Below are 57,671 nucleotides of genomic sequence, written 5' to 3'. Positions count from 1 at the left end.
TGTCAGCAAAGGCAAAGATCGCTTGCGGATCATGAAGCAGCACATTCGTATCCAATACGAAGAATTTAGTCATGAAGTAATCCCTCCTGGCGCCGAATAATTCCGGAATTCTCCAACATAACCCTTCCGGAACAGGGACAAGCTAGATGTGGTTGTGCAATCCAGAGATCGACGGAAAGGACAGGTGTCCCACAATGAAAAAGTGGCTGCTTGCAGCAGTAGTTCTTTGTGTTATGACGGCGGGCTGCGGTACGATCGCAAACCGAGAGAATTCTCCTTCCCCCGCTGAGAACCAGCGGTTACGTGCGAACCAAACTAATAATGGAGCGGAAAAGAAGCTGGACTCCGCCCAATCAGCTAAGCGGCTCGAGGATCTTGCCTCCCGGGTGGAGGGGGTTAAAAGTGCCCACTGTGTCGTCGCCGGCAATAAGGCCGTCGTCGGCATCAACGTCGGCGAGAGCGTTGACCGCTCACGCGTCGGTACGATTAAATATGAGGTAGCTCAAGCGCTGCGCAAGGACCCGCTCGGCGTCAATGCTGTCGTTACGGCAGATATGGACATCAACCGCCGATTGACTGAGCTTGGTGAGAACATTCGTGCCGGAAAGCCTATCCAAGGATTTGTCGAGGAGATGGCGGACCTGACGGGCCGCATCATGCCTCAGCTTCCTGGTAAGGTGCTGCCTAAGCCGGAAGTTGGTAAGACCCCAATGCCGACATCCTCACCTGCACGTCCAATGCCTGCCGGTATGAGCCGATAAAGTCCCGCAAGCGCATAAGAAGCCTGGCGACCTCATCGGTCGCCAGGCTTCTATAGGTTTAACATAGGAAGGACATAGAGAGACATGGAAGTACCGCCCTTGCCGCTTAGAGCAGGCTTGGACAGGTTGATCTCATGACGGGACGCTACAGTTACGGAGGTCTCACCCATCGCAGAACTGCGCTTTACGAAGCGAACCCAAGCGTGCTCTCTCATCCAACCTACCTCCCGGGAGTCAGAATCCATTTTTGCACTTCGTAGCTGTAGTATAACATACGTATGCTAGACCAACTACGGTCATTCGCCTAGTTTGGCCTGCAAGGCTTTCTTTGCTTTCTCAAGCGCAGACTCGTCCACATAAACATAGGGACTACGCCAATCTCCCGTCAGCGGAATAAATTCAATATCCCCGCTGCCAATCCCAAAATAAGTCGTCAGCATCGCCCGAATCTCGGATTCTGGCATATCGGTGCGCATATTGTCTCCAACCGCTCCAAATACTTTGCCGAGTCGAATAATGCCTGGAATAGACTTCATCTTGGTCGTTATGGCGCCTATAACTTGCTCTTGACGTTCATTCCGCTCAAAATCGCTGCTCATGTTTTTGCCATCGTTGGATTTACGATAACGGACAAAACCCAGCGCATCTTCCCCGTACAGCGTCTGAACTCCTTTTTTCAGATCGATGCTCGTACCACCGGGCTGACCGGCATGGTCATCGTATCTCATATCCATATCGACATTGACCTTAACTCCGCCGAGCGCATCAACTACATCCGAAAAACCCTTGAAGTTAATTGTCGCCGCATAATCGATTGGAATATCAAGGTAGCTGCCAATGGCATCCTTCATCCCAAGCTTACCTTGGCGCTCCGCCGCTTCCTGGCTAATTCCCGTTTCCTTGGACTTCGCGTTTCGGATGAAGGCAGCATAATAGCTATTCACTTTGCGCTGCTTATATCCTTCAACCGGAACTCTTGAATCCCGTGGAATGGAGACAACAACGGCGCTCTTCGTCTGCGGATTAAAAGCGGCAACCATTATCACGTCGGTATTAAGCAGTCCCGTGTCTCCGCGAGTATCAAGTCCCATCAACAGCATTGCTGATGGCTTACTACGCACCGATTGGGCAGCCGAAACTCCCTGCTCCCCACTGCTGATTTGGTCGAGCGCCTTATTGGCATCATAGAGCAAATAAGCGCCAAATCCGACACCGGCCAAAATAACCACAACGAGCAAAGTCATCATACGCCTAAACCAGTAAACCGGCTTTGACTTTCTTTTTTTTCCTGGTTTCGCACCTTTGGTATTGCCGCTTCCGGCATGCCCCCGATCCTCACGTCTTCCGCGAGGTGGATAGTCGTTCCCTCTATTCATGCGTTCTCCTTCTGATCCCATGCCTTATTTCGGACGGCGGGCCAGCCCATCAAAGTGTCCAGTCAGCAAGGGCTCTCAGCCCTTAGAGGTATCTCCCTGCTGCTGTCGCTTCGCTAAACGCTTGTCATTAAACTGGCGAATCCGCAGCAGGAACATCATCCCGATGGCGACCGCCATACACTGAAGAATGGGCAGCTTGTCTATTTGCAGTACGAGCAATACGCCTGAGCCGAATGCCATGACGAAGTAGACCAAAATCTCCTTGAGCAGCGGTAGGCGCTGTTGCGCACGGAACACTTTGTTGAAAATATAAATGACGCTGGCCAGAATCAGGATATACGTTACAAGCGGATGGTCACTGAGCCAATCCTGCATCCCTGTTCTCCTCCTCTAAATTGTGGGCTAGAAAGCACAGTCCGATATATGTAAAACGAGTAAGCGGCGCATTTGGCTGTCGGCCGGAGGGCCGGCGCCAAACCGCCGCTTATGGAAAGCAATTTTTTAATTAAACGCCGGCTTGTGAAGTTTTACGCTGTTTCTCTGCACGCTCGCGCTCGCTCTTGTTGAGCAGCTTTTTGCGCATGCGGATCGATTTTGGCGTAATTTCGCAATACTCGTCATCGTTGAGATATTCCAGAGCCGCTTCGAGGCTGTACGAGCGCGGCGTTTTAAGGCGCACGGTCTCGTCTTTCGATGCGGAACGAATGTTAGTCAGTTGTTTCTCTTTACAAATGTTGACTACGATATCTTGATCGCGGTTATGCTCACCAACGATCATGCCTTCGTAGATTTCAGCACCTGGCTCTAGGAACAGAATGCCGCGATCTTCTACGCCCATCATGCCGTAGAAGGTAGAAACGCCGTGCTCCGTTGCAACCAGTACGCCTTGATGACGTCCGCCTACGCCAGAGCCCGCAATTGGACCGTAGCTGTCGAAGGCATGGTTCATGATGCCATAACCACGCGTCAGCGTCAGGAACTGGGTACGGTAGCCGATAAGGCCACGTGCCGGGATGATGAACTCAAGACGAACTTGACCGCTGCCATTGTTGACCATGTTGACCATCTCAGCCTTGCGTGTTCCAAGGCTTTCCATGACGGCACCCATGCTTTCCTCTGGTACGTCGATCAGCAGGCGCTCGTAAGGCTCTGATTTTTGGCCATCAATTTCCTTGATGATAACCTCAGGCTTGGATACTTGCAGCTCGTAACCCTCGCGGCGCATATTCTCGATCAGGATGCCAAGGTGAAGCTCGCCACGACCGGATACAACGAATACATCCGGGCTGTCGGTGTCTTCAACGCGCAGTGCAACGTCGGTCTCAAGCTCTTTGTACAGACGCTCACGAAGTTTACGGGAAGTAACCCATTTACCTTCGCGACCGGCAAACGGGCTGTTGTTGACCAGGAAAGTCATTTGCAGCGTTGGCTCATCAATTTCCAAGACAGGCAATGCTTCCGGCTTGGATGGATCGGCAATCGTCTCGCCGATATTGATATCCTTGATGCCTGCGATTGCAACGATATCACCTGCTGCCGCTTCTTCAACCTCGATGCGCTTCAGTCCTTGGAAACCGAACAGCTTCTCGATGCGAGCTTGCTTAATTGCGCCCTCGCGGGTCATAACCGCGACCGGCTGACCTTGGCGGATAACGCCACGGTTCACACGGCCGATGGCAATACGGCCCATATATTCATTGTAGTCGAGCAGCGTAACGAGGAATTGCAGCGGCTCTTCCACATTCTCTGTTGGATGAGGAATATGTTCCACGACTGTCTCGTAGAGGGCTTCCATGTTATCGTCTTGCTTTTCCACGTTGCGGCTGGATGTGCCCATAAGCGCGGATGCGTACACGACTGGGAACTCCAATTGGTGGTCGTTCGCGCCGAGTTCGATAAACAGGTCAAGCACTTCGTCGACAACGGCCTCAGGGTTCGCGTTCGGACGGTCGATTTTGTTCAATACAACGATTGGCGTCAAATTATGCTCAAGCGCCTTACGCAGTACGAACTTAGTTTGCGGCATACAGCCCTCAAAGGCATCAACGACGAGCAATACGCCGTCGACCATCTTCATGATGCGCTCAACTTCTCCGCCAAAGTCAGCATGTCCAGGGGTATCCACAATGTTGATGAGGTAGTTCTTGTAGTTGATAGCGGTGTTTTTGGCCAGGATTGTAATGCCGCGCTCCCGCTCCAAATCATTGGAGTCCATCGCTCTCTCGTGCACGACCTCGTGGTCTCGGAATGTACCGGACTGCTGAAGCAGTTTGTCTACGAGGGTTGTCTTACCATGGTCAACGTGCGCGATAATTGCGATATTGCGAATGTTCTCTCTTGCTTGCATAACTTCTTATCCACTCCATCTTTATAGGATCATACATTCGTTCCAAACATTAACTTACCAACGGGCTTTCTTACTCACCATCATCCATCCGCCAATTGCTACAAGAGCGATCGCGATCAAATAGATGCCCCAGCTCCATAACAGCACAAACAGCATGCAAAGCGCCCATACTCCAGCGAGCACAGCAGCAATAGTGAATGCGCTACGTGGATGAGAGGAGTCGAAGGTATAATACTCATAAAGCCCTACCGCAAGGCCAAAGATGAAAAATGGCCAAAGGTATTTCATGTAGCCCCACCCGAACCAATTGCAAAACAGGAAAACCAGTGCATATACGGACAAAATGCCGCCCGGAACGAGCGTTGCCGCAGGGAGTAGCCGGCCGAAATACAGCACATGCAGCAGTATGCCCGGCACGAGGATAAACAACGGCCAAAATACGGAGCCAATAAAGCTGAATACGCCCATTCGGCCCAGCAAAATGGCAATTCCTGCAAGCAAGATGATGATTCCGGCGGAATATTGATTGCGAATCAATCTTATCCCCCGTTTCCCATAGACGACTACCTGCGGACAGGCAGATGACGACCAATCAGATCTTTCTTATTCTATAGGAATCGAACTGAAAATGCCAGCTATAAAGGGCCAGGGCAAAAAAATAAGACCGCCCCCTTGAAGGCGATCTCTTCTCATCGATTAAGTTGGGATACGGGAACGGGTTAAAATAATTCCTATCACAATGACGAGCGGAATCATAAGTACGGGCAGCGCGCTGTGGAGCAGAGGCGTTTTATCCAGCCAAGGCTGAAGCGCGGAGTCCGACACCAGCATCTCTCCTGCCGCAAAACCGAGAAGCCCGGAGCCTGCGTACACCAGTGACGGAAAGCGGGTCAGAAGGCCACCAAGTACATGACTGCCCCACAGAATCATGGGTATGCTAAGAGCGATGCCAAGCAGCATCATTACCGGCTCTCCATCGGCGACGGCAGCGACAGCCAGAACATTATCCAGGCTCATGATAAAATCTGCTGCCACAATCGTCCCTACAGCTCCAGCAAGTGTAGCGCTCCGCCTTGACTTAACGCCACGCGACAGCAGCCCTTCGCTGCCAGGTTGCTCTGCTTCACGCAGCAGTTGCACGGCGATAAGCAGCAGAAGGAATGCGCCGCAGGCTTGTAAGTAAGGCAATTGCAGCAGTGAAATTGCCGCGAGGGTTAGGAGGCATCTGAGTCCGATTGCCGCGAAGGTTCCCCATGCGATTGCTCGTTTGCGCTGCTCTGCGGGCAAATGCTGGCTAGCCATCGCGATTACAAGGGCGTTATCGCCGCTGAGCAGGATATTTATCATGACGATTTGCAGAAAAATCAACAGATTGTCCAAGTCGATACCCCCACCCTTTCTCTATAAGGGGTATGTACAAGCCATTAAAAATATGTTACAAAAAAAAGCGAATCTTTTGTCCAACTCATCCGTATACGGGTAAGTACTTAATGGCAGAAAATGTTCAATGAGATGGAGGAGGAGCTTCGATGGAATGGGTAGGCCCGCTGTTGACTATTATTTTTATCGACCTTATGCTGGCGGGCGACAACGCGATCGTCATCGCGCTTGCCGCGCGCAATCTGCCTAAGCATCAGCAGAAAAAGGCAGTTATTTGGGGGACGTTTGGTGCCATCGCAATTCGTATGGTCGCCACCCTGCTGGTCGTTTACTTGCTGGATGTTCCTTGGTTGCATCTTGCTGGCGGCTTGTTGCTCGTCTGGATCGCCTACAAGCTTCTTGTGCAGGAAGACAGCAGCCATGATAATATCAAGGCCGGAAGCACGCTCGGTTCAGCTATCTGGACGATCGTTATCGCCGATGCCGCAATGGGTATCGATAACGTTCTCGCCGTAGCTGGAGCATCCCATGGCAATATATGGCTCGTCATTATCGGCCTGATCATCAGTATTCCGATCGTTGTATGGGGAAGCACGCTGTTCATCACACTGATTGAGAAGTTCCCATGGATTCTCTATATCGGTTCTGCCGTGCTTGCTTACACTTCTGCGAAGATGATTACAAGCGAGAAAAAGCTGGCTGATTTCTTCGGCAGCGGTGGAATGCCGGAATGGCTGTTCATGGCTATTGTAGTCGTCGTTGTTATCGGCGCTGGCGTCCTGAAAAATATGATGCAAAAGAACAAAGCGGAAAAACACCGCGAGCGGGAATCTCACTAAACACGTGAGCAGAGCTGCAAGGCTCTACTGGGATACGTTAACACAAAAAAGACCGACTCCACGGAGTCGGTCTTTTTTGTGTTAACTATAGATTCTTTACTAGAACCAGCAACGGAAGGATTAGAACCAGTCCCGCTCCTCGGCTTCTTGAAGAACCGTCTTTTTCCGGAACACTTTGCCCGCGTCCAAATTGACCGTCTCCACCCCATCCGCTGCTTTAAGTAGCAGCTCCTTCAGCTCCGCAATGCCGTTTTCTGTTCTTTCCACCACTCTGAGGTTAGGATTGGTACTCGGTGATTTTGGTACGAACAGCGTGCAGCAGTCCTCGAATGGCAAAATTGAAGTTGTATACGTACCGATTTTGACGGCCTGGTCAATAATCTCCTGTTTGTCCATCATGATCAGAGGCCTCAGTAAGGGAATATCCAGGACGCGTCCTATAACATTCATGCTGTCGAGTGTTTGACTCGCAACTTGGCCAAGGCTGTCGCCGGATACAATTCCGCCGGCTCCATTTCTCTCCGCCAGCATGCCGGCAATCTCAAGCATCGCTCTGCGCATAAGCGTAATAATCAAGTGATCCTGCCCTGTTCCAGTGAATCGGGTCTGAATATCGGTGAACGGCACTAGATGCAGCTTCAGCGGTTTACCCGCATATAGCGAAAGCTGCCTAGCCAGTTCAATTACTTTGTCTGTAGCTTGCTCACTTGTAAAAGGGAAACTGTGATAATGCACAAGTTCCAATTCCAGTCCTTTGCGCATTGCCGACCAACCGGCTACAGGACTGTCTATACCTCCGGACAGCAGCAGCATCGCTTTGCCATTGGAACCATACGGGAAACCTCCGGCTCCAGGCTCACTACGGCAGAAAATATAAGCTCCTTCTGGTTGAATATCGACGTTCAGCTCCATTTCTGGACGATGCACATCAACTTTTAACTCTGGCGCAGCGCGCAGGACATGAGAACCGATCAAATGCTGAAGCTCATGTGTTACATGAGGGAAGCCTTTCCAGCCTCTCTTGACCTTTACTTTAAATGTAGCTGGCTTAACCTCAAGAGATTCCCACAGCGAAAGTGCTGCTTCCTTGATTGCCTCCAGTTCGTTGACCGCTCTGATGACGGGACTGAATGAATGGAGGCCAAAAACCCGCCGCAAGCCTTCCGCGGCCTGCTCGTAGTCCACTCCATTCAGCTTTATATAAGCGCGGGCATAGGTTTTCTCAAATTCAAGCCCTTCCAAATGGCGCAGGCTATTTTTGATCTGGCGAAACATTTGCTGTTCGAAGCGACCCCGGTTGCGGCCCTTCAGCGTTAGCTCGCCGTAGCGAACCGTTATATGATCGTATTTCATTTACTCGTAATACCCCTCTCCAGCGGCTTCAAAAGCCGCACAACTGCTTCTAATGCCTCTGCAAGCCGATCGACGGTTGCCTCATCATGTTCGTCTCCAAAGCTGACTCGAAGCCCTCCAGCGGCGCGTGGGATCGGGTATCCCATAGCAAGCAGCACTTCGCTAGGACGCTCGTCCCGAGAAGAGCATGCCGACTTGGTCGATATAATTATCCCTCGCTCCTCAAGTGCATGGACAATAACTTCGGGTTTCATGCCTGGATAGGATAAATGTAAAATATGCGGCGCCTGCTTGACCGACAACGAATCAGCTTCGCCATTAATTATTAGCTCCGGCAACTGCTGCAAACGCAGCAGCAAACGCGTTCTCAACGCTCGCATCCGCTCTGCTCGCTCTTGTTGCGATTCCAACGCCATACGCAACGCTTTGACGGAAGCGACGATGCCCGGCACATTAGGCGTGCCTCCCCGCAAGCCGCCTTCCTGGCCTCCGCCTCCCAGAAGCGGCTCCAGTCGCATCCCGCTGCGCACATAGAGGAAGCCCGTTCCCTTCGGCCCCCGCAGCTTATGCGCAGAACCGCTGAACAGGTCTACTCCCCACTCCCGCAGGCGTATAGGGAGCTTCCCGATGCTCTGCACTCCATCTACATGGAAGCTGATGCCCGGATGCTGCCGCAGAAGCTTGCCCGCCTCCTCAATCGGCTGGATCGTTCCCACCTCATTGTTCACATGCATCAGGCTCACTAGCGTTGTATCGGGCCGGATCGCTTCCTGCAGCTGGCCTATGGAGATCATTCCCACATCGTTAACCGGCAAATAAGTGACCTCAAAACCATCCGCCGCCAGTCTCTCAAAGGCCTCCCGCACGGAGGGATGCTCCGTCGCCGAAGTAATGACATGTTTTCCTCTATGCTTCGCTGCGTATGCGGCACCCTTTATAGCAAGTTGGTTGCTCTCCGTACCCCCGGATGTAAATACCCATTCCTCCGACGTCGTCCCGAACAACCGTCCCATTAACTCCCTTGCTCCGCCAAGCAATCTACCGGCATCCAGCCCAAGGCGATGGATCGAAGAAGGATTGGCATAATGACGCTCCATCACTTCAACAAGCGTGCGAATCACTTCAGGATGCGGAGGCGTAGAGGCGCAGTGGTCAAAATACAACAGCGGCTCTTCTTGGTTCATTCGTTCAACCCCCTCAGTACCCGTAAAAATATACTTTCCAGTACAACAAAAAGACCAGCGACAGCTGTCGCCCTGTATTGGGGCAGCAACTGGCCGTGGTCCTTCCTGTGCGCTCCTGGCCGCAAGCCATGAGCCCAGCCATAAGCATATCCTATTATAAAATGCCGACTGTTACAACCCGGCCCCTTCTAGCTTGCGCATTACCTTAAGCACATAGTTCTGCGTCTCCTGCGGCAGCGAATCATACTTCTCGTTAAGCGACGCCTCATCCTTAATTCCAAGCCGATCAAGCCGTCCAGGGCCGGCATTATAAGCGGCGAGAGCTGCAGGTACACTATTTTCAAACTTGCCGAGCAAATAAGAAAGATACTTGGTGCCGCCATCAATATTCTGCGCGGGATCAAAGGAATTTGTCACTCCAAGTCCGCTGGCTGTCCCATCCATTAACTGCATAAGACCTTTGGCGCCTGCTGAAGAGACGGCTTGCGGATTGAAGGAAGACTCCGCATCGATGACGCTGCGAATTAACGACGGAGAAATGTCGTATTTGGCTGCCGCTCCATTAATTAATTGATCAAACGCCCCGTTGCCACTCCCATTCGCCGTCCCTACACCTACATCGGCAAGGCTGCTTCCGGCAGCGACTAGAGCTGCTTGTAAGCCGGCCGAGTTCATGCCTAGAGTGCCGCTGTTACCTGCCAAGCCTCCGCCATATCCTGAGACATCTACATCCGTGTAGCCAGTCTCAAGAGCTTGCAGACCGCTCGTATCCAAACTACTGGAAGACGTTGCTGAGGTCAGTTGGCTAAGAATTTGATCAAATCCGTTGTTCGTGGCTGACGCAGTATTACTGCTGGTCCCGGTAAACATCTCCAGGCTTGGCGCAAGCTGGAGCTTGATAAGTGCGGTAAGCGTTCGTGGGTCAATCGACATCTGAACTTCCACTCCCTATTTTGCCATTATGCTCCTGTATATCGGTTTGATGTTAGCTGAAATGAAGAGCGGTGATCAACATCTCTCGAGAATTATAAACGTCAAAAAGCCGTCCGTAGGAACGGACGGCTCGGCTTAACCAGCCTGATGTTTGTTTTCTAAAAGAATGAGCGCAAATCAAGCATTGTCTTTCGGTTGGAAAGTATGACAGCAAGTAGCAGAAGACTCTTCTGCTTTGTCCTGGTGATCGGCTCCAAGCTCGCCGCCTGCAAATTCAGTGGACAGATCCGCATGAGCATGCTTGTCGATCTCGATGTTGATCGCTTGGGCTCCACATTGATTGCCTTCATCCCAGAACGCACAGTTGGACACGCTGCATGCTACGCCTTTTGGCATAAAAATCACCCCCGCTAAGTAGCTTGCCTCAGCAGGGGTGGCTTATGCTTTCCTATTTTTGACCCTGCATGCGGCGCTGGGTCATGTAGTCATTTTCGTAATAGGACAGATCATCGCGAAGCTCCTCGTAAATCTTGGATACGGTGAGGACAATATCGCGGGCCGAGCGGAGTGGCTTATGGCGGAAGCGGATTGCATCCTGACCGGTGTAAGCGTAACGTCCGTCTTCGGAGTAACCTTCATTTTTAGGATAGAAGAAGGCATTAACGCAGTGATGGTAAACCTCATAAAGCTGACGCTCGGCATGCTCGACATCAAAATTCGGACGACGCAGCGTAACGCCCAGCTTCTCATAAGCAACCTCCGAGTAAACAAGCAGATGGCGGAGATCGGACAGGAGTCCCCTGTAGAAGGTGAGTTCTTCGTCGTTAGCATCTTGGGCAGCAAGCTGCGGAAGAGCATTCTCGTTCAGGAATGGCTCCAGTTGCGAGACCGCATCCTTGAGTTTGGAGCGTGTAGATTCGCTGAGCGGCTTTACATTGGCAGATGGCATGGTGAATAAGTTCCCCTTTCATCAATCCCGTAAGAAAGTTAAAGATTATGTATATCCTATCATAGAATCGGCATGATTTGAACTTTTTTGGAGCCAGAATTCCGCTTTTTCTGGTTTAAAACCATTCGTATAATTTCAGTCCATCTGCCTGAATCTAAGGTTAGAGCGCGTATGAATGACGTTCCATAATAACGGGAGGTTTCTGCCGCATGAGAAAAAAATGGATCGGCGCTTTTACTGCGCTGGCTTTACTTACGTTGTTGATTCCAATCAGTCCGTGGTTCATACCCGGAAGGCAGCCCCAGGAGCAAAAGGTTAAAACACGGGCATTGTCCGTGGAGCAAGAAAAACAGCTCAAGGCAGCAGATATTCGCCATGATATGGAAGCGACCGCGCAGCTTTGCGCCAGCCAATGCTCGAAGGACATCGGAACGCTGTTCCAGCTTGCTGCCGAGCCGGCCTCCAAACGCACGGAGCATATGCGGCATTTGATCGCCAAACATCCACAGATGGTTTTTTTGAGCTGGGGGGACGGTAGCAGCTCTGACATCACTGCCGGAAGCATTCCTTCCGATGCGGGGCAGCTTGCAAAGGCTCATTCCGAAAAAGCACTTCAATCCATTAAGGCGGGCTCCCGTTATCAAGCTGAGGCCATGTCCACTGCAGGCAAAAGATATTTGCTGCTCGGTATTCCTGCAGCTGAAGGTAAAGGAGGTATTGTTGGCCTGATTCGGCAGAATGTGGTCGGCGATGTGGAGCGGCATCAGATGCGCAATTTGCGACAAGTCCCCTATCCTGCGGAAGGAAGTTACCGAATCGAATCGGTCCGAGCCGGGTCAAATCGTGAATTCACAGTCCGTACTGGCGAAGATAATGGAGGCGCGAGCCATTACCATATTCACGAAGTCGTTGTCCGTTTCCCAACTGAGCCGACGAAGAAGCAAATGGAGCAAATTAAGCGAGACATCGGGGCTTCCTCGGAAAATCATATGCGCAACGTATACGTCTTTCGCTCCCGTTCAATGGAAACCGATAAAATGAAAGCTTATTTCCGCAAAAAATGGAATCCGACTTATGTGGAGCCGCATTATCTTTATTTGACCAATGAGTCACCTAATAACGGGCCCATAGATGCTAAACCAATCGTGCCGAATGATCGTCTCTATTCCGATTACCAGTGGAACCTTCCATCGATTGAGACCGAGCTTGGCTGGAATCTGTCCAAAGGAAGCGATGCTGTCAAAATTGCCGTACTCGACACAGGCGTGCAGCAGGATCATCCCGATCTGGTTGGCAAGTTGACCAAAGGGATGAACATCGTTACCTCCGGCAAGGCGCCTGTGGACGACGTCGGGCATGGAACGCATGTAACTGGCATTATTGCCGCTTCCGTCAACAATGGCGAAGGAATCGCCGGCTTGACCTGGTACAACAAAATCATGCCTGTCAAAGTATTAGACAACAGCGGTGCCGGCTCAACTTATTCCGTTGCCCAAGGGCTGATATGGGCGGTTGATAACGGGGCCAAAGTAATCAACATGAGCCTTGGAAACTATGCCCAGTCGGATTTTCTACATGACGCGATCAAATACGCGTTCCAGCGGGATGTCGTGCTTATCGCTGCAAGCGGGAATGATAATTCAGAGCAGCCCGGTTATCCGGCCGCTTATCCGGAAGTTTTTGCTGTCGGGTCGACGGACTCCCGCGGTGAAAAATCCTCCTTTTCCAACTATGGTGATTACATCGACGTAGCGGCTCCTGGCGACAGTATCGCCAGCACCTATCTTAACAGCCAGTATGCGGCGCTCTCCGGCACCTCGATGGCTAGTCCGCATGTCTCGGCGCTGGCGGCGCTTATTCGCTCCCGTAATTCGGCATTGACCAATGTCGAGGTGTACGAACTCATGCGCAGCACTGCCCGTGATCTTGGCACCAAAGGTAAGGATTCATACTTCGGCTACGGCCAGATCGATATCGACAAAGCGCTTCAAGCGGCAGAAAGCAATGGTAAAAGTACAGATTTGGCAGCCGGCCAGGCGAAGAGCCCGAATACAGCTGTTGCTGTGCCGAATACGGCTGCTAGCACGAATAATGCCGTTGGCAATACTGCCGCCGAATCATTGCAATCCTTCCCAGCGCGGCTCCGTGAGCGCTTGGAAGAGCTTGTTCGCAGCATCGAGTTCCGCTAATAGTAGTTGAAAGGTACGAAAAAAGCTTCCTGGCCGCTGCGGCAGCCAGGAAGCTTTTTGAAGTTGAAAAGCGATTATTCGCTTCTGAAATCAGGTCGTTGCGGAAAGTCTGCCATAAGCCGGGTTCTGTGCTCTTCGTGGTGCAAACGGGAACGACCCTCCCACTGTCAAGCGACAATCATCTATCTAGGCCTGCCATTGCTAGCAGGCTCAAGCGACCAACCCGAACGCGCCCCGGGCTAGGGCTGCTGCCGATAAAGGCTGCTACGTTCTCTTAGGTCTTGCTCCAGATGGGGTTTACCAGCCGCGTTGTCACCAACGCCGCTCGTGGTCTCTTACACCACGGTTCCACCCTTGCCTGATCCGACGCAAGCGTCGGCCATCGGCGGTCCATTTCTGTGGCACTATCCTTCGGCTCGCGCCGACTGGACGTTATCCAGCATCCTGCCCTGTGGAGCCCGGACTTTCCTCTCGCGGCTCGCGCCGCCAGCGATTGTCTGTCAGACTTTCCGACACCTTAGCTAGTATAGCCGGATCTGGCCAGTTAGGCAAGCTGGAATGGCTCGGTATTTATTGTAGAAGCGATTATTTCCGTTGCGTACTTGGAAGCTGTCATCCGCTCGCTCAGCCACTGCGTTACCTGCTGCTTCATAATCTTCTCGGCGTTATGTCCAGGATCGATGAGCAGCATGCCTGCTGCCAAAGCATCATGCGCCGAATGATAGTCGATATCGCCCGTGATAAGCACCTGAGCGCCGGCAAATTGAGCTGGCTTCCAATAACGCGCTCCAGAGCCGCCGAGCACGGCAGCTTTGCGAATCTCCGCCTCTGGATTTCCTGTGATGCGGACGAAAGGCACGTCAAATGCTACCTTAACCCGCTCCGCCAGCTCTGCTAACGTAATCGGCTCCATCAGGCGGCCGCTGCGGCCAAGCCCAAGCGACTTGCCTTCGCGCTCTAGAAGCGTCGCATCATAGGCCGTCTCTTCATAAGGATGTGCGGCCAGCATCGCCTTAATTGTCTTGCGCAGCATACTTTCCGTCACAGCCATCTCCACACGGATTTCATCGACCGTTTCCAGCCTTCCGGCGGCGCCGATGAACGGGCTGCTTCCAGCTCCAGGGCGGAATGTGCCCATACCGCTAACGTTGAAGCTGCATTGGTCGTAAGCGCCGATCGTCCCGCCTCCTGCCGCCCACATCACCTGACGGACTGCCTCTGCATGTGCTTCCGGAACATAGACAGCCAGCTTGAATAGGCGCTCCTCATGTACCTTTTCCAAGCTGACACGGCCTTCTGGCAAAATGCCGATGGCATCTGCCATCCAATCATTCATGCCGCCTTCGGTCACATCTAGATTAGTATGAGAGATATAAACGGCGATATCGTTCTTGATCAGCTTCTCATATAGTGAGCCGGCAGGGGTTGCCGTATCCAGCTTGGCTAGCGGCCGAAAAATAATCGCATGATGAGCAATGATCAGATCGACGCCTGCTGTGATTGCCTCATCAACAACCTCATGCGTGACATCAAGAGCGACCAGCACTTTACGAACCGGCTTCTGCAGCGTTCCCAGCTGAAGACCGATCCGATCGTTTTCCACGGCGTATTTTTTGGGGGCAAGCTGCTCCATCAGCCCTGTTACGACATGTCCGTTTGCGTACATTCCAGCACCTCCTCGATCACCCTGATTTCTTTGGCCATTGCCGCTCGGCGTTTGCTTGCATCCTCGGTGACCGACTGCCCAATCTGCGCCTCGATGCGCTTCATTTTACGGAGCTCCGAGCGCCATTTCTCGATAAATACCGACGGTTTGGAGCGAGCGAGATAAGGCCCCAACTTCAGCTTCAGCTGTCTGTCTTCGTCCGCAGTAAGATGGCTAAGCAGTGGCTCTCCTCCGTAAATGGCTTCGTTGCGGGCGCCAGCGTCCGCTTGTCGAAGCGCATGGACGATTTCGTAGTATTTGCCGTCCTCTTCCAGAATGGATTCCTCGGCCAGCAACCACCCTTGCTCCAGCAGCCAGGAGCGCACCAGTTCCTCGCCTACATTCGGCTGCAGCACGAGCTGCGAAACGCCTTCCAGCTTGCCGGCTTCCCTGCCTGCCTCTAGAATCGAGACAATAAGGGCTCCTCCCATACCGGCAATGGTTACCGTATCCGCTTCGCCAGGCTGCAGCACTTCAAGTCCATTGCCCTTGCGGGCATTGATTACGCGCCCAAGGCCCGCTGCAGCGATGCCCCTGCGCGCCGCCTCTAACGGGCCGTCATTTACTTCTCCTGCTATCGCGGACGGGCATGTCCCCCGGCTTACAAGCTCAATTGGCAGCAAGGCATGATCCGAGCCAATATCGGCTACTCTTGCACCTTCAGCGACATAGTCCGCAATAGCGGTTAATCGTTTGGAATTCAACATATTCAGGCAACCCACTCAATCCAATATTTTCGCAAGAGGAACAGCAGTCCCCCGCCTATCACCAGTTTACCAACAAATAGCCCCTGGAGCCAAACCATACTCGCATTCTCGACAAGCATCGTCACCTCAGGCATTAATACAAGTAACGCACATACAGCCAATAGCACTGTGCAGGCCTGCTTGCTCCAGCGTCGAATGAACCATCCGCTCCACCCAAACAACACCGCAAGCGGCAGCCAATAAACCTGTTTGTCCCACATAGATCCACCATCTGCAAGTCGGTTCAATAGGAGGCTGTATACGAGAGCAAGGCAGATCCAGCCGCAAAAATGAAGCAGCGGAATGCGTTGCCAGATACCATAGACTACCCAGAATATGGCGCATAAACTCCATATGAGGACGTTCCAGCTCCAATTTTCCACGGCATGTAATCTCATGAGATAAATTACGGAGCCCACCAGGAGCAGCATTCCAGCACCCGTCCAAGCCATGCCTGCAGTCTCACTACGGGGCCGAAGAACCGCTCCTATAGTTAAGAAACCACCAGTCAAAAGCAGTGGGATAGCAATTTGCATTGCTGGATGAAAAGCGTTAAAATGAAGAACAATCAAGAAAAAGAGGGAAAATAAGGCAAAGAATAATAACCATTTCCAGCCTGCTGCACCAGCCGCTGCATACGCTGCTCTAGCTGTTCTGTTCGGTTTCGTAGGTAGTGTTTCATCTTCTGCCGAGTCACTTTCCCGATCTGCATAAAGGTTTAGCAAGAAATCGCAATAATGATCTGGAAGCAGCTTGCCCTTCCTCCATTGCTGGATTTCCTGCACGATAATACGGCGTTTATCCGCTTCCATTGGCTTGCTCCTTGTTCTTGTCGTTCTCCACGATGGGAAACGCCAATTGATTAGGGGATGTGGGAAACTCCCTTCCTAATCATCGACAACAGAGCCCGGCCGTTGAAGGGACTTCAGCCTTCAGGGACGTTAGACCTATCCGTACCTTGGCAAAATGAAAAAAAGACCCTCTGCAGCAGCGCAGAGAGTCCGATAAAGCTTATTCAAGGAAGTCTTTGAGTCGCTTGCTGCGGCTAGGATGGCGCAGCTTGCGCAATGCCTTGGCTTCGATCTGACGGATACGCTCGCGCGTAACGCCGAATACTTTGCCTACTTCCTCCAGCGTCCGAGTACGGCCGTCATCCAGGCCGAAGCGGAGCCTCAGTACATTTTCCTCACGTTCTGTCAGCGTGTCCAGCACATCTTCGAGCTGTTCCTTGAGCAGTTCGTAAGCGGCGGCATCTGCCGGAGCAAGCGCCTCCTGATCCTCAATGAAATCACCCAGATGTGAATCATCCTCTTCACCGATCGGCGTCTCAAGCGACACCGGCTCCTGAGCAATCTTCATGATCTCGCGTACCTTTTCGGTACTAAGATCCATTTCTGCAGCGATTTCTTCCGGCGTAGGTTCGCGCCCCAGCTCCTGGAGCAACTGACGGGATACACGAATCAGCTTGTTGATGGTCTCGACCATATGCACTGGAATCCGAATCGTCCGGGCTTGGTCAGCAATCGCGCGAGTAATAGCCTGGCGGATCCACCATGTGGCGTAGGTGCTGAACTTAAAGCCCTTCTGATGGTCGAATTTCTCGACCGCTTTGATAAGACCCATATTGCCTTCTTGAATCAAGTCGAGGAACAACATGCCGCGTCCGACATAGCGCTTGGCGATGCTGACGACGAGACGAAGATTCGCTTCCGCAAGACGGCGCTTGGCTTCTTCGTCACCCTTCTCGATTCGCTTGGCAAGCTCAATCTCATCATCGGCCAGCAGCAGGGGCACCCGTCCGATTTCTTTGAGATACATGCGCACTGGATCATTGATCTTGATGCCCGGAGGCAAGCTCAGATCATCATCAAAGTTGAATTCATCTGGTTCGCGTTCCTGCTCTTCGCCGCCAAGCGGGGAAGGTCTGTCATCGCGCTCGTTTGTTACTTCAATGCCAAGATCGTCGAGCTGTTCGAAAAATTCATCAATCTGTTCCGGCTCTTGGTCAAAAGGAGCCAGTTTATCCATGATTTCTTTATAAGACAGGGAAGACCGCTTTTTCCCCTGCTCGATGAGTTGATCTTTGACCAGCTCCATTTTTTGCTCGTTGTCCAGCTCCGTATGTTGGTCATTCGCCATAATTCCCGACTCCCTCCTCCCTAGAAAGGATCATTCTGCCGTTACTTGAGCTGTCTTTCTAGGGCGATAATCTCAATTTGGATCTTTGCCGCTTTCAGCACATCGCCGGCTCTTTCCGCCCGCAGCGCTTCTTCCCTGCGAATTTCGATTTCCTTTAGACGAGGCACCTTCTGAATTTCATGAATGTAGGCCATAAGCATATGCTCGTCAAAGGGAGATGCATCCTCGTTCATCAGAATGGAAGCAGCAGCCCTTTCCAGGCGTTCATCCTGCAGGGAGGCGATGAACCGACTAACATCCGGTTCAAGCCCCTGTGCATAATAGGCGTACAGATAAGCAGCAAGAGCCACGTGATCTTCCACATTGAATGCATCTCCGAGCCGGTCATACACACTCCGCGCTATTTCCGCATCCCGTATCATCACGCTCAGCAATCTGCGTTCTGCTCGCTGGTAAGGCGGCAGCATTGCAGGTGCCGAGGGCGCGCGCCTTGTTTCATTCCTACCATTATTCCACGAAATGTCGTTCTTATCCCTGTCCGGCCTTGATTTCTGCCGCTCGCTCCAGATCCCGTGACAGTCCTGCTTGAGCGATTCCAGAGACAGCTCGAATTCGCGAGAAAGCTCCTTCAGGTATATTTCCTGTTCCGTACGGGAATCCAGTTCCGCAACTATGCCGACGGCTTCCATGACATAGTTTCTACGGCCCTCTTCTCCTAAGAGTGTATGATTCCTGCGGGAATATAGTAGCTTAAATTTGGTTACGGATACGGGATGCTCCATGACCTCTCTAATAAAGGTCTCCGCACCGAACCGCGTAATATGCTCGTCCGGGTCCATGCCCTTTGGGAGAATCGCGATAAGCGCCTTGAGCCCGACTTTTTCGAGAATTGGAATGGACTTCATCGCAGCAGCTTGTCCAGCGTCATCACCGTCGTAGCAGAGAATCACCTCGTCAACCTCGCGGGAGAGCAGCGCCGCATGATCGTCTGTTAAGGCAGTTCCCATAGCGGCAATCCCGTTTTTAACTCCAGCTGACCAAGCCTTGATGACATCCATATAACCTTCGAAAAGGACAGCTGAACGCTTTTTACGGAAAACGGCCCGTGCCGAGTGCAGTTGATACAGCAGTTTGCTTTTGGCAAACAGCTTCGTCTCGGGCGTATTCAAATACTTGGGCTTGGAATCATCCATGACACGTCCGGCAAAACCGCAAATCTTGCCGTCCTTCGCCCGAATCGGGAACATAATACGGGCTCGGAAACGATCCACATGCCCGCTTCCATCATTTTTGGCCGAAAGCAGTCCCGCTTTTTCCAGCAGCTCAGGCTCGTAGCCCCTCGATTGCAGAAATCTGGATAGCGTGTCCCAACTCTCCGGTGCAAAGCCGATGGTGAATTCGTCAATCAGCCTGCCGTTCAACCCCCGCTCGATCAGATAGGCCTTTGCCTCCTGACCTTGCGCGGAATTGTTGAGCAAGTAATGATAAAACTTGGCGGCAAGCTCATTGGCCTCATACGAGGCATCAAGCTCGGGGTCACGCGGCGAAGAGCTCTCTCCAGGCACATCCCATGTGATGGGCATCCCTGCCTGTTCCGCCAGGTGGCGGATGGCTTCCGGGAAGGAGTAGCCCTCGATCTCTTCAATGAACCGGATGACATTGCCGCCCTTGCCGCAGCCGTAGCAATGGAAAATTTGCAGCTCGGGCGTCACCGTGAAGGAAGGCGTGCGCTCCGAATGGAACGGACACAGCCCCTTCATATATTTACCGTTCTTGGTCAGATGAACGTACTTCCCGACTGTGTCTACAATTTCATGATGCCGGCGCACTTCTTCAATAACGCTTTCCGGTATCTTGCCGTATGCCACTCGTTCATCACCTTCGTCTGAATAACACGTAATACTATTCGCTGGTCCTAAACGTTTTCCTGCTTGGCAAGTAAAAGTTTTGTCAGCTTTTGTTGAAACGCCGTTTTATCCTCCGACGTCATTGGCTTAGGCCCTTTAGTCCTGCCTCCGTTGCGTCGGATGACGCTTTGCTCATGGCGACGGGCCATCAGCGAGTCCATCGTATCATTATGATAAACCTGTCCGCGAAAACCGATGGCCTGGGCGCCCTTTGCGAGAGCTACAGCCGCCAGGCCATAATCACCGGTAACAACGATATCTCCTCGGCCCACCCGGTTAAGGATGTATAGATCCGCCGATTGGCTGCTCCGATCGACATGTGCAATGTCCATGCCTGGCTCAGGCTCCAGATGATGGTCATAAGAAGAGACCATGAGCACCGGCACCGACAAAGGGTAGGCGGTGTCCATAATCTCTCGCTTGACCGGGCAAGCATCCGCGTCCACGACAATGCGAGTTCCACCCATTCCCATCGCCTCCTCTGTAAACAGCTGAGTCCTTAGACCCGGACCGGATACAAGTTAGCTGCCGCGAATCCGTTCCATAATGATGCTGGCCGTCTCCTCCACTGCCCGATGGGAGACATCCATTGTGAAGCAGCCGATGCGGTCCGTAATTTCCTTGGCATAGGCCAATTCCCGCTCAATGCGTTCGGCAGTGGCATAAGAGGCGCTATCCGGCAAACCAAGCGCCTTCAGGCGCTCCTTACGAATGACGTTCAAATAATGTACGCCGATCGAAAGGCCTATGATCCGTTCCTTCGGAATCGCAAAAAGCTCATCTGGAGGTTTCAGCTCAGGCACCAGCGGCACATTGGCCACCTTGTATTTCTTATGAGCAAGGTACATGGACAGCGGAGTTTTGGACGTGCGCGAAACACCCACAAGAACAATATCGGCTTTTTTGATGCCAGTTGTATCCCTTGCATCATCATATTTTACGGCAAATTCTACCGCCTCGACCTTACGGAAATAATCCTCGTCAAGTACATGGTTGAGTCCTGGCTCCTGCCTGGACGGTATTCCTGTCTTCTGTTCCAGGCTATGGATCAGCGGTCCCAGCAGATCAATTGTTTCGACCGAGCTGCCCTCGCCAAGCCTGACCATCGCCTCTCGCAAATGCGGCAGCACCAGCGTATACAGGATAATCGCCCCATTGCCACTCGCCAGCTCCACCACTTTGGCAAGCGCCGCTTCGTCCGTGACGAAAGGCGCTCTGCGAATTTGCGGTACGATAGGATGAAACTGTGCAGCGGCCGCGCGTACGACAAGATCGCCTGTATCTCCTGCCGAATCGGACACGACATAAACAATAACATCGCGATTATGTGCGTTCGAACTCAAGCTGCCACTCTCCTTTTCTTAAGACCAGACTAGCTTGGAGAAATCCGCATATTCTGCAGCATTACTCGCTATGCCGGCTAGCAACGCCAGTCGATTGCGACGAACAGCCTCATCCTCAGCCATGACCATAACCGAATCAAAAAATGCCGTAATCGGTTCACGAAGCTCGGTGAGTCGGTTCAGTGCGGCATCCGCATCGCCGGAATCCAGCGCTTGGCGGAATTGCGAACCTACTACTGAAGAAGCTTCGAAAAGACGTTTTTCTGCGTCCGCTTCCAGCAGACTTGCTTCAACAGCAACTCCTGGCTCCGCTTTGGCTGCCAGATTTGCCGTCCGCGTCAGCGCGTCAACAACAGACTTGAATAGCTCGCGTTCCGGGCCAGCCGCGCGGGCCAGCAGAATGGCGGCGCGTTCCACCGCGAGATTCATATCGTCGAAGCCCGCTGCCAAGGCAGCATCAATGACGTCATAACGATTGCCTTGCTCGGTCAGTACATTTTTGAGACGAAGAGCAAAGAAATCATAAAGCTCTTTACGAATTTCTTGGCGGCTGCGTTTCAGGCCGCGCTGCTCATGCACATCCAGCGCCAAATCGAATAGCTCGGATAGCCTTACAGGGAGTTGATGCGTCATCAGCGTTTGCACGATGCCTGCCGCCTGCCTGCGAAGCGCATAAGGATCCTGTGAGCCGGTCGGGATAATACCAATCGAGAAGCAGCCAACGATGGTGTCCAGCTTGTCGGCCAGACTGACCAATGCGCCCGGCACCGAAGCCGATGCGGTATCACCGGAGAAGCGCGGCTGATAATGCTCGTTGATCGCCGTAGCGACTACCTCACCCTCTCCTGCCTTACGCGCATAATCCTCGCCCATGATGCCTTGCAGCTCAGGGAATTCGTAGACCATCTGAGTAACCAGGTCGAACTTACAAATCTCTGCGGTACGTACCGCATCGCGAGCTACTTGCTGTTCTGTTCCGGCAGCTGTCACGATAGTTTCGGTCAGCTTCACGATGCGGCGCACTTTATCGGCTACCGTGCCAAGCTCTTCATGGTATACGACCGTTTCCAGCTTTTGCAGCGCATCGCCGATGGCCAGCTTCTGATCCTCCGCATAGAAGAATTTGGCGTCCGACAAGCGAGCGCGCAGCACCTTCTCGTTACCCCTTGCTACATTATCCAGGGAAACAGCATTGCCGTTCCGTACGGTAACAAAATAAGGCAGCAGCTTGCCCCCATCATCCAGCACCGGGAAGTAACGTTGATGCTCTCGCATCGAGGTGATCAATACTTCCTGCGGAATTTCAAGGAAGGATGGGTCGAAGGAACCGAACAGCACGGTCGGTGTCTCGACCAAGAACAGAACTTCCTCAAGCAGATCATCCTTGATCGTAATCGTCCAGCCGCGTTTTTTGGCCAGCGATTCGAGGCCTTTCACGATAAGCTGCTCACGCTCGGTAATGTCGGTGATGACATGCTGAGCACGTAAAGCCTCAACATAAGCAGTCGGCTCCTGCACCGTTGTTTCTGCACCGAGGAAACGGTGACCGCGCGTTACATTGCTGCTTCTTACGCCTGCAATTTCCATCGGCACGATTTCAGAGCCGTAGAGCGCGATCAGCCATTTAATAGGACGCACAAACTTCAGCTCGTACGAGCCCCAGCGCATATTTTTAGGGAAGGTCATAGAAGTCAGAATTCCAGTCAGACCGTCCGCCAATACAGCGGAAGTCTCAACACCTAGGCTGGACTTGTTGGCATAAACGTATTCCACGCCTGCCAGCTCTTTGAAGAACAGCCCTTCCGGCTCCACACCTTGACTGCGAGCGAAGCCCAGCGCCGCTTTGCTCCAGTTGCCCTCGGCATCCTGCGCAATTTTGCGTGAAGGCCCTTTGACCTCTTCGCTTACATCCGCTTGTTTCTCTTCGACCGCTTCGGCCAAAATAGCGAGACGGCGCGGCGTTGCATAGGCTCTAACCTCTCCATGTGCAATGCGTGACTCATCCAACCACTTAACGACCCGCTCCTGCAGCTGATTCACAGCAGCGCGTACGAAACGAGCGGGCACTTCCTCAAGACCGATCTCGAACAGAAGATCCTTAGCCATTTTGCTCCACTCCTTTCTTCAGCAGCGGGAACCCAAGACGTTCCCTCTCCTCCAAATAAGTGGCCGCGCAAGAGCGTGCCAGATTGCGAACACGCGTGATGTAGCCTGTCCGTTCCGTCACACTGATTGCTCCGCGCGCGTCCAGCAAGTTAAACGTATGGGAGCACTTGAGCACATAATCATAGGCAGGGAACACAAGGTTCTGCTTCATCGCACGGCGTGCCTCCTCCTCATACATCGAGAAGAGCTGGAACAGCATCGCCGGATCACTGATCTCAAAGGTATATTTGGAATGCTCATATTCGGGCTGCAGGAATACATCGCCATAAGTGACGCCTTCTACCCATTCAAGATCGAATACATTTTCCTTCTCTTGAATATAAGAAGCGAGGCGCTCCAGACCATACGTAATTTCACCGGATACTGGGCTCGTCTCGATTCCGCCAACTTGTTGGAAATAAGTAAACTGTGTAATCTCCATGCCATTCAGCCATACTTCCCAGCCAAGGCCTGCACAGCCGAGGGATGGATTTTCCCAGTTGTCCTCAACAAAACGAATGTCATGATGCAGCGGATCAATGCCTAGCCGCTTCAAGCTCTCCAAGTAAAGCTCTTGGATATTGTCAGGTGACGGCTTGAGAATGACTTGAAACTGATGATGCTGATAAAGTCGATTCGGGTTCTCGCCATAGCGGCCGTCAGCGGGACGACGTGAAGGCTCTACATAAGCGACATTCCACGGCTCGGGACCAATGGAACGCAAAAAGGTCATCGGGTTCATCGTACCCGCACCCTTCTCAACGTCATAGGGCTGAACTAGAATGCAATTCTGCTCGGCCCAGAACTGTTGCAGCGTCAGAATCATGCCTTGAAAATTCATGTTTGGCCACTCTCCTTCAAAGGAATCTGTCTGGGTATACCGGTCGGTCCGGCATGAACCTGGATCAGACGAAAACGGTCTGGAGACACCAAAAAAGCCCCGCCGCCTACGTCTGCTCCACAGACGTAGGGACGAGAGCTTGTAGTCTCCCGCGGTTCCACCCTACTTGGCTCTCTGAAGCCGTCGCCGTGTCGGCGCAGGCGGAAAGCCCGCTTTCCTAAAATCACGCACTCCGGAGTGCCTCTCGTCTGCGCTGTCCGGCCAGGCTCTCACTGCCCCTGGCTCGCTGAATTCTAAATTACGGAAAGAATGGGCAGACTACCTTCTCCATCATCGTTCGTTTGAGCATATTACCCCATTGTAGCGGCCATGTATAGCGATGTCAAGCATCGGATAAGCCCTCTGAGCACTAGAATTAATTGGTTTTTTGGGCGGCCTCATCTGGCGTTTTGAGTTCTTCATCCGACCCTCAGTGTCCTTCGTCCAACTTTTCGTCCGAATCGCCGTCAAGTCCCTTTGTGGTGTCTGTCGAAGGAATTTCGCTCGGATTGGATTCGATTCCGGATGCGCTAGCGGAAGCCTCCATTTGCTGCCTTCTTCGCCCGGCTGCCTCGATGGCAGGAAGCGACAATCGATCCAGCTGATCCAGGAAACCGCGCGTTTTAAGCCTTATATCCAGATGTGTATCCATCAACGCGCGAAGCGCTGCTTTCAACTGCTCACGCGTCTGAGGTTTCACCTGAATCGAGCCAAGTCTTCGCATATCGATGGCCGAAAATAGACGAAGCAGCTTCAACACACCTTCTTCAAGCGGCAGAGCTCCCGGGTCGCGGCCCGAACAACGACGGCATAAAATGCCTCCACTGCCGGGACTGAGCCGGAACGGCCCGCTGTCCGAATCGCAGCTTACACAACTATCCAGCTGAGGTCCATAACCCGCCGCTTCGAGAATTTTCATTTCAAATAGATGGATGACAATGCTTGGCTCCTTGCCTTCCCGAAGCGCATCGAAACAAGCTCGCAGCTGATGGAACAGGTAAGCGCCGACCTCCTCATCCTGAAAGGCCCGGTCGCATAATTCTGCTGCATATGCCGCATACGAAGACAACTCAATATCCTCCCGCAGCTGATGGTTGGACTCCAGAATTTCACCAGCATTGAGTTGGCCGAGCCCTGCATTACGGAAATAGACGAATTCCCCTAGCGTAAATGGCTGCACTAACGAGGTATGCCGACTGCGCAACTTTTTGGCGCCGCGCGCCATAATGCCAACCTTACCTGCCGTATCGGTCAGGATAGTCACGATCTTGTTGCCTTCCCCGTAGTCCATACTGCGAATGACAATGCCTTCCACGCGGTAGATCACGCGTTTCCCCCCTCTGTCCCGGACAGGGAACCGCTCGCCAGACGAGCATCCTTAAATGCCAAAACGTCCGGAGCTAATTCGCTCCGGACGGGCATAGAAACATGGAGAAACGGAACTTCCCTGTTGGAGCTAGACCAGCAAAGCTTCCTGGCTCATGCCTGAAAGCTCATCTGCGCCTGCATCATCAGCTGCCGCCGCTTCCGCGCTTCCCGCCATGCGAAGCTGATTCACTTCCTTGTAAAGCAAAAACGACTCTACATCACCGGTAATCGTAAAATAGGTCCACGAAAAGTCCCGCATGCCGTATCTTCCTTTCGCTTTCAAAGTGGAGACGCCTCAGCGTTCTGACCTCTTTAGAATGCGATAAAGCCGACTCGGCTATGCTGTCAAAAAGCGGGAATCGATCTAAACCGCTCTCCACTCATAAATTAAAGAGAAGTGAAATCCTTCGCCTGGAACCTATTCGCTGCGATACCCGAGATCACGAAGCACCCGATCCTGGTTGCGCCAGTCTTTTTTGACCTTTACCCACAACTCCAGGAACGTCTTTGAGCCGAGCAGCGCTTCAATGTCGCGCCGTGCCCCCCTGCCAACTTCCTTGAGTAAAGCGCCTTGTTTGCCGATGATGATTCCCTTCTGGGAATCTCTTTCGACATAAATGACGGCTCCAATGTGCACTACACCATTTTCCTGCACCTTCATGTCTTCAATCGTGACGGCGATGGAATGCGGAATCTCCTCACGCGTCTTTTGCAGAATCTTTTCGCGAATCATCTCCGCACATACGAACTGCTCCGGATGGTCTGTCACTTGGTCGGCAGGATAATATTGAGGCCCTTCCGGCAAATAGCGATCCAACTGGTTCAGCAGCGTATCGATGTTATTACCTTGCAGCGCCGATATCGGAATGATCTCTGCAAAATCAAGCATATCCTTGTACTGGATAATGGTCTGCATCAGCTTCTCGTCATCGATCTTGTCGATTTTGTTGAGAATCAGGAAAACAGGCGTTTTAACAGTCTTGAGCCGCTCGATGATAAAGCGATCTCCTCCGCCGAACCCATCCGCCACATCTACGAGGAACAGAACAGCTTCAACCTCGGACAGCGCACTTTCAGCCGCCTTAATCATATAATCGCCCAACTTTGAGTTAGGTTTGTGAATGCCTGGTGTATCAAGGAAGACGATCTGCGAATTATCGCGAGTCAGAACGCCATGGATTTTGTTACGCGTCGTCTGAGGTTTGTCCGACATGATCGCAATTTTCTGGCCGATCATTTTGTTCATTAGCGTCGACTTGCCGACATTAGGTCGGCCAACGATTCCGACGAATCCGGAACGGAATTTCTTTTCGGTTGCACCGGAGCCTTTTTTGCTCTGCGGACCTGCCATTAGACGTTGTCCTCCCCTTGCTTCGAGCGACTATCCTCCAGATCTGCTACTGAAAAAGCTCCCGGCAGCAGCTCGGCAACCGTCATAACGCTGCTTGCGCCAGACAGATTGGTCATGATGACAGGCATATCCGGCCTGCATAACTCCGACAGCACTTGGCGGCAAACTCCGCATGGCGAAATCGGTCCAGGCGTATCGCCTACAACGAGAATTGCCTGGAACGAGCGCGGTGCGCAGCCGTCGGCAATCGCCCGGAACAAAGCCGTGCGCTCGGCACAGTTGCATGGGCTATAAGCTGCATTTTCAACATTGCAGCCCTGGTGAATATGGCCGTGCTCGTCCAGCAATGCCGCTCCAACCTGAAAATGCGAGTAAGGCACGTAAGCGCGACGCATAGCTTCGCGCGCTGGTGCAGCTAATTGTAGGGTAAGTTGCTCTAGATGGTTATTAACGCTCATAAACTCTCTCCTTAGCCGATTCTCTACGAACCGGATTAAATAATAATCAATTAAGTCGTCAGAAGCCGCCATAAAGGCGGCCCCAGAACAATAAATCCAATGATAACAGCGACAACTGCACAGACCAGCACCGCTCCAGCGGAAGCATCTTTGGCCTGCTTCGCCAATGGATGCCGTTCACCGCTGGAGGCAAGATCTACCGCTCGTTCGATGGCGGTATTGACTAGCTCAGCTGTAAAAACAAGTCCCATCGCGAACACGAGAGCCGCCCATTCAAGTGAGCTCAGATCCAGAGTGGCGGCAAGAGCCGTCATGGCAACCGCGGCTACCAAGTGTACTTTCATATGCCTCTCGGTTCGGAGTGCGTGTAAAATGCCCGACCAAGCCAGGGACAAGCTACGCATGAAGCCCATCGTTATTTCAGCTCCGTGTCAGACCGGCCTGCTGTAGCACCGCTTCCTGTTTAGCTGTCATGACAGCCTCAGCTTCCGCATCCTGATGATCGTATCCGATCAGATGCAAAAAACCATGCACAAACAGGAATCCGATTTCTCTTTCCAGTGAATGTCCGTATTCCTCCGCTTGGCGAGCGGCCGTTTCAACAGAAATGATGATATCCCCGAGCGGTTCGATGAAAGGAAGCTCGTCGCTCTCTTCCTCAACTTCGAACACGATGTCGAGCTCATCCTCTCCATCCTCCTGCATGGCGAAGCTGAGCACATCCGTTGGCCGGTCGATACCGCGGTACTGGCGGTTCAGCTCGTGGATCCGGGCATCGTCAACGAAGGTAACGGCAACTTCGCCCTCCAAAATCCCTTCCGCTTGCCCAGCCAGCACCAGCAATTGCTCCAGCCTTTGTCCCCAGGCGGCAGGGATGTCCATCTTTTCCTGCTCGCTGCTCCAATCCATTGTCAAACTCATGCCAGTTTCTCCTTTGGTTTAACCTCTTCTGGATACTCGATCCGGGAATGGAAAATGCCGATAACGGCTTCCTTGAGCGTCTGACCGATCCTGTCCAGCTCCTTGAGCGTAAGATCGCATTCGTTGAACTGACCATCGTCCAGACGGCTTTTAATTATTTTCTGGATCATCGACTCCACATTCTCCATCGTTGGGTTACGCAAACTTCTCACCGCCGCCTCCACACAGTCCGCGATGCCTACAATCGCCGCTTCTTTGGACTGTGCTTTTGGGCCGGGATAACGGAAGTCTTCTTCGGTGAACTCGGGCTCGATCCCTTCCGCCTCCGCCTGCTTAACCGCCTTGATGTAGAAGAACTTAAGCGACGTCGTTCCATGATGCTGCTCAGCAATATCGCGGAGCGGCTTCGGGATGTTGTGCTGCTTGAGCATATCCACCCCGTCTCGCGCGTGCGCAACAATGATCGACTTGCTCAGCTTAGGGTCCATGCTATCATGCGGATTTTCCATATTCGACTGGTTCTCGATAAAATAGCTCGGCCGCTTCGTCTTACCGATATCATGGTAAAACGACCCCACCCGGCACAGCAGTCCATCCGCCCCAATTACTTCGGCTGCCGCTTCGGACAAGTTGCCGACCATCACGCTATGGTGATAGGTTCCTGGCGTCTCTGTCAGCAGCTTCCTCAGCAGCGGGTGGTTCGGACTGGACAGCTCAACGAGCTTGAGCGCAGACAGTATGCCGAAGCTAAGCTCGAAGAAAGGCATCAGCCCGATGACGAGCACCGCTGTCATAAGTCCGCTTCCGAAGGCGAAGCCGAGAGAGTAAAGCATCTCCGTGCGATCCGGTAGATCGCCGAGCAGCAGTACAGCCAGCACCGTCACAGTCCCGAACAGGCTGGCCATAATGCCTGCCTTGAGTATGGCTGAGCGCTGGCTCGCCCGATGCACCGTAAAGATCGCGCTGAACGAGACGACACAGATGACGAACCCATACCGGAAGTCGAAAATCAGGTTAACATCATGATTGAAAATGATGCTGCCCATAATGACAAAAATAAAAGAACAAACGATCGCCAGATGTTTGTCAAGCAGCAGCGTGATCAACATGGTGCCGACTGCCACGGGAGCCAGGTAGCCCACATAAGGCATTAAATTGGATTGCGCCAGCGTCGTCGCCTGCATCAGGACAAAGTTCAAAAACAGGATGAGCCAGAGCATGAACAAATGCATGTTGTTGTATCTAGGCTTGACGCCTCCGATGCGCCCAGTCTGATACAGATACACCATGATAACGAGCAGGAAGAGCAGGCTCGTCAGCAACATTCCGAGCTCCGTCCAATACGTGCGGTGCCCTCCTAGCATACCAGCTCCGGCAAGCATATCATACTTCTCCTGCGTTACAACCTCGCCCTTCTTGACGATGACGCCGCCTTCCTTGATGATAACTGGCGTCGTATTTTCGCGAGCTAGCCGCTGCGCGTCCTCTGTAGCTGCGCTGTCGAGGAACTTATTTGGCATAAGTGACATGCGCGCCAGCTCCTGCACAATCTCGCGGGTGGATCGCTGGGTCAGCGAGCTGGCGTTGACCAGCTCTGCTACTTTGGCTCTTGCCGCCTCCGCTTCGCGGATCGGTTCCGCAGACAGCTTGCGCACGACGTTGACCGCCACCTGGCGCATCTCAGCTACTTGGGCGGTTGTGAGCGCCGGCAGCTTGTAAAATACTTCAGCTGGCACAGCATAACTCTGGCTCTTGGCAACCCGAGAAGTTTCCTCCAGCAGTGCATCGCTTAAATCCGGCTGCCCCGTATTCGAGCGTACAAACTCATCGATATACTCTTCGTAGTAAGACGGAATCTCGCTACGGTAAATATCAATCTTGTCACTCGTACTTACGCCCTCATCCTGATTAAGCAACTCTACCCGGTTGAATACCCGATTAAGAATCGATTCCGGCTTGAGGGGCAGCGTACTGGAGATCGGCTCCACCGAAGCAGCCGCCTGTTCCTGGGCTTTGGCAGTCGCGATCTGGTCCTCAACGCTCTTCGAGGCAACAATATCGCGGCTGCTTTCCTCGTTCAGCGCAATATTGTACGTCTGGGGAACCAGATGCGGCGAGAGATTGAAATAAAACAGTACCACGAACAAAACGCAGAGCGCCAGGCGAATGCCCGTGCTCTGCTTCCAGCTGGCTACCCATGAAGGCTGTTCGGCCGCATTCCGGCTGTTTTCACTATTCCGGCTCATGCAGCAACAATCCTCTCTATGCTTGGTTTTCGGCATCCTCATTATAAGCGAGAACAATCTTCTGAACCAGCGAGTGACGTACAACATCCGATTCCGTGAACAGGATGAATCCGATTTCGGGAATGTTCGCCAGAATGCGTTGCGCTTCCATGAGGCCGGATTTCTTGCCTCTTGGCAGGTCAATCTGCGTGACATCGCCGGTAATAATCATCTTAGAACCGAAGCCAAGGCGGGTCAGGAACATCTTCATCTGCTCCGGCGTCGTGTTCTGAGCTTCGTCGAGAATAATATAGGAATCGTCCAGTGTGCGCCCTCTCATATAGGCCAGCGGTGCAATCTCAATAATTCCCCGTTCAAATGCTTTTGCAGTTGCTTCCGGCCCCAGTATATCATGGAGAGCGTCGTACAGCGGACGCAAGTACGGATCAACCTTCTCCTGCAGGTCGCCAGGCAAAAAGCCCAGATTCTCACCAGCCTCAACGGCTGGACGTGTCAGCAGGATCTTCTTAACGGCTCCTTCTTTCAGCGCGGCGACAGCCATCACGACCGCTAGATAGGTCTTGCCGGTACCAGCTGGTCCGATACCGAACACGATATCCTTCGCCTTGGCCATCTTGACGTAATGACGCTGGCCGATCGTCTTCACCCGGATTGGCTTGCCGCGGAAGGTCGACGTCAGCTCCATTTTGAACAAATCCAGCAGCCCATCAGCCTCCAACGTACGAGAAAGCTCCAGCGCGTACTGCATGTCCCGCTCTGACGGCGAATAGCCGCCGCGGACAAGCTGCAACAGAACCGTATACAGCTGCTCCAACGATTCAACTTCTTGTTCCGGTCCAGTAATGACGATCTCCGCCTCGCGGGAGCGGACCGTTGATTCCGTCTGCTCCTCGATCAGCCTCAAATAGTGGTCGCGGGGGCCAAAAAGCGCGAGCCCTTCCGCTGCGTTGTCCAGAGCAATTTTTACGGTTCTCGTCTCAGTCGGCAAACGTTCCTCATTCTCCTTGCATCTGAACTAGTGGCATTTCCTTCACGATAGACTGATCCACTTCCAAAAGAACTTTCATATAAACTTTACCATTGTCCGTCTTCTCATGCAAAATTTTTTGCTCTTTGACGACAGCGTCCGAGCCCGCTTTCGACAGCATGTCGGCTCTTGCCTGCAGCAATCCCGACTGCACTGCCTCTTCGCGGGTGAGCGTCCGGCTTTCTGTTTTGGTTTCCATGACCGTTTCCTTCATTCTGCCAAACGGTAACTTCCAGTCGCGCCAGCCGAGCTGTTGAAGCTCTTCTCTTGTCTGGGACGTCTCAAATGGATTCTTTCCGTACCCGCTCACCTGCATCGATCGGCCAAACATGACGACCGACCATTTCGTCTTCGTAACCCCTGTATAGGTATTCGTCTTCTGAACGAGCGGAGAGACGATGTTGTATTCGTACCAGACGAGGCCTCGTACCTCACCATCAGCTACAACCGTAGCCGTATTGGCGCCTTCACCGATCGTGCCGGACACGAGGATCTGCCCCTTTTTCACGCGTGAATTCACATGGACGACTGGACGGCCTTTGTCCGCAATGATGCGCGTAACGACAGCGTCGGCGGAAGCGATCAAATGGCGTGTACTCCGCAAGTTGGTAGCCTTAGGCTTTTTGGTCTCAACGATTTGTACGATGAGCCTTGTACCTTTTTTCTCCACACCGATCCACGCTGCATCTGGCAGACGCTGTGTCAGTCGCTTGGCAAGATCAGTCGGCTCCGGCAGCTTCCAATCCCATTGAAATGGATAGACCCCTTCAGCCCTTGCTGCCGCAAGCAGATCCTCCGTCTTGATCGTTTTGTTGCCGCGTACTTCGATATTCCAGACAAGGGAGGAAAGTAAATAGATGCCGATGAAAAAAATCGCAATGCCCGCAGCGAAAAATTTGCGCTTACCTGCCTTCTTCATCCAAAATGGAAACCCGCTACGGCGGGTAACATGGACCCGGCAGCCTGTCCGCTTCAGATAAGGGCGCAACCGAAAAAATTCCGGCACCGTCAATGAAAACTCCATCCGCTCCGGGCTTGTCCGGCGGATGGACCAGAGTGTGAGCCCGTCCTCCAGCACGGCGTTTACGAGCGCCTCCGGACTTTCTCCCCTGACCTGGACCGTCACGGTCCCCTGCATTTTTTGCAGCCATCCTTCTTTCATCGCTGCCCCCCCCTGTCCATCAGCTGAATGGATTGAATCTTCCCTTCGACGAACACTTCCTCCGTCCAGATCGTGCGAATGATCAGGTCCGTCCCGCTTACCTCAAGAACGCCCTGACTGAGCTTCAGCCGCAGTAGCTCTGAGGAAAAGTGCAGCACTCCCCGATGGTTCTCGACATAGAGCTGACGGTCTCCAATCATTGTCATCCGAGGCAGATCAAGAGCAACATCCTGGGGCAAATCAAGAATATCAGCGGTTAGTCTGCGCAGCTTGCGGCTCAGCTTGCCCATAGGGGTGTCCCGTCTCCCTCCGTTTCGCACTCATCTTTCAATACCTATGCCGGGTTGGGGGAGAATATGATCCGCAGACGGTCGAGCGCGCTCGGTCCCAGCAGTTACTTCGTTGTCCAGGGCCAATAAAAAGCCGTTCCTTCATCACCCTCGAGGGGGATAAAGGAACGGCTTGTTTAAGGCGGGTTTCGCAGTTCTGCTCAGCGTCTATTTCAACGCCGATTCGGCTTGCGGGAGCGCGGCGGGCCGAGAATCTCGGCCCACAGCACTGCTTGACGCATATCCTCAGTAGTCAGCCTGACAGGTGCGGCATTCGCAGCGATATCATCAGGATCAGGCAGCACGGAAGGAAAATCCGGCGCTTTATCATGAAGAATGCTCCGCCTGAGTGGAATCTTAGCCCGTACGGTTGGGGACGGCTCAAGTTGACCGAACGGGCTCTGGCGACCTTCAGCCGACTCCCCTCTCCATTCGCTGGAACGCCCTTCTCCGCCGCTTGATCCTTCAAACTGCGGTTCAGTCGGATGCTGATGAGCAGGCCGTCCCATCGGCCCATCCTGGCCAGACATCACCACTGGTGGATACATAGGAGCATGCTCCGGTGAATCCCCATGCTGATGCCTCTGTACGCGTGGCAGATTGCCTTGGCGTTGAGGCCGATCAGGAATGCCTCCTCCGCCGAAGTCGGGCATACGCCCCGGAGGTTTATTCGGCTGACCTGAGCCTTTGAACATCCTACCGAGCAGTGACCATATCGCGCCTACTATGACAAACACAACGATGATATTGTCCAGCACTAAATTGATCAACATTTGAAACGGGTTATCCATGACCGCGGTTCACCTCCATCGCGATGCGGCTGGTGTTAGTTGCGGCATGCAGGGACAGAATCAATCGTTCGGCTTGATATCTGATGCCGGGCCCTCAGGCTTGGCAATGCTGCTGCGCATTTGGGTGTCCGCTTCCACGTTTTTCAGATTCATGTAGTCCATGACGCCAATTTTGCCGGATCTGAGAGCTTCCGCCATAGCCAGCGGTACCTGCGATTCCGATTCCACAACGCGAGCCCGCATCTCAACAACACGTGCTTTCATCTCTTGCTCCTGGGCGACAGCCATTGCGCGGCGCTCCTCTGCCTTAGCCTGAGCGATGCGTTTGTCCGCCTCCGCTTGTTCAGTCTGCAAGTTGGCTCCGATGTTTTTGCCTACATCCACGTCTGCGATATCAATGGACAGAATCTCAAATGCCGTACCGGCATCGAGACCTTTGCCGAGTACCGTGCGGGAGATCATATCAGGATTCTCGAGCACATCTTTATGCGAGCGGGAGGAGCCCACCGTTGTGACGATGCCTTCACCGACACGGGCAATGATCGTTTCTTCGCCCGCTCCACCGACGAGACGCTCAATGTTCGCGCGTACCGTAACTCGTGCTTTGACCTTGACCTCAATTCCGTCCTTGGCAACAGCCGCCACGATCGGCGTTTCAATCACTTTCGGATTAACGCTCATCTGTACGGCGAGCAAAACATCACGGCCAGCCAGGTCAATCGCTGCCGCACGGGTAAATTCAAGCTCGATATTCGCGCGCTGCGCGGCAATAAGAGCATTGACGACGCGGTCCACGTTGCCGCCAGCCAAATAGTGACTTTCCAGTTGATTGATCGACAAGCCGAGACCAGCTTTTGTTGCTTTAATCATCGGATTTACGATACGACTTGGCGTAACACGCCGTAGACGCATTCCGACGAGCGTAAAGATGCCGACACGAACGCCAGAAGCAAGCGCGGAGATCCAGAGCATGATAGGGAAAAAGCTGAGAAATACCGCAATCACAATGACCGCAACAATAGCGGCAACAACATATCCGACCGAAACGAAATCTGTACTACCCATTGAATCGACTCCTTTTAGTTGGGATTAAACCGAATGAACTTCCTTGACGATAACTCTTGTTCCTTCTACCCGAGCTACCCTGACCTTGGTATTCTGATCGATGAATTCACCCGAGGTGACCACATCGATACGTTCTCCACCAATGTCGACGATACCTGCCGGCCTGAGGGGCGTGATCGTAATCCCTTCTTGGTTGAGCAGTGCGGCTTTGGAGCCAGCGGGAAGGAAACCTTCCTCTGTTGTAAGGCTTTCCCTCAGCACAAAGCGGTTCCAGATCCCGCGCTCCTTGAACCTGCGGGCGACAAGCGTGACGATGACAATCGCCGCCGCTAATGCGGACAACATGCTGATTAGCGCTGTACTCGTATCCCCGAAGCTGTAGATGATAGCCCTGCCAAGCGCTGCCGCCCCCAGAATGCCTAGAATGCCGAAGCTCGGTACAAACAGCTCCAGCACGAGCAAAATAATGCCCATTATAAAGAAAAAGACATCCATTCCATCGCTGTACCCTGCTTGATGGCCTCCCAGGAAAAAAAGACCAAAAGCGACGATTCCAATCAGCCCCGGTGCGGCAAAGCCGGACAACAGCAAAGCCAGCATTGTGCCCGTGAATCCGGCAAACAGCAAAAGAGATGCAACATAAGGATTCGCTAGCGGGATGGAAGAGTTGCCTCCATCCACTGTACCCGATGCCCATGCCGGAGCGGCTTGACTAAACAGCAGCATAACGACGGCTAAAAAAAGGTAGGAAGTTTGCTTACTCAATTTAACACCCCCAATTGCTTGACCAATCTAAGATTCATCTCTTAAGCAAATCTTACTCCTTCTTACGGTGGAATACACCTGTCGTTCCGATTAATTTTGAACAATTAATTTTGAACAACCAAAAAACACTTCCTCGAAAGGAAGTGTTGTTGTGGTCCGAGATTATGGCAGAAATTGCTGTACTGCTTGGTTTACTAGCTTACCGTCAGCGCGACCCTTTACCTTCGGCATAAGAGCACTCATGACTTTGCCCATATCTGCCTTGGAAGAAGCACCGGTTTCCTGGATCGTCTGCTCTACGATTGCTTTGATCTCTTCTTCGGTCAGCTGTGTGGGAAGGTAGACACTAATAATATCAATTTCTGCTGCGACGTCTTTTACAAGATCGTCACGGCTGGCTTTTTGAAATTCTTGGAGGGAATCTTTACGCTGTTTGATCTCGCGACTGACGATATCAAGAACCTCGCTGTCCTCAAGCGAACGCTTAAGGTCAATTTCCAGATTCTTCACGGCGGCGCGCACCATGCGGATAGTGGTCAAGCGGAACTTGTCCTTGTCCCTCATGGCTTGCTTCATGTCGTCGTCCAATCTTTGGCTAAGGCTCATTTCGGAAGGATCCTCCTAAAACTTTCTCTTGCGCGCAGCCTCGGATTTCTTCTTGCGCTTAACGCTCGGCTTTTCGTAATGCTTGCGTTTCTTCACCTCAGCCAGGACGCCGTCCTTAGCAATGGAGCGCTTGAAGCGGCGGAGTGCAGCATCGATGGTTTCATTTTTGCGAACTTTCGTTTCAGACACTTGTTATCCCTCCCTCCGAAACAGACGGTCCAGAAGATGAACACGGCTAATCACATTTCATTATAGTTCAATGAAGAAGCCAGTGTCAACTCGAATAACCTTCAACTAGAACGCCGAGCGGATGACCACCCAAGAGGTGGAAATGCAGATGATAAGCTGTCTGCCCTCCATCGGAGTTGCAGTTGTTAATCAGGCGATAGCCCGACTCCGCAATCCCCTCATCCTGGGCCAACTGCCTGGCCGTCAATAGCACCTCAGCCAGCAGAGCGCCATCCTCCGGAGCAACATCGTTCATAGTTGGAATATGGCGTTTCGGAATAATTAGAATATGTACGGGTGCCGCGGGCGTGATGTCCCGGAAAGCCAGCACACTTTCATTTTCGTAAACCTTTTTGGAAGGTACCGTTCCTTCGACAATTTTGCAAAAAATACAATCGCTCACAGCTCCCGACAGCTCCTCTTCTCCAGACCTTGCTGAGTTCTATTGTAGCTTATTCCAACCCTCTAGTCTAACGCTATGAGAAAAAAATAAGACGACTGCCAAAAGAGGCAGCCGCCGCGCCCATCACGCTGAATCGTGAGGGACTGATGGTACTATGACCGGCGCGGCGCTCATTACGCAGCACGTGGTCTATGACGCGCGATTATAAGCTCAAATTTGAAGCAAATCCAGGGCGCAGCAGCTTCACTCGGGCCGGGGAGTCCAAGGAAGAGAGCCTGCCCAGGGAGTCTCTGTTCTGTTCTCTTACAGGAACGGCAGCAGAGTCAGGCCAGCCAGCGCAGCCAGCGGGAATACAGCGCGGGAGAAGCGACGGCGTGGATAATACGGATAAGGATACAGCGGCGGGTACGGACCAAATCCAGGACCAAATCCAGGACCGAATCCAGGTCCAAATCCAGGTCCAAATCCAGGTCCAAATCCAGGGCCGAAGCCGGGACCAAAACCGGGACCGAAGCCGTGTCCGAATCCAGGGCCGAAACCGTGTCCGCCGCCGTGTCCGACGAACCCGCGTGGATCGATCTCGTTCATACCGCATGGAACAGCAATGCAGACATACTCGTCATCGTGATGCTCGATAAAACCGTCAACGCACCAGCCGTCCTTCGTATGAGCCAGCACGTAGCGATGTTTGTGGCTGTCGCAGAAATGCTTCATCTCAGGCTTCTCCATAATGACAACAACGGTGTTGTTGATTGTCTGGTTCGGCGCCGGGGCGGGCATTGGCATCGGCATCATTGGCATCGGGGCAGGCTCTGGCATGACCGGCATGACGGGCATAGGTGCCGTCGGAACTTTAGCCGTCGGTGCCTTGATCGGCATCGGAGCAGTCGGCTTCGCCGCAGTCGGGGTTTTGACCGGCATGCTTGGAGCCACCGGGGTTGGCGCTACAGGATTAACAGGTTCCATTGAGACCATCTCCTCAATATTCGTTCTGCCTTATCCTATGCAGCCCATGGGCGACTAGTTATTTGTCCCGATAAAATGACTCGAAAAAATTTTTGCCGATTAGGAGCCTGATGGCTTAAAAGCGTCGATATTTCGAGCTATTTCAAGCGCTGCGCCCGGCCAGGTTTTATCCGCAAGCAGCGTCAAATAGCGATTGCGCGACTCAACGGACGTATCCACCTTAGAGATTTGCTCGATCAACTGCTGAAGTAACATAGACAGCTGCTCCTGTTCCGCTGGCGTGCCCGCCATGAGCGTTTTGCGCAGCATAGCTGAAAATTCCGTTGCCTGAGCCTCATATTGCTTCGGCCAGTCGGACAGATTGTCCGATTTCTGTTGGGCAGCCTCGAAGATCTGAAGCAAGGGCTTACTCTCTAGACCGTACTCGTCAAGCTCGTAGAAATCGAGGATTTTAACTCTATCTTGATTCAAGGAACCATCCTTTAAGCCATCCAGCGTGGACTTAACCTTGAGCAGGCTGTCACTGGTTTCTTTCCAGGATTGGAAAATTAACTTGCCTTCAGCCACTCTATCTTGCTGTTTGTTCTGCAGATACATCGCGAATAGGAGCACATTGCCGATCAGGCTTACTGTCAGCAGCACGAATACGACCGCCGTCGTAATGCTGCGCTTGGTCTGTGGCTGTTGGGTCACACCGTATCGATCCTTTCTTAGGCAAAATCCAGTCGAACCGACTTGCGGCTACTGAGAAAATAAAGATGGACTTCATCAACCGGGCGCCCCAACGCCTGCCCTATCGCCTGCGAATACAGGAACAGCTGGAAGCGGTGTTTCTCCGCCGCTGCTTGATAATTACCGTCTGGCACCCGGTCGGTTTTGTAATCGCAAAGAACAAGCTTGCCGTTTTCCTCAAACAGACAATCGATGACTCCCTGCAGCAGCACAGGTTCATTAACACCGTCTTTTGCAAGGGATGGGAAAGCCTGAGCCGCCGGAAGCGTGCAACTGAAAGGAAGCTCCCTCCACACTTTGTCTGCGGCAACCAGCCGCTGTCCGAGCTCGCTCGTAAAAAAGGCCTGAGCCGCTTCCGTATCCGCTGAAGCCGCCTGCTCCTCCGTTAAAATGCGTTTCAACACGAGTGTGGACAGCGTTCGCTGTACCACTTCCACTGTCAGAGGAAACTCAAGGGGCAGATGCTGCATAAGTGTATGCGCCGCTGTTCCCCTCTCCGCAGCCGTCATGCGGCTTTGCTCCAAGAATTTGGGGCGGCGCAGCCGCAACGAGGCATCTGCATCGGATCGAACGGGTGCTCCTCTCTCCGTCTGGTGCGAATTAATCGTATTGTCCTCACCGTCAAAACCATGCCTCGAGGGACCAGAGAGCGCAGCAAGGATCGATGTTCCTTCGATCGGCTCTACATAGGGTCCGCCGCCAAATGGCACAGCATCGTCTCCGAACGTTGCCTCTCCGCGAATCCGCTTCAGCTCAGTGACAGAAGTTTTAGCGGCAATTTTTGGGGCATCCGCATAAGGATAGCTCCATGAAAGCCGCTTGTCTACCTCTACCTGCAAGCCGCCATCAGGCAGCGGAACAGCATGGAGAACCGCTTGTCGCTCCTCGGAGCGGTCGACTGCATCCGTCATCTCGGCGGCAGCTGCCGCCTCGCCCCCAAGTGTGTAGAAGGGAATGATGCCAGAGTGCCAGCTATCAAAGGCGGACTGGCGAGCCGCGGCTGGTGCATTTGCCGTCTCGGAGAGGAGCGATAGCCGTGGGAGAGCAGCTTCGTTGGCTAAAGGTAGCGGGGCAATAGTTGGATTTGATGTGCCGGGAAGCTGCGGCTCAGGGGCCAGAGGCCCCCGGGCAAGTACTTCTGGAGCATTCGCTTCAGAAGCGAATGATTCAGGAGCTACCTCTTCATGGGCAAGCGACCTCACCGGCAACCGAGTATTCTCTTCGGTCGCTCCGACCGTGACGGCCAAGCCGACTAGCGGGCCGAGCCAATCCAAATACCGGCGCGCCGAGGCGATCCGGTAGTCGGAAAGCGTACCCTCAGCTCCGCGCGAGGAGTTCCATCTGGCCGTCTGCCGCTCTGCGTCATCCACCGTGCCGACCAGAATCATTTTTTCCTTCGGACGTGTCAATGCTACATAAAGCACTCTCAGCTCCTCTGCCTGCAGCTCCATACGCATCCTGCGACGGATGGCGAGGCACGGCAGAGTTGGGTAGCTGAGCCTCAGCTCTGGATCGATAAACTTGGGACCGAAGCCAAGCTGCTTATGCATGAGAAACGGCGAGCTCACATCCTGCTGGTTGAACCTTTTGCCAAGGCCGGCTACAAAAACGACAGGGAATTCAAGTCCCTTGCTCTTATGAATGGACATAATTCGCACGACGTCCTCGCCTTCGCCGAGCGCACCGGCGGCGCCGAGGTCGCCGCCGTTCTCCCTCATCCGATCCATATACAGGAGGAAACGGAACAAACCGCGGGCCGAACCGGCCTCGAACTGCCGGGCCCGATCATGCAGAGCGCGTAGATTAGCTTGTCGCTGACTGCCGGCCGCCAGACCGCCAACCCAATCATAATATCCGGTCTCGCTGTAGATCCGCCAGACCAAATCGGCTAGACTTCCCTGGCGTGCCGCTTCTCGCCATCCGTCCATCGTGTCGAGAAAAACGGCCAGCTTGGCGCGAACCTCATGCGGCGCGAGCAGATTGTCTGCCGTGTTCACGACCGCTTCATAATAGGAGCCTTCGCCTCCGAGAATTCGAATCATCGCCAGATCTTCTGCTGTCAGTCCGAACATTGGAGAGCGCAGCACGCCGGCAAGCGGAATATCTTGAAACGGATTATCTGCCACCCGCAGGGCGGACAGCATAATGTCTACCTCAATGGCGTCGAAATAACCGCTGCCAAGCTCTGCGTATGCCGGTATGCCCGCTGACTGGAGCTCCTCCATCAACACCGGAGCCCAGGATTTCGTGGCACGCAGTAAGACAACGATATCCCGCCAAGCCAGATGTCGACTTCCGCCTTTGCCATCATGAACGTGATAGGACTGTTCACGCAGCTCCAGAATGCGCCGGGCGATATAACGAGCCTCAAGCTGAGCCGTCTGCAAGTCGGCGGCTTCCTCCCGCTGCTCCGCCTCCCGGCTGTCGAAAGAGAGATCAGCAGCTACTGCCGGCTTGTCCGCGGCAACCCGCGCTCCGCTGCTCTCGCGGTCGATGAGCGCTAGCTCAATGCGATTTGCGATCGGCGATTTCGCTTCCGGGTAGGAAGCTCCAAGCACAAGCTCCGCAGATCGATCATAATCCATCTCAGTCACCGATTCTCTCATGAGTGCGCGGAAAACGGCATTCACACCATCTACGACTTCTTGCCGGCTACGGAAGTTGCGCGCCAGATCGATGCGCTGACCTTCCAGCGCAGTATGTGCAGCGAAGCGCCGATACTTATCCAGAAATAAATCTGGCTCGGCCAATCGGAAGCGGTAAATGCTCTGTTTGACGTCTCCGACCATGAAGCGCCGGCCACCCTTTAGTTCTACAGCATCCGTAGCTGTCCCCGTAAGCAGCTCCACGATCGACTCCTGCACCCGGTTTGTGTCCTGGTACTCGTCCAGCAGCACCTCGCGAAACTGACGACGGTAATCCATCGCCGCCGAGGAAGGCAGAGCCCGCTCCGAGGTAGAATCGTCCGAACGCAAGATGGCGAGGCAATAATGCTCGAGATCGCCAAAATCAAGCAGTCCCTTGCGCTGCTTCGCCTCCCGGTAGCGCCGATCAAACTCGATTACCAGCTCGGCTAGCGTGTCCATGAGTGGTGCAAGCTGTTTTAACTCCTCCATATAGGCCTTTGCAGGTCGGCTGAACAGCTCCTTACCCAGCTCGTCCACAATGGACTTTGCCTCGTCCCGCAGTTCCTTAGCCCGCTCCTGCAGGAGCGGGTCGACATCACCGCCGGAGCGAATCGACTTCAGGCGGCCAAAGCTGCCCGCCAACTGCCAGGCATCCCGCCATTCATCCCATGGACGAGAAAGCACTGCTTCCTCAATTGTGGCGACAAGCCGCAAATCATCCCGAAGCGTCTCAGCATAAACAAGCGGTCCGCCCGTCTCATGCGCGTACTGAAGCGCTTCTTGCAGCGCTGCGCCCGCTCCTTGGAGGCTAAGCCGGAGGTCTGCGGCGAGTGCCTCCAGCCACTGGCTGCCTTCCAGATCTTCGGGGTCTTCGACGCGAAAAGCGGCCGCCATATTTCGAAGCCACTCATCAGGCCATGGCTGAGAACGCGAAAATTCATAGAGTTGCTGCACGAGACGGTACAGTGGCTCGTCGCTCTTTTCGCCGCCGTAACGGTCAGCTAACTGCAAGAACCGGCCATCCTCTGCCGATGCCTCGCTATATCGCTCTTCGAACAGCTCATCTAACACTTCCAGGCGCAGCAGTTCGCTCTCCGTCTCGTTGGCAACGCGGAAGCCGGGATCGAGGCCAATCAATGGATAATAGCGCCGAATGACGTCCAAGCAGAAGGAGTGCAACGTCGTGATAGAAGCTCGTCCTAGCAGCGCCAGTTGGCGGCGCAGATGCTCCGAACCAGGATCGCGTTCCAAAGCTGCCTCCAGGGCGGCTCGTATACGCTCCTTCATTTCTGCAGCGGCGGCTTTTGTGAAGGTGGCGACCAACAGCTGATCCACATCGATATCTTCAGAAATCATGCGGATAATTCGCTCGACAAGCACAGCTGTTTTACCTGAACCGGCAGCAGCGGCAACAAGTACATCTCCTCCGCGAGCCGTAATGGCAGTCCATTGGTCATCGGTCCAGCGCGAGCCTTCCGGCTTAGGAACCATCATCGCTATCACTCCTTTCCATCAATAATTGCTGGATTCCGTCCGCCTGCATAAGAGAAGCTCGCTCCTCCGATGCTGCTGCCAGCTCGGCCTGGGCTTCTGCAAGTTCCTCCAACGAGCCCCAGAATTCCTCTTTGCCAGGGGCCGCCAGCTTGAGATACTCGTTGCCTTCATGGAGCGGATCGAACTGGCACACCGGTTTGTAGGCGCAAAATTGACAAGGTGTTTTGGCTCCTTGGCGGTAAGGACGAATCGCAATTTCGCCTTTTTTGACCGACTGCCCGATCGTCCCGATCGTACGACGCACCGAGCGCCGCAGCAGCTCCCACTGCCTGCCTGTAGCGACGGAGGAGTCGCTGAGAAAAGTACCGTCCCTTTTGAATCCGGCTGGGAGCAGATCCGACCGCCCCTCCAGTCCGGCATCCATCATCCTTATCGTGTCTGCATCATCCAGCAGCAAACCACGCATTTTGAAACGTTTCAGCAGCATAGCGGCCGCCTCGTCTACCGGAAGCCCAGCCGGTACGCTGAGTACCGGATTCTGTACGTGAAAATAAAGCACACCCGCTGGATGAGTCTGCTCGCCTAGCCAGCCCTCGGCATGGGTAAGCAGGACGTCCAAATAGGTCAGCATCTGCAGAGAGAGGCCGCTCGCAACTTCCTCCAACCGCAGTTGGGTAGCGCTGGACTTGTAGTCCAGAACTCGCAGCAACAAGCCTTTGTCCGAGCGAGCCGCATCTACGCGGTCGATCCGTCCAATTAATCGAATCGAGCCGCTGCCGTCCGGAAACTCAATATCGAGCGGAGGCAACTGGCCGCCAGGTCCGAACTGAACCTCCAGCCCAACCGGCTGGAACTCCGCACGTCGGGCATGTTCGCCCAGAACGACTGCAGCGCGTGTCACAACGGATTTGAGCTTGCTTGCAATATAGCGATAACGATTGCTGCTTAGCAAAATCTGTGATTGCAGCCGCGGCGCCAGTTCATCAACAGCCTTCTCTGCTGTCTCTTGAATAATAGCCGCGCTGGAGCGGCCCCAGCCCTCGCCAAGCTCAGAGGCAACCTTAGTAAGGGCAGCATGGAACAGCTGACCCATATCCGGAGCCCCAAGCCGGTACAGCCTGCGCTCCTTCAGCTTAAGCCCGTGTACAGCAAAATGCTGGAACGGACAGGAAACGAACCGCTCCATCCGCGTCACACTCGCCGTCAGTTGGCCGCCATAAAGACGATCCGCCATGCCGCGACCGAGCTGGACCACCCCGTTATCGTAATCCAAGGAGTCTAGCATAGCGCGGAATCTCCGCTGCCAGACAGGCCTAACCGCAAACCAGTTGTATACATCCTGCCAAAGAGGCTTAAGCTCGCCGCCATCCAGCCAATGCCGCAGGCGCGGAATTAGATAAGATAGAGCCCGCTCTGGCAGCTCCAGATAGCGAAGCAGATCCTGTGACGGCAAAGACGGCTCGGGAACCCCTGCCGCAAGCTGAACGGCAAGACTTGGAAATAAAGTTCGCAGGTGACGAATGTATTCCGAAGGATGGAGTCCTTTGCCCTCTTCGTCGGCGAGCGGCCAGCTGACCCATAAACGATCAGACGGTGCAAGGAAGGCTCGATAGATATGAAAACGCTCATCCAGCAATCTGCGTCGCACTCCGGGGGCCATCTCAAGCCCCGAATCGCCGAGCTTCTCGCGCTCTCGCTCGGTCAGCAGACCGTCCTCTTGAATGCGCATCGGCAGCACGCCATCGCTGGCTCCAAGTACATAAGCAGCGCGAACTTGTCCAGTACGGATGCGGTCCATAGCGCCGACGACTACCTGATCAAGCGAAGGAGGCACGGCAGACAGCTTGAGCGTCTCAAGACCCGTTTGCACCATGCCGATGAACAGATCCAAAGGAATCGTCTCATCTCCCGCCATTTCCACCAGTTGGTCAAGAAGCGCCATCACACCATCCCATACCTGCCGCTGTATGCGTGCTGAGCCTGGTCTGCCTGCGGCCAGTTCCTGCTCAGCGCGGCGTTCCATTCGGTCCGCCGCTCCCGCACGGTCAAGGAAATCAAACAGCGCCTCACACTGCTCCCGCACCGTACTCGCCTTGGCCATGGCTCGCTCCAGTCGGCTTAGCGGCCGCACAAGCTCCGTCCTAGCCTTGAGCAGATCCGCGAACTCCTCGCGCTGACGAGCACTTGCTTCAGTAGGCGCATCCTCGACGCTGCCGGTATGAAGCGGCTGCCATCTTTTAGGGCTTTTCCAGGAACGTCCCTCAATACCTGCCGCTAGCACGTAGTTCTCCAGCCGATCAAAGCGCTCCCGCTCCATCCGGCCGTCTTCAGGGAACAACATCTCGGTTTTGACGCAGCGAAAAATCGCCTCATGCTTCCAGCCGTACAGCACCGTCTCAAGCGCAGAGCGGATGAATTCTACGAGCGGATGATGCAGCACGTCCCTGCGGCCATCCAGGAAAAAGGGAATGCCATAATCGGCAAACACATTGTGAATTGTGTCGCTGTAATCCGCCGTTTGACGGACAATGACCGCCAAATCACGCCAGCGCAAACCACGCTCGCGCACCTGACGCATCATGTCGCGCGCGGCAGCCTCCACCTCAGCTCTGCGGCTCGAAGCCGCGGTGAGCATAATTTCCGAACTTAGATCCAATAGTGGATCGGAACCAGTCGCTCCAGCTTGCTGCGGGGCATTCCGCATCGGCGTTCGGCCGCCGAAATGCCGGTTCAGATGATCAAGCATACCGCCGCTCTGGTAGCGGGGCAGCAGTTGCGTGGACAAGATCAGCGGCTCTTCTACTGACACTCCAAGCACATCCGCCAACGCTCTCACTCGAATGTAAGTATCCGCCGCTGGATGGAAGAGGTCCAGCTCATGAGGCTTCTCCCCTCCATCGTAGGGACGGTCCAGACACAAGGTCAGCGTCACGGACTCCGCGTGTTGCAGCAACGTGCCGACTGCTGCGAGCTCACGTGCCGTGAAGCCGCTGAAACCATCCAGCCAGAAGCGTGCTCCGCGCATGGAACGGCAATCGCCGAAGCCTTCTGCCAGGAAGGACAGATGGTCTTCGTCATCCATATAGAGTCCAGTCAGCTCACGCTCCAACTCGCCATAAACAAGTGCGAGATCATGAAGTTTGCGATCGAGCAGGGAATTGCCGGAACTTGAGCCAGCTGAGGCTGGAGTGGCAGATGAAGCCGTGCCAGTTCCAGGCGCAGTTGCACCGACAGGGGCAGGGGCAGGGGCAGGGGCAGGAGCAGGAGCAGGGGCAGGAGCAGACACGGCTGTAGAAGCAAGTGTGGATGAAGAAGCAAGCGCTGACGAAGAGGCAGGTGCTGCAACGGAGGTAGATGTAAGGTCAAACCCGCCGTCTAACTCAAGCCGTTCCCTAATTGCCGCTGAGTCGATGCCGTACCGTTTCCATTCCGTCAGCAGCTCGCCCATTTTGGCAATGAAGCCCTGTTGCTCCGTTCCGCCGCGAAACAGCTGCAGCTGCGGTGACAGCCGATGCACAATCTTGTGCAGAAGCATGTTTTTGCCGTTCTCTCCAACCGGGATGAGTGCGGCGCCGCCAGCCTCCTGCATAACGCGCAGCGCAAGTCGTCGGAAGCTGAGCACCTGGGCTCTGAGGCTCGATCGCACCGCACCGGAGCCGAGCAACGCGTATTCCGTTTGGAAAGTCGCCTGTTCCGGCGTTAGCAAAATAAGCGGTGGGCCAGTTGGATCCGCCACAAGCTCTCGGCGTATATCCTCCATGCAGGCAAAGGTCTTACCTGTCCCCGCTCGCCCTAATAGGATTCGAAGCCCCATTTTCCCACACTCCTTCCTTGTCCCGCTGTTTGTCTCAGTGATATCTGATTGCCCTATTGGCCCCAACTGGACGTTGACAGGGTCTATTTAATAATCAGCTCTGTGCTGCTGTGGCCTTCCTTCGTCTTGCGCACCTCCAGAACCGCCGGAAAAGCATCCTTTAGCTCCTGTACATGGGAGATAACGCCGATCAAACGCCCTGCTTTCTGCAGGTCCGCCAGCGCGGAGATCGCTCTACCGAGTGCTTCCTCGTCAAGTGAGCCGAAGCCCTCGTCGATGAACATCATCTCGATAGATACGCCGCCGCGATTCGACTGAATCACATCAGTCATGCCGAGCGCCAGCGCCAGTGAAGCGTTGAATTTTTCTCCGCCGGAGAGCGACTTCACATCCCGGTTTTGGCCCGTGTAGCTATCATATACATCAAGTCCTAGGCCGCTCTGGCGTCCTCGAGCCTCCAATCGTCCGCTTCGTTCCAACACGAACTGGCCGCTCGACAGCTCACGCAGCCGCTCGTTGGCGGCATGCAGAATCTGCTCAAGGAACTCGATAAGAATATATCTTTCAAAAGAGATCTTAAGGGAATTGTCGCCCTTCAGCATTTCATGCAGATCCGCGACCTCCTCCAGCTCCCGCTCGGAGTCGCCATAACGGCGCGCCGCTTCGCTTACCGACGCCCCAAGCGCACTCGCCTGGACGCGGCAGCGATCCGCCTCCCGCCAGCTCGCGTCGGCGCTCTCGCGTTCCGCGCCAAGCCGCTCCGCCTCGGCCCCGAGCAGTTCCAGCTCGCTGCGCTCCTGACCGGCGAGCTCGCGCTCCAGCTCCTCGGCTAGCCGCCGCTGAGCCGCCAAGCCGCTGCGATGCGCTTCCAGCGCTCGGCGGCCCTGCTCGCGCGTTGCCTCTTCGAGGCGCGCAGCCAGCCAAGCCTCCGCCGACGCAAAACCCGCGGCGGCCAGCTCCGCGCCGAGCCGCTCGCGCGCAGCCTCCGCGGCCTCGGCAGCGCCGCGCGCCTGCTCCGCCAGCTGCTCCAGCCGCGCGGCGGCTTCCGCCGCGCCTGCTCCGGCGCGGGCATGCCGCTCCTGCGCCTGCCGCAAAGCGGCGGCCAGCCCCGCAGCCAGCCGCTCCGCCGCGGCCGAGCGGCGCTCCAGCTCCGCCGCATCCTGCAGCGGCTCCGGCACAGCCGCAAGCTCCGCTTCCAGGCGCGAGCTGCGCGCCGCTATGTCCAGCGCGAGCGGCTGCTGCTGTCCCTGCAGCCGCTCGCGCTGAGCTTCGAGCGCCTCCAAACGGCGCTCCAGAGCAGCCAGCGCTTCGCGCAGCGGGCCACGCTCGGCCTGCAGCGTCTTCAGACGCTGACATTCCACGCGCAGCTCGCGGCCCTCCTCGAGCGTGCTTGTCAGCTGCAGCTCCAGGGGTTCGCCGCTGACCTCCATTTCATCGCGCCGAGCGTCGGCTTCCGCCGTACGCTCCTGCGCCGCTGCAACCTGTGCGGTTGCAGCCGCCAGCTCCCGCTCAAAATGGAGCAGCCGTTCCTTAGCCGCTTGAAGCTCCTCGCGGCTAATCGTCCCCACATCTTCGGAAGCTTTAACGGGATGCTCCTCACTACCGCACACCGGGCATGGCTTGCCGTCATGCAAATGCGCCGCCAGCCTACCGGCTTGTCCCTCAATCCAGCGCTGCTCCAACTGCTCCGTCTCCTGCCGGAGCCCATGCGCCGCCCCCTCGCGCTCAGCCCGCGAGCGCTCTAGCTGCTCGGCCTGCTCTCCCGCAGCTCGCAGCGTCTTCAGCAGCTCATGCCGCCGCAGCAAAAAATCCAGCCGCCGCTCTCGCTCCGGCAAAACCTCAAGCTCGCGCTCCTGCCCTTCCAAGCGGCCCGTAAGCTCACGGCGCTCAGCTCGGCCGCGTTCCTGCTCCGCTGCGGCACGCTCCAACTCCGCGGCAAGCCGCTGCTCGTCCGCGCGCAGCCGCTCCAGCTCCGCCCGGCGCTCGCCGAGCGTGCGCACCAACGGCAGCAGCTCGCTCAGCCGCTGCTGCTCTCGCTCCGCCTCGCGGCGCTCCGGCTCGCGAGCCGCTTCCGCGGCCGCCTCAGCTGCGGCCGCCTCAAGCTCGCGCGCGGCGCGCTGCTTTGCCTCGGCGGCTTCGCCTCGCCGCCGCTCCACAGCCGCAGCTTCCGCTGCGGAGCGCTGCGCCTGCTCCTCATACGGAGCTAAGCGCTCCGCCCGCTCAGCCGCGACGAGCCGCTGCTCCAGCTCGCTCATCTCGCCCCCGCGCGCCTCTAGCTGCTCCGCCGCTCGCCGCGCCGCCTGGAGCTCGTTGAGGCGACCATTCACGCGCGACGCTTCCGTCAGCCTGGCCCGTTGCGCCTCCCAAGCTGCATCCGCCGCCACACGCAGAGCCTGCAGCTGCAAGGCTAGCTCCACATAATGCCGCTCTTCTTCCGCCAACCCGTCCAGCAGTTGAAGCGCGCCGGCATGCTCCTGAGCCAACACCGTTGCAAGCGGCCCCTCCTCCCGCGTAGGAAGGCTGCTTCTGACCTGCTCGCCGATATAAAGCAGCCGCTGGCGGTTGTCTTTGACCGCCTCGCGCAGCTCGCGTGCGCGCACGGCGAAGCTCTCTTCTAGACGCCGGTACAGCTCCGTACCGAACAACCGACGCAAGATTTCTTCTTTATTTTCCGTATCTGAAGTGAGCAGCTTGCGGAACTCCCCCTGCGGCAGCATAACGATCTGGCTGAACTGATCCTTAGTTAGTCCAACAAGCTCCTCCAGCTTGGCGTCCACTTCCTTAATATGAAAACGGTCCGTCAGCGGCGTTTCGCCATTTTCCGTTAGCTCATATAACTCCGCTTTGCCCCCGGTCTCGCTTTTATTGCCGCCCCGCCGATGTGGCATCTGCCGCAACACGCGGTACTTTCGTCCGCGTACCGCGAACACCAGCTCCACCGAAGTGGGCTGAGCATCGCTCGCAAAGTGACTGCGCAGCATGCGCGTTTCCGCCCGGTCCTCGCCGCTTGCCGCCCCGTACAAGGCGTAACATAGAGCGTCAAACACCGTCGTTTTGCCTGCACCAGTCTGGCCCGAAATGACGAACAAACCTCTGCCATGCAGCGGCTCGAAGTCAATCGTCTCCTCATCCCGATAAGGCCCGAAGGCGGTCATCGTTAACGTAATCGGCCTCATCGAGCCGCCCCCTCTCCTTGCAGTACATTCCGGCAAACCTCGTGGAATAGTCGTTTTTTGCTCTCGCTAAGCTCCATCTCTTTCACTTCCCGATAAAAGGCTTCAAAAAGCGATACCGGATCGCTGTCGCGGCGACTGCCCCCGGCTTCAGCCGAGCCCTTTTCCCCGTCAAGCCCCGTTCGCGGCAGCGCCACTGCAGGACGCCGCTCCACATGGAGGGCATTCGGAAATACCGTGCGTATCTTTTCCATAGGAAATAACACCGGATTCTCGTCCAGCAGCGTCACGAACACATAGTCCTCACTAATCTCGCGGCTCGCTTCGATGTCCCGTATGTACCCGCTGACACGGCGCATATCGCGCCTCGGCGCCAGCAACCGATGCTCCACACTGACTTTGCCCTCGCCGTCCAGCTCCACCATCAAATAACCTTTGCGGTGATGCTCCTCGGAAATAGAATACTTAAGCAGGGAGCCGGAATACCGAATGTTCTCGCTGCCCACCCAATGCGCCTGATGCAAATGCCCCATCGCCGTATAGTGAAACGACTTAAAATAATCCGGCTTCACATACTCCGCCCCTCCGATAGACAGGGGCCGCTCGGAATCGCTCGTATTGTCCTGTGGCTCCCCGCCAGGGGTTACAAAAGCATGTCCAACGAACACATGTCGAGCCTTCGGATCAAGCCGCTCCGCCAGCCGCTCCGTTACCGCCTTCATCGCTGCGTCATGCGTGCGAATGCTCTCATCTTGCAGCGCCAGTCGTACGGTGGAAGGATCACAGTAGGGCACTAGGTGAAAATGAACTTCTCCAAACTCATCTTGTAGCGATACGGGCTGAGCGTCCAGCCTAAGCTGACCTGCCAGATGCAGCCCTCTCCCCGCCATTAAGCGGGTGCCAAAGTTGATTCGATCCGGGCTGTCATGATTGCCGGAAACCGCAATTACCGGCGTACCGAGCCCGATGACGATGCGAGAGAACATCTCGTCCAGCAGCTCCACCGCTTCTGTGGGCGGCACCGCCCGGTCGTATAAATCACCGGCGATGATAACCGCATCCGGCCGCTCCTTTTCGATGACGTCCAGCAGCTGCTCCAGCACATAGCGCTGATCCTCCGTCATATACACTCCCTGCACCAGCTTGCCTAGATGCCAGTCCGCCGTATGGATGAATTTCATGGCCAGTCCCTCTCCTTCCACACTTCTAGTCCGCTATATATTAGTCAAACTTGAAATCTAACAGCAGAACTTGCTACGCGAACCAATCCTTCTTCCGATCGCTCTTGTAGTCCAATTCCTTGATTCCGATCCCCTATAAGGGGAAATCCGCCTACAAATGCGAACGCGCTGCTTCTCCTACGAGAATCGACATCCTTATCGGTGTCATTCTCGTAGTTCCATCGCATACGTTTCCGTCCATGAGGACGGCTATGCCGTATTGCTTGTCCAGAAGGCCGGTTCGCTACGCTTCCTGCTTGTTTCTCTAGTTCAACTTATCTAGCAACTGAAACCGCTAGTATCCCTATTAATCTATGAACATATGTTCTTATACAGTAGCATTTTAGACTGTCCCATGACAACCCCTCACGGAGGGGGAAATGGTGGCAAGTAGACTTCTAGAGCTGCGTCAGAACTCCATTACAGTAACCGAGGCTAGAAAGCCCATGGCTTCAGCCGTGGGATGAATAGACTCCAAGAAGAGGGGGCATCCTGCCTTAATCGTCTTGCCTCTTTGCTTCTATTTGCTGCAGTAACTAATGGATACAGAACAACAAAACTTGCTGATTCACTACCACCTTGTATTTTGTCCACGTATTGACAGAAAGATCTCGTCCGCAAAAATAGATCAGCGGCATGAACGGAGATCGTTGTGAGGGAAGTCATGCCGCATTTGCTATGGACACGTTCCTAGCAGCGAATGTATCGAGTAAGCAGTGTTCTGTCGAAGGTCAGAAAACAAGGGGCTGAATCGTCTTCTCTCGCCTGCACGAGACCCTGCCATGAAGATGCCGCGGGACGTAAAAAAGCCCGGAAAACATCCGGGCCAGTGTGTAGTAAAACTTTATAGACACCTATATTGAACCTGGCTTCCGTGGGCCAACGAAATTTTTTTGTACGATTTCTCGTATAAAATCCAGAAAATCAGCACGGCCCAAATGCGCTTTGAGTGAAAAATCATACAAATTATGCAGGACCATATCCATACTAATGACATCGCTGTATGGCCCGACTAAATGGGCGGAGATTGTGATTGAAGCACTGCCGAAAGGCAAATAGCGGACAGGGATAAGCAGGATACGCATGCAGGGCTATCCAACGGCCCGGAAATCATCCGGGCGTACTTCTGTATCGGACCGGCCTCCCGGACCACTACAGTTACTTATTGTAATATAAGGTCGCTTCCGACCTTATATTACAGAAATATTTCCTCGGCAATAATGGGCAGCTGCTCCTCCCAGTAAGCCCTGTCACTACCGGTCTATCTCGCTTCTGCCCGTGCCAAAAACGAAGTTATTCCGATTATCTCTCTTGTTTTTGTCCACTTATCTCCCTCGCTTTTGTCCACTAAGCCAAACTCCGCACCTCAAACACCGCGAACTTCAGGTAATGGCCTTCTGCTACACCGAGCAATTGCGGATGATCCTTGCCAGCGGCACGCCATTCAATCAGGCGAAGCGACTTGCCGGCATCAGCTGCCGCGTCTTGGATCGTCTCCAGGAACAGCTCCGGCTTCATGTGATAAGAGCAGCTCGCCGTCACGAGATAGCCGCCTTCGTTGACCAGCTTCATGCCATGCAGATTAATGTCCTTGTAACCTCGACAGGCTCCCTCGACAGCGCCTTTCGTTTTGGCAAAAGCTGGCGGGTCCAGAATAACTACATCCCAAGTACGTCCGCCGCCGCTCATCGGCTTAGACGTATCTACGCTTTTTGCCCCTGCACCCTTTGTCCCTGCGGCGCCCGCTGCCACTCCCGCTCGGAAAGTCCGCTCCTCGATGCCCTTCATTTGCTGGCGAAGGTACTGGAACGCATCATCAACAACAAACTCTACCCGGTCACTGAAGCCATTGCGCTCTACATTTCTGCGCGCCGTCTCAATTGCATGCTCCGACACGTCCAGGCAGGTTACCTTTTTTGCGCCGTATTTGCAGGCATGCAGCGTGAAGCTGCCCGTATGTGCAAAACATTCCAGCACCGTCGCGCCATCCCAAAGCGGGTACGTGACAACCTTGCCGCCACGGTTGACCGGCACAAGCGCCATACGGCTACCGTCCTGTTCCGCCTCTTGAGCATGAATACGCGACTCTGCCATCAAGCTGTTGCCAGCAACAGCTTGTCCAGCAGCTGCAGCTCCGCCTTCAACCTTTTTCGCGAAAATAGCCCCACTCGGACTAGCCGCTTCCCAACCATCCGGCAGCTCGTCCACCGGACGCTGCTCCAGTGAAATACCGCTGCGTGCGCCCCAGCCCTTCATGAGCGGCTCGATCGAGGCGCGGTTTTCCCGCTGATCGTAAAAATAGCCCGTCTTTTGGCCCTCAACGAGGTCAACTTCCATCACGATGCCATTTTCCACAATTTCCACGATGCGGGGGCAGTCACCATATAACACGCCGGTCCGCTCCTCCAGACCCTCAAGCTTACGTACACCAACGTCGCTGCGCTCGTAGATGCCCTTTGGCTGGAATACACTCACAAGAGCCTTTACCAGCTCTTCCCGACGCAAGTCCATGCCGAGTGTCAAAATTTGCACAACAAGCACATCCGCAAAGCGATCCACCACGAGCCCTGGCAAATAATCCGCTTCACCATACACCAGGCGACAGTCCCGCTCATTTAGGAAACGCTCCCGATGAGCACGGCATTCCTGCAGCTTTGCCGTCAAGAAAATCTCATCGAGCTCTACCTCTGGCTGGCGAGCGATGACACGCACACGGATTTGCGAGGCCGGATTCCAATAACCCGATGCCAAATAACGTCCATTCGAGGCCAGCACATCAACCATCGCACCCGGCTCGGCTTCCCCTTCCATACGTTCAATCTCTCCAGCGTAAACCCATGGCTGCCCTTGCTCCAGACGCCTTGTTTTCTTCTTAAATAAATATAGCTTCGCTCTGCTCACGATGCTCTCATCCTTCCGCTGTCCTGGAAGCGAGTTCACCCGCTTCAAGGTCCGTCATTGTTAAATATAGGCTTGGTCATGCAAGCCCGCCCGTCCACATACGATAGGACAAACGAATTTTCCGGCTCAGCCGGTTCAAAGGAGTCCACGTCCATGCTTAGCAGCATCGTCCTACCCGCCGTCCTCGGCTTCGCCATTTTCATGCTTGGCATGAAGCTGATGGAAAATGCGCTGCATCGCTCCGCTGGACGCTATATGAGCGCCGCAGTAGAACGATTCACCCGTACCCCGTTGCACGGTCTGGCCACAGGAGCTGTCATTAGCGCGGTATTGCAAAGCAGCACCGCCGTCACCGTCATTGCAATCGGCATGGTAAATGCCGGCGTAATGACCTTTGCTCGCACGCTCGGCATCGTGCTTGGCACCAATATCGGCACTTGCCTGACGACCGAATTGATCGGACTGGAAATCGAACGGATGGCTGCACCGCTGCTGCTGACCGCCTTCGCCGGATGGCTGCTCACCGCTGTGCTCGGGGAGATGAGTCCCTCGGGGGGACAGCGGCATCAGCGCTGGCTGAAGCCGCTGCGCAGCGCTTCGCTGATTCTGTTCGGCTTTGCTCTTATTCTTGCCGGCATCGCCGTCATGAAATCAATCGGAGCTGCTGTTCAGGAGAGCCCCTTTTTCAGCTGGTTCATGGAGCGCTCCGGCGACAGCCTGCTCTGGGGTCTGCTGGCCGGGGCTATCCTAACAGCAGCCGTGCACAGCAGCGCCGCCGTCATCGGCATGGCAATGAGCCTGGCGGCTACTGGCGTGCTGCCTCCCGAGCTTGGCATTGCTATTATCATCGGCGCCAACGTTGGCACCTGCGTTACTGCCGTCCTCGCCTCTATCGGCGGATCTCGAGCCGGTATGGGAGTCGCCTGGTTCCATGTCGCCCTTAATGTAGGCGGCGCTGCCCTGTTCCTTCCTCTAACACCACAGCTAGCGGCAGCGGCGGCTTGGTTCGGCGGCGGAGCGGCAGCCCAACTCGCTCATGCGCAGACGCTTTTCAATGTCATCTGCTCCCTGCTCGTACTGCCGCTCTGCTACTTGCCTACGCTGCGTTCGCGCAGCGCTCCAAGCGAAGACCCCGCCCCCAAAATCTAGGGGACGGGGCCATTACCGCGTACGCTGCCTCAGTCGCTAGCTACCGTCTACATTTTCGCCTAGAGGCCTCTCGACGCTCTCGTTACTAATCGTTATATATTCAATCCGAGCAGCCGAAGCGCACGAGACACAATGCGGTCATTGTTGTCATAACCGGACTGCTTCTGTTTGCGCCAAGCTTCTTCCGGCTCGAACCATTCCACGCCGCGGATCTCCTCGACTTGCGCCTGCAGGGTGCCTCCGGTCGCCTCGACCAGGTAATAATGGACTTCTTTATCCACCAAACCTTTAGTCTCGTGGCGATACTGGTACTTGATCTGGTCGATCGGCTCGATAATTCGGCCTGTCATGCCGGTTTCCTCGACGATTTCCCGAAGCGCGGTCTCTTCCACCGTCTCGCCCGGCTCCATTTTGCCCTTCGGCAGGGATACCTTGCCGTATCGGTCCTGTATGAGCTGGATCTGCAACCCATTTTCTGGCGTCCGCCGGTAAACGACCCCACCTGCTGAGATTTCCTTCATGCGCTCCTGATCCTCCCGGTCCTGAAAATTCCTTGACGCACCGCCCCGTACAGCCTGCTGTCAGCAACTGCAAAACTCGCAAGCTAAGCGTCCGTCCCTCTCTACTGGCACCTTCTTAGGCGCCTGCCTTCTCCAGTCCCACTGGCCCTTCTTCTTCAACGCTAATGAGTCGACCCCGACTCTCATTCACGCCAGCTTCGACGATTTCCACGCGGCAAAGTTTGCCGATAAGGGATACATCCCCTTGGAATACAACTTGAATATAATTATCCGAGTAACCCATGACGAGACCCGATCCCGCAGCGGAGCCTTTATGCTCCCGCTCTGGAATGACCTCCAGCACATGGCCGACGTATTTTTCGGAATAAACAAGCTGCATCTGCTCCGACAAGTCGATGAGCCTATGAACACGCTCGTTTTTGACCGAATCGTCAATCTGGTCCTCCATGCGTGCCGCTGGTGTGCCAGTCCGTTTGGAATAAGGGAATACATGCATCTCGGAAAATCCGAGCTCTTTGATATACGTAAAACCAGTCTCGAATTGCTCGTCGCCTTCGCCCGGGAAGCCAACGATAATATCCGTCGTAATTGCTACACCTGGCATAGCCTCATGCAAACGACGAATCGTCGCGGAAAATTCCTCGGTTGTATACTTGCGACGCATGCGCTTCAACACCGTATCTTCCCCAGCCTGAAGCGGGACATGAAGATGGCGGCACATCTTGGTTGACTTGTTGAGCACCTCGATCATATCATCGTCGATCTGGCTCGCCTCGATGGAGCTGATGCGGATACGCTCTAGTCCGTCCACTTTGTCCAGATCCCACAGCAGGTCGGACAGCTTGTAATTGTCGAGATCGTCACCATAGCCGCCTGTGTGAATACCGGTAAGCACGATCTCTTTGAAACCAGCCTCAACAAGCTTGCGCGCCTGAGCGACAACAGTTTGTGGATCACGGCTGCGAGACAGTCCGCGTGACCAAGGGATGATACAGAAGGTGCAGAAGTTGTTGCAGCCTTCCTGGATTTTAAGGAAAGCACGCGTACGATCCGCAAAGTCAGGCACATCAAGCTCCTCGAACTCACGTGTCTTCATAATATTACGAACGGCGTTGACCGGTGTCCGATCCGCCTGTACTTGACGTACATAGTCCATCATCTTCTCGCGGTCCTGCGTGCCAATGACCAGGTCCACACCGGGAATGTCTAGAATCTCCGCCGGAGACGTTTGCGCGTAGCAGCCCGTAACCGCGATAACAGCATCTGGATTGCGACGAATCGCCCTGCGGATGATCTGGCGGCTTTTTTTATCGCCTGTGTTTGTCACATGGCAGGTATTGATCAGGTAAACATCGGCCTTGTCTGTATCGAAGTCAACCTGCTCGTAGCCCTCGTTTTTGAAAAGCTGCCAGATGGCTTCGGTATCGTAAAAGTTAACTTTGCAGCCCAAGGTGTGAAGTGCTACCGATGGCATCTTGTTCATCTTCCTCCCATTTCACCGGATTCGTACATCAAGCAAGCCAAGCCTGCCAGAGGTGCCGTCTCCGCTCTTAAAATTCTGCGCCCGAGACCTGCCGCCATTGCGCCCGCCGCTGCTGCCGCTTCCGCTTCGCGCGGAGAGAAGCCGCCTTCGGGCCCAACAACCAGCAGAAGCCGATGCGCCTTGTCCGCCGTCAGCCTGCCCGCCTCGCGGGCTTGTCTGATGCGGTCCGCGAGCCCAGTTGCTGCTCCTGGTTCATGTCCTTCCGCTTCGTAGCAGAAAAGCACGAGGTCGTAGGAGGAAAAAGCCGCAAGCAGCTCCTTCCAGCTATGGACCTCATGGATAATTGGAAGGCGGCTGCGGTGAGCTTGTTCCGCCGCTTCCTTGGCGATCTTGCCCCATCGCTCCAGCCGCTTAGCTTCCTTGCGAGCGTCGTATTGCACAACGATGCGCTCACACTGGAACGGCAAAAACCCGGCCGCGCCGATCTCCGTCCCCTTCTGGATGACGAGCTCCATCTTGTCTCCTTTTGGAAGACCTTGAGCAACCGTGACCTGCCAAAGCGGCTCGCGATCCATCGGAAGTCCCTCGGCGATGTCGCCCCTGACTTCTGACGGATCAACGGCCGTCAGGACAATGCGGGCTTCGCGCTCCGCGCCATCGCTGACGATGACCTCGTCCCCAGGTTTCATCCGCAT

At 54.5% G+C, this 57,671-nt stretch carries 51 protein-coding genes and 1 other RNA gene (2 of these 52 only partly in view); 4 read left to right on the top strand and 48 right to left on the bottom strand.

Features of this window, described 5'->3' with window-relative positions; genetic code table 11:
• Nucleotides 1–73, bottom strand: the beginning of a protein-coding gene (locus tag CGZ75_RS02610) for a PhoH family protein (protein ID WP_089522736.1). Its footprint begins 1,259 nt before the window's first position; only the first 73 of its 1,332 coding nucleotides appear in the window; its start codon is at nucleotides 71–73; its stop codon lies beyond the left edge, outside the window.
• Nucleotides 74–194: 121 nt separating this feature from the next.
• Between CGZ75_RS02610 and CGZ75_RS02605 the strand changes: the two genes are divergently transcribed.
• On the top strand, nucleotides 195–761 hold the full coding sequence (locus CGZ75_RS02605; RefSeq protein WP_089522735.1) for a YhcN/YlaJ family sporulation lipoprotein: 567 nt from the start codon (nucleotides 195–197) through the stop codon (nucleotides 759–761).
• A 50-nt stretch (nucleotides 762–811) separates the two neighbouring features.
• Here the strand turns inward: CGZ75_RS02605 and CGZ75_RS25015 are convergent, their stop codons facing one another.
• The 6 genes from CGZ75_RS25015 to CGZ75_RS02580 form a co-directional block, all read right to left on the bottom strand.
• Nucleotides 812–976 carry a hypothetical protein gene (locus CGZ75_RS25015; RefSeq protein ID WP_176444649.1) on the bottom strand — a complete coding sequence of 55 codons (165 nt, stop codon included), beginning with the start codon at nucleotides 974–976 and terminating at the stop codon, nucleotides 812–814.
• Nucleotides 977–1,057: 81 nt separating this feature from the next.
• Entirely contained in the window at nucleotides 1,058–2,137 is a 1,080-nt protein-coding gene (locus tag CGZ75_RS02600; RefSeq protein WP_089522734.1) for an LCP family protein, read from the bottom strand.
• A gap of 75 nt (nucleotides 2,138–2,212) precedes the next feature.
• Nucleotides 2,213–2,512 carry a YlaH-like family protein gene (locus CGZ75_RS02595; RefSeq protein ID WP_089522733.1) on the bottom strand — a complete coding sequence of 100 codons (300 nt, stop codon included), beginning with the start codon at nucleotides 2,510–2,512 and terminating at the stop codon, nucleotides 2,213–2,215.
• A 130-nt stretch (nucleotides 2,513–2,642) separates the two neighbouring features.
• The gene (typA, locus tag CGZ75_RS02590; RefSeq protein ID WP_089522732.1) at nucleotides 2,643–4,484 is read right to left on the bottom strand and encodes a translational GTPase TypA; all 1,842 of its coding nucleotides are present in this window, start codon (nucleotides 4,482–4,484) and stop codon (nucleotides 2,643–2,645) included.
• Nucleotides 4,485–4,538: 54 nt separating this feature from the next.
• Complete coding sequence (locus CGZ75_RS02585) at nucleotides 4,539–5,021, bottom strand: hypothetical protein (protein WP_089522731.1); 483 nt, start codon at nucleotides 5,019–5,021, stop codon at nucleotides 4,539–4,541.
• Nucleotides 5,022–5,180: 159 nt separating this feature from the next.
• A complete protein-coding gene (locus CGZ75_RS02580; protein WP_089522730.1) occupies nucleotides 5,181–5,864 on the bottom strand; it encodes a TerC family protein in 684 nt (227 codons plus the stop codon).
• A 149-nt stretch (nucleotides 5,865–6,013) separates the two neighbouring features.
• Between CGZ75_RS02580 and CGZ75_RS02575 the strand changes: the two genes are divergently transcribed.
• Nucleotides 6,014–6,703, top strand: a complete 690-nt coding sequence (locus tag CGZ75_RS02575; RefSeq protein ID WP_089522729.1) for a TerC family protein — start codon at nucleotides 6,014–6,016, stop codon at nucleotides 6,701–6,703.
• A gap of 120 nt (nucleotides 6,704–6,823) precedes the next feature.
• Here the strand turns inward: CGZ75_RS02575 and thiI are convergent, their stop codons facing one another.
• From thiI to CGZ75_RS02550, 5 genes are all read right to left on the bottom strand, one after another.
• Entirely contained in the window at nucleotides 6,824–8,056 is a 1,233-nt protein-coding gene (thiI, locus tag CGZ75_RS02570; RefSeq protein ID WP_089522728.1) for a tRNA uracil 4-sulfurtransferase ThiI, read from the bottom strand.
• Complete coding sequence (locus CGZ75_RS02565) at nucleotides 8,053–9,240, bottom strand: cysteine desulfurase family protein (RefSeq protein WP_245850674.1); 1,188 nt, start codon at nucleotides 9,238–9,240, stop codon at nucleotides 8,053–8,055. Before CGZ75_RS02565 ends, thiI begins: the two co-directional genes overlap by 4 nt.
• A 171-nt stretch (nucleotides 9,241–9,411) precedes the next feature.
• Nucleotides 9,412–10,173, bottom strand: coding sequence for a lytic transglycosylase domain-containing protein (locus CGZ75_RS02560; protein ID WP_089522727.1), 762 nt, complete (start codon nucleotides 10,171–10,173; stop codon nucleotides 9,412–9,414).
• A gap of 177 nt (nucleotides 10,174–10,350) precedes the next feature.
• Nucleotides 10,351–10,569, bottom strand: a complete 219-nt coding sequence (locus CGZ75_RS02555) for a DUF1540 domain-containing protein (RefSeq protein ID WP_089522726.1) — start codon at nucleotides 10,567–10,569, stop codon at nucleotides 10,351–10,353.
• A 52-nt stretch (nucleotides 10,570–10,621) separates the two neighbouring features.
• A complete protein-coding gene (locus CGZ75_RS02550; RefSeq protein ID WP_089522725.1) occupies nucleotides 10,622–11,122 on the bottom strand; it encodes a YpuI family protein in 501 nt (166 codons plus the stop codon).
• Between the two features lie 209 nt (nucleotides 11,123–11,331).
• Between CGZ75_RS02550 and CGZ75_RS02545 the strand changes: the two genes are divergently transcribed.
• The gene (locus CGZ75_RS02545; protein ID WP_141136639.1) at nucleotides 11,332–13,311 is read left to right on the top strand and encodes a S8 family peptidase; all 1,980 of its coding nucleotides are present in this window, start codon (nucleotides 11,332–11,334) and stop codon (nucleotides 13,309–13,311) included.
• A gap of 100 nt (nucleotides 13,312–13,411) precedes the next feature.
• Here the strand turns inward: CGZ75_RS02545 and rnpB are convergent.
• The 33 genes from rnpB to CGZ75_RS25705 all read right to left on the bottom strand — a co-directional run bounded on the left by rnpB (nucleotide 13,412) and on the right by CGZ75_RS25705 (nucleotide 53,823).
• An RNA gene (rnpB, locus tag CGZ75_RS02540) (RNase P RNA component class A) lies at nucleotides 13,412–13,820 on the bottom strand.
• Between the two features lie 35 nt (nucleotides 13,821–13,855).
• Entirely contained in the window at nucleotides 13,856–14,977 is a 1,122-nt protein-coding gene (locus CGZ75_RS02535) for a Nif3-like dinuclear metal center hexameric protein (RefSeq protein ID WP_089522724.1), read from the bottom strand.
• A complete protein-coding gene (locus CGZ75_RS02530) occupies nucleotides 14,953–15,723 on the bottom strand; it encodes a tRNA (adenine(22)-N(1))-methyltransferase (protein ID WP_089522723.1) in 771 nt (256 codons plus the stop codon). Before CGZ75_RS02530 ends, CGZ75_RS02535 begins: the two co-directional genes overlap by 25 nt.
• Before the next feature lie 2 nt (nucleotides 15,724–15,725).
• The gene (locus CGZ75_RS02525; RefSeq protein ID WP_089522722.1) at nucleotides 15,726–16,574 is read right to left on the bottom strand and encodes a hypothetical protein; all 849 of its coding nucleotides are present in this window, start codon (nucleotides 16,572–16,574) and stop codon (nucleotides 15,726–15,728) included.
• A 199-nt stretch (nucleotides 16,575–16,773) separates the two neighbouring features.
• Nucleotides 16,774–17,901, bottom strand: a complete 1,128-nt coding sequence (gene rpoD / locus CGZ75_RS02520) for an RNA polymerase sigma factor RpoD (RefSeq protein ID WP_089522721.1) — start codon at nucleotides 17,899–17,901, stop codon at nucleotides 16,774–16,776.
• A 41-nt stretch (nucleotides 17,902–17,942) separates the two neighbouring features.
• Nucleotides 17,943–19,769, bottom strand: coding sequence for a DNA primase (gene dnaG, locus CGZ75_RS02515; protein WP_089522720.1), 1,827 nt, complete (start codon nucleotides 19,767–19,769; stop codon nucleotides 17,943–17,945).
• A 47-nt stretch (nucleotides 19,770–19,816) separates the two neighbouring features.
• On the bottom strand, nucleotides 19,817–20,275 hold the full coding sequence (locus CGZ75_RS02510) for a YaiI/YqxD family protein (RefSeq protein WP_089522719.1): 459 nt from the start codon (nucleotides 20,273–20,275) through the stop codon (nucleotides 19,817–19,819).
• Between the two features lie 54 nt (nucleotides 20,276–20,329).
• Entirely contained in the window at nucleotides 20,330–21,151 is an 822-nt protein-coding gene (locus tag CGZ75_RS02505; RefSeq protein WP_089522718.1) for a pyruvate, water dikinase regulatory protein, read from the bottom strand.
• An 18-nt stretch (nucleotides 21,152–21,169) separates the two neighbouring features.
• Entirely contained in the window at nucleotides 21,170–23,257 is a 2,088-nt protein-coding gene (gene glyS / locus CGZ75_RS02500) for a glycine--tRNA ligase subunit beta (protein ID WP_089522717.1), read from the bottom strand.
• A complete protein-coding gene (gene glyQ / locus CGZ75_RS02495; RefSeq protein WP_089522716.1) occupies nucleotides 23,250–24,137 on the bottom strand; it encodes a glycine--tRNA ligase subunit alpha in 888 nt (295 codons plus the stop codon). Before glyQ ends, glyS begins: the two co-directional genes overlap by 8 nt.
• 469 nt (nucleotides 24,138–24,606) lie before the next feature.
• A complete protein-coding gene (gene recO, locus CGZ75_RS02490; RefSeq protein WP_089522715.1) occupies nucleotides 24,607–25,503 on the bottom strand; it encodes a DNA repair protein RecO in 897 nt (298 codons plus the stop codon).
• A 129-nt stretch (nucleotides 25,504–25,632) separates the two neighbouring features.
• Nucleotides 25,633–25,803 (bottom strand): YqzL family protein, encoded by a 171-nt coding sequence (locus tag CGZ75_RS02485; RefSeq protein ID WP_089522714.1) that lies wholly within the window; start codon nucleotides 25,801–25,803, stop codon nucleotides 25,633–25,635.
• Between the two features lie 159 nt (nucleotides 25,804–25,962).
• Nucleotides 25,963–26,895 (bottom strand): GTPase Era, encoded by a 933-nt coding sequence (gene era / locus CGZ75_RS02480; protein ID WP_089522713.1) that lies wholly within the window; start codon nucleotides 26,893–26,895, stop codon nucleotides 25,963–25,965.
• A complete protein-coding gene (gene cdd / locus CGZ75_RS02475) occupies nucleotides 26,895–27,425 on the bottom strand; it encodes a cytidine deaminase (RefSeq protein ID WP_425436425.1) in 531 nt (176 codons plus the stop codon). The genes era and cdd overlap by 1 nt, the downstream gene beginning before the upstream one ends.
• The gene (locus tag CGZ75_RS02470; RefSeq protein WP_089522711.1) at nucleotides 27,404–27,766 is read right to left on the bottom strand and encodes a diacylglycerol kinase family protein; all 363 of its coding nucleotides are present in this window, start codon (nucleotides 27,764–27,766) and stop codon (nucleotides 27,404–27,406) included. The genes cdd and CGZ75_RS02470 overlap by 22 nt, the downstream gene beginning before the upstream one ends.
• A 7-nt stretch (nucleotides 27,767–27,773) precedes the next feature.
• Nucleotides 27,774–28,274 (bottom strand): rRNA maturation RNase YbeY, encoded by a 501-nt coding sequence (gene ybeY / locus CGZ75_RS02465; RefSeq protein ID WP_089522710.1) that lies wholly within the window; start codon nucleotides 28,272–28,274, stop codon nucleotides 27,774–27,776.
• Nucleotides 28,271–30,520: an HD family phosphohydrolase gene (locus CGZ75_RS02460; protein ID WP_089522709.1), complete on the bottom strand. Its 2,250-nt coding sequence runs from the start codon at nucleotides 30,518–30,520 to the stop codon at nucleotides 28,271–28,273. The genes ybeY and CGZ75_RS02460 overlap by 4 nt, the downstream gene beginning before the upstream one ends.
• A gap of 16 nt (nucleotides 30,521–30,536) precedes the next feature.
• Nucleotides 30,537–31,508 (bottom strand): PhoH family protein, encoded by a 972-nt coding sequence (locus tag CGZ75_RS02455; RefSeq protein WP_089522708.1) that lies wholly within the window; start codon nucleotides 31,506–31,508, stop codon nucleotides 30,537–30,539.
• A 7-nt stretch (nucleotides 31,509–31,515) separates the two neighbouring features.
• Nucleotides 31,516–32,709: a sporulation protein YqfD gene (yqfD, locus tag CGZ75_RS02450; RefSeq protein WP_089522707.1), complete on the bottom strand. Its 1,194-nt coding sequence runs from the start codon at nucleotides 32,707–32,709 to the stop codon at nucleotides 31,516–31,518.
• On the bottom strand, nucleotides 32,706–32,999 hold the full coding sequence (gene yqfC / locus CGZ75_RS02445) for a sporulation protein YqfC (RefSeq protein WP_089522706.1): 294 nt from the start codon (nucleotides 32,997–32,999) through the stop codon (nucleotides 32,706–32,708). Before yqfC ends, yqfD begins: the two co-directional genes overlap by 4 nt.
• Nucleotides 33,000–33,211: 212 nt before the next feature.
• The gene (locus CGZ75_RS02440; RefSeq protein WP_089522705.1) at nucleotides 33,212–33,829 is read right to left on the bottom strand and encodes a hypothetical protein; all 618 of its coding nucleotides are present in this window, start codon (nucleotides 33,827–33,829) and stop codon (nucleotides 33,212–33,214) included.
• Nucleotides 33,830–33,889: 60 nt separating this feature from the next.
• Nucleotides 33,890–34,894, bottom strand: coding sequence for a flotillin-like protein FloA (floA, locus tag CGZ75_RS02435; protein WP_089522704.1), 1,005 nt, complete (start codon nucleotides 34,892–34,894; stop codon nucleotides 33,890–33,892).
• 24 nt (nucleotides 34,895–34,918) lie between these two features.
• Nucleotides 34,919–35,659, bottom strand: coding sequence for an NfeD family protein (locus tag CGZ75_RS02430; RefSeq protein WP_089522703.1), 741 nt, complete (start codon nucleotides 35,657–35,659; stop codon nucleotides 34,919–34,921).
• A gap of 162 nt (nucleotides 35,660–35,821) precedes the next feature.
• On the bottom strand, nucleotides 35,822–36,265 hold the full coding sequence (locus CGZ75_RS02425) for a GatB/YqeY domain-containing protein (RefSeq protein ID WP_089522702.1): 444 nt from the start codon (nucleotides 36,263–36,265) through the stop codon (nucleotides 35,822–35,824).
• Between the two features lie 15 nt (nucleotides 36,266–36,280).
• Entirely contained in the window at nucleotides 36,281–36,454 is a 174-nt protein-coding gene (gene rpsU, locus CGZ75_RS02420; RefSeq protein WP_005547957.1) for a 30S ribosomal protein S21, read from the bottom strand.
• An 85-nt stretch (nucleotides 36,455–36,539) separates the two neighbouring features.
• Nucleotides 36,540–36,896, bottom strand: coding sequence for a histidine triad nucleotide-binding protein (locus CGZ75_RS02415; RefSeq protein WP_089522701.1), 357 nt, complete (start codon nucleotides 36,894–36,896; stop codon nucleotides 36,540–36,542).
• 303 nt (nucleotides 36,897–37,199) lie between these two features.
• Nucleotides 37,200–37,862 carry a hypothetical protein gene (locus CGZ75_RS25710; RefSeq protein ID WP_245850673.1) on the bottom strand — a complete coding sequence of 221 codons (663 nt, stop codon included), beginning with the start codon at nucleotides 37,860–37,862 and terminating at the stop codon, nucleotides 37,200–37,202.
• Nucleotides 37,863–37,961: 99 nt separating this feature from the next.
• The gene (locus CGZ75_RS02405; RefSeq protein WP_089522700.1) at nucleotides 37,962–38,555 is read right to left on the bottom strand and encodes a hypothetical protein; all 594 of its coding nucleotides are present in this window, start codon (nucleotides 38,553–38,555) and stop codon (nucleotides 37,962–37,964) included.
• 17 nt (nucleotides 38,556–38,572) lie between these two features.
• Nucleotides 38,573–42,715, bottom strand: a complete 4,143-nt coding sequence (gene addA / locus CGZ75_RS02400; protein ID WP_089522699.1) for a helicase-exonuclease AddAB subunit AddA — start codon at nucleotides 42,713–42,715, stop codon at nucleotides 38,573–38,575.
• A complete protein-coding gene (addB, locus tag CGZ75_RS02395; RefSeq protein ID WP_089522698.1) occupies nucleotides 42,702–46,529 on the bottom strand; it encodes a helicase-exonuclease AddAB subunit AddB in 3,828 nt (1,275 codons plus the stop codon). Before addB ends, addA begins: the two co-directional genes overlap by 14 nt.
• Nucleotides 46,530–46,612: 83 nt before the next feature.
• Nucleotides 46,613–49,705 (bottom strand): AAA family ATPase, encoded by a 3,093-nt coding sequence (locus CGZ75_RS02390; protein ID WP_089522697.1) that lies wholly within the window; start codon nucleotides 49,703–49,705, stop codon nucleotides 46,613–46,615.
• Nucleotides 49,702–50,883, bottom strand: a complete 1,182-nt coding sequence (locus CGZ75_RS02385; protein WP_089522696.1) for an exonuclease SbcCD subunit D — start codon at nucleotides 50,881–50,883, stop codon at nucleotides 49,702–49,704. The genes CGZ75_RS02390 and CGZ75_RS02385 overlap by 4 nt, the downstream gene beginning before the upstream one ends.
• Before the next feature lie 1,386 nt (nucleotides 50,884–52,269).
• On the bottom strand, nucleotides 52,270–53,823 hold the full coding sequence (locus CGZ75_RS25705) for a class I SAM-dependent rRNA methyltransferase (RefSeq protein WP_245850672.1): 1,554 nt from the start codon (nucleotides 53,821–53,823) through the stop codon (nucleotides 52,270–52,272).
• A 153-nt stretch (nucleotides 53,824–53,976) separates the two neighbouring features.
• Between CGZ75_RS25705 and CGZ75_RS02365 the strand changes: the two genes are divergently transcribed.
• Nucleotides 53,977–54,972 carry a Na/Pi cotransporter family protein gene (locus tag CGZ75_RS02365; protein WP_089522694.1) on the top strand — a complete coding sequence of 332 codons (996 nt, stop codon included), beginning with the start codon at nucleotides 53,977–53,979 and terminating at the stop codon, nucleotides 54,970–54,972.
• 92 nt (nucleotides 54,973–55,064) lie between these two features.
• On the opposite strand, the gene CGZ75_RS02360 is transcribed toward CGZ75_RS02365, so the two are convergent.
• From CGZ75_RS02360 to CGZ75_RS02350, 3 genes are all read right to left on the bottom strand, one after another.
• On the bottom strand, nucleotides 55,065–55,493 hold the full coding sequence (locus CGZ75_RS02360; RefSeq protein WP_089522693.1) for an NUDIX hydrolase: 429 nt from the start codon (nucleotides 55,491–55,493) through the stop codon (nucleotides 55,065–55,067).
• A gap of 115 nt (nucleotides 55,494–55,608) precedes the next feature.
• Nucleotides 55,609–56,967: a tRNA (N(6)-L-threonylcarbamoyladenosine(37)-C(2))-methylthiotransferase MtaB gene (gene mtaB / locus CGZ75_RS02355; protein ID WP_089524516.1), complete on the bottom strand. Its 1,359-nt coding sequence runs from the start codon at nucleotides 56,965–56,967 to the stop codon at nucleotides 55,609–55,611.
• A 5-nt stretch (nucleotides 56,968–56,972) separates the two neighbouring features.
• Nucleotides 56,973–57,671, bottom strand: partial view of an RsmE family RNA methyltransferase gene (locus tag CGZ75_RS02350; protein ID WP_089522692.1) — the 3' portion only. It continues 87 nt past the right edge of the window; 699 of the gene's 786 nt are visible here — the last part of the coding sequence; its start codon lies off the right edge, out of view; the stop codon is at nucleotides 56,973–56,975.

Source organism: Paenibacillus herberti (assembly GCF_002233675.1).
In the GTDB taxonomy this organism is placed as follows: Bacteria; Bacillota; Bacilli; order Paenibacillales; family Paenibacillaceae; genus Paenibacillus_O; species Paenibacillus_O herberti.
The sequence above is the reverse complement of the archived record's forward strand: the minus strand, read 5'-3'. Positions and strand labels throughout refer to the sequence as shown.

What these genes read in the sequence shown, in the direction of transcription:
- CGZ75_RS02605 (WP_089522735.1), top strand. Translation starts at nt 195, where the DNA reads ATGAAAAAGTGGCTGCTTGCAGCAGTAGTTCTTTGTGTTATGACGGCG.
- CGZ75_RS25015 (WP_176444649.1), bottom strand. Translation starts at nt 976, where the DNA reads ATGAGAGAGCACGCTTGGGTTCGCTTCGTAAAGCGCAGTTCTGCGATG.
- CGZ75_RS02600 (WP_089522734.1), bottom strand. Translation starts at nt 2,137, where the DNA reads ATGAATAGAGGGAACGACTATCCACCTCGCGGAAGACGTGAGGATCGG.
- CGZ75_RS02595 (WP_089522733.1), bottom strand. Translation starts at nt 2,512, where the DNA reads ATGCAGGATTGGCTCAGTGACCATCCGCTTGTAACGTATATCCTGATT.
- typA (WP_089522732.1), bottom strand. Translation starts at nt 4,484, where the DNA reads ATGCAAGCAAGAGAGAACATTCGCAATATCGCAATTATCGCGCACGTT.
- CGZ75_RS02575 (WP_089522729.1), top strand. Translation starts at nt 6,014, where the DNA reads ATGGAATGGGTAGGCCCGCTGTTGACTATTATTTTTATCGACCTTATG.
- thiI (WP_089522728.1), bottom strand. Translation starts at nt 8,056, where the DNA reads ATGAAATACGATCATATAACGGTTCGCTACGGCGAGCTAACGCTGAAG.
- CGZ75_RS02565 (WP_245850674.1), bottom strand. Translation starts at nt 9,240, where the DNA reads ATGAACCAAGAAGAGCCGCTGTTGTATTTTGACCACTGCGCCTCTACG.
- CGZ75_RS02560 (WP_089522727.1), bottom strand. Translation starts at nt 10,173, where the DNA reads ATGTCGATTGACCCACGAACGCTTACCGCACTTATCAAGCTCCAGCTT.
- CGZ75_RS02555 (WP_089522726.1), bottom strand. Translation starts at nt 10,569, where the DNA reads ATGCCAAAAGGCGTAGCATGCAGCGTGTCCAACTGTGCGTTCTGGGAT.
- CGZ75_RS02550 (WP_089522725.1), bottom strand. Translation starts at nt 11,122, where the DNA reads ATGCCATCTGCCAATGTAAAGCCGCTCAGCGAATCTACACGCTCCAAA.
- CGZ75_RS02545 (WP_141136639.1), top strand. Translation starts at nt 11,332, where the DNA reads ATGAGAAAAAAATGGATCGGCGCTTTTACTGCGCTGGCTTTACTTACG.
- CGZ75_RS02535 (WP_089522724.1), bottom strand. Translation starts at nt 14,977, where the DNA reads ATGTACGCAAACGGACATGTCGTAACAGGGCTGATGGAGCAGCTTGCC.
- CGZ75_RS02530 (WP_089522723.1), bottom strand. Translation starts at nt 15,723, where the DNA reads ATGTTGAATTCCAAACGATTAACCGCTATTGCGGACTATGTCGCTGAA.
- CGZ75_RS02525 (WP_089522722.1), bottom strand. Translation starts at nt 16,574, where the DNA reads ATGGAAGCGGATAAACGCCGTATTATCGTGCAGGAAATCCAGCAATGG.
- rpoD (WP_089522721.1), bottom strand. Translation starts at nt 17,901, where the DNA reads ATGGCGAATGACCAACATACGGAGCTGGACAACGAGCAAAAAATGGAG.
- CGZ75_RS02510 (WP_089522719.1), bottom strand. Translation starts at nt 20,275, where the DNA reads ATGGGTGGAACTCGCATTGTCGTGGACGCGGATGCTTGCCCGGTCAAG.
- glyS (WP_089522717.1), bottom strand. Translation starts at nt 23,257, where the DNA reads ATGGCTAAGGATCTTCTGTTCGAGATCGGTCTTGAGGAAGTGCCCGCT.
- glyQ (WP_089522716.1), bottom strand. Translation starts at nt 24,137, where the DNA reads ATGAATTTTCAAGGCATGATTCTGACGCTGCAACAGTTCTGGGCCGAG.
- CGZ75_RS02485 (WP_089522714.1), bottom strand. Translation starts at nt 25,803, where the DNA reads ATGCGGGACTTTTCGTGGACCTATTTTACGATTACCGGTGATGTAGAG.
- era (WP_089522713.1), bottom strand. Translation starts at nt 26,895, where the DNA reads ATGGCAGGTCCGCAGAGCAAAAAAGGCTCCGGTGCAACCGAAAAGAAA.
- cdd (WP_425436425.1), bottom strand. Translation starts at nt 27,425, where the DNA reads ATGGCGGCTTCTGACGACTTAATTGATTATTATTTAATCCGGTTCGTA.
- CGZ75_RS02470 (WP_089522711.1), bottom strand. Translation starts at nt 27,766, where the DNA reads ATGGGCTTCATGCGTAGCTTGTCCCTGGCTTGGTCGGGCATTTTACAC.
- ybeY (WP_089522710.1), bottom strand. Translation starts at nt 28,274, where the DNA reads ATGAGTTTGACAATGGATTGGAGCAGCGAGCAGGAAAAGATGGACATC.
- CGZ75_RS02460 (WP_089522709.1), bottom strand. Translation starts at nt 30,520, where the DNA reads ATGAGCCGGAATAGTGAAAACAGCCGGAATGCGGCCGAACAGCCTTCA.
- yqfD (WP_089522707.1), bottom strand. Translation starts at nt 32,709, where the DNA reads ATGAAAGAAGGATGGCTGCAAAAAATGCAGGGGACCGTGACGGTCCAG.
- yqfC (WP_089522706.1), bottom strand. Translation starts at nt 32,999, where the DNA reads ATGGGCAAGCTGAGCCGCAAGCTGCGCAGACTAACCGCTGATATTCTT.
- CGZ75_RS02440 (WP_089522705.1), bottom strand. Translation starts at nt 33,829, where the DNA reads ATGGATAACCCGTTTCAAATGTTGATCAATTTAGTGCTGGACAATATC.
- floA (WP_089522704.1), bottom strand. Translation starts at nt 34,894, where the DNA reads ATGGGTAGTACAGATTTCGTTTCGGTCGGATATGTTGTTGCCGCTATT.
- CGZ75_RS02425 (WP_089522702.1), bottom strand. Translation starts at nt 36,265, where the DNA reads ATGAGCCTTAGCCAAAGATTGGACGACGACATGAAGCAAGCCATGAGG.
- CGZ75_RS25710 (WP_245850673.1), bottom strand. Translation starts at nt 37,862, where the DNA reads ATGGAACCTGTTAATCCTGTAGCGCCAACCCCGGTGGCTCCAAGCATG.
- addA (WP_089522699.1), bottom strand. Translation starts at nt 42,715, where the DNA reads ATGATGGTTCCTAAGCCGGAAGGCTCGCGCTGGACCGATGACCAATGG.
- addB (WP_089522698.1), bottom strand. Translation starts at nt 46,529, where the DNA reads ATGGGGCTTCGAATCCTATTAGGGCGAGCGGGGACAGGTAAGACCTTT.
- CGZ75_RS02390 (WP_089522697.1), bottom strand. Translation starts at nt 49,705, where the DNA reads ATGAGGCCGATTACGTTAACGATGACCGCCTTCGGGCCTTATCGGGAT.
- CGZ75_RS02385 (WP_089522696.1), bottom strand. Translation starts at nt 50,883, where the DNA reads ATGAAATTCATCCATACGGCGGACTGGCATCTAGGCAAGCTGGTGCAG.
- CGZ75_RS02365 (WP_089522694.1), top strand. Translation starts at nt 53,977, where the DNA reads ATGCTTAGCAGCATCGTCCTACCCGCCGTCCTCGGCTTCGCCATTTTC.
- CGZ75_RS02360 (WP_089522693.1), bottom strand. Translation starts at nt 55,493, where the DNA reads ATGAAGGAAATCTCAGCAGGTGGGGTCGTTTACCGGCGGACGCCAGAA.
- mtaB (WP_089524516.1), bottom strand. Translation starts at nt 56,967, where the DNA reads ATGCCATCGGTAGCACTTCACACCTTGGGCTGCAAAGTTAACTTTTAC.